Origin of the sequence: Methanosalsum natronophilum (genome assembly GCF_024808815.1) — an archaeon.
Taxonomy (GTDB): Archaea; Halobacteriota; Methanosarcinia; order Methanosarcinales; family Methanosarcinaceae; genus Methanosalsum; species Methanosalsum natronophilum.
This window is the reverse complement of record NZ_JANUCS010000002.1, coordinates 115,343-173,013: the sequence shown is the minus strand read 5'-3', so window position 1 is coordinate 173,013 and position 57,671 is coordinate 115,343. Positions and strand designations below refer to the sequence as shown.

The window sequence follows — 57,671 nt, the reverse complement described above, 5'->3', positions numbered from 1 at the left end:
GTTGTTTAGGGAACAATGATAGTTCTTCTTCACAACAAAATGGTGATGAGAAATTGTTACATATTGCACAGACTTTTGGACCATCACATTCTCTTGACCCGGGTTATGATTGGGTTGGATGGTATGTCAGACAAGCTGGTATCTATGAGACCCTGTTTAGTTATGATGAAGATATGGAATTAGTCCCAGAATTGGCTACTGGGTACCAGGTCATTGATGAGGTTACCTGGGAAGTTACTTTAAGGGATGATGTAAAGTTCCATGACGGTACTCCGATGGATTCGGAAGCTGTGGTATATTCGATTGAAAGGGTAATGGACCCTGAGAATAAACGTAGTAGCCAGTATAGGTTCATTGAAGAAATTTATGCAGTGGATGAAAATACTGTACGTATAGTTACAGATGAAGCGTTTGCTCCAACTATTGCTACATTGACGGACCCTATAGTATCTATAGTGAACCCTAAAGTTGACGATCTTGCAGGTGAACCTTCAGGTACGGGTCCATTCATGTTTTCGTCTTTCAATCCTGATACTAGACTTGAGGTGACCAAGAACCACGAATATTGGGGTGAATTGGCTAAGGTTGATAGGGTCGTGATAGAGTATGTGAGTGATCCAATGACCCGAGCTCTAAAAGTAGAGGGTAGGGATGTGGATATTGCTGATAGTGTACCAGCATCAGAAGTATCTCGGCTAAATTCATTAGGTCATATAGATACTGTGAACAAGGAGACTATGAGAACCGCGTTCATGTACGTGAACACTAATAAAGAACCTTTAGATGATGTGCGTGTAAGACAAGCTATAAGTTATGCGATTGATCGTGAACAGGTAGTTAATGCTGCACTTGAAGGTTTTGGTGGTACGCCTGCGATAGGAATGTTTCCATCTAATTTCATGTGGTCTTTTAATGAAGGACTTGAACCGTATCATCATGATAAGGAGAAAGCTTTACAGCTGTTAAAGGAAGCTGGTATTGAGGATAGGACAGGTGACGGAACCCTGGAATATGAAGGTGAACCGTTTACACTTGATATCAAGACCTATTCTGCCCGACCTGAACTTCGACCATCAGCTGAAGTAATGGCGATCCAGCTTAGTTCAATTGGTATTGAGAGTAGAGCTATAACTCTTGAAAGTGGTGCACTTAGTGCGGATATGAACAATGGTGATTATGACCTTGCATTATATGCATGGGGTATAGCTCCAACCGGTGATCCCGATTATTTCTTAACACAACATTTTGAGTCAGGGAATACTTATGCTGAATGGACTGGGTACTCTAATCCTGATGTGGATGAATGGTTAAGTATTGCACGTACTAATCCTGATGAGGATGTAAGGATGGAGTATTATAATAAAGTACAACAACAGGTGCATGAGGACTGTCCTGAACTGTTCGTGTTCTATTACAAGAAAACAGTGGGATTATCTTCAGGTGTTGATGGATTCATATTGTATCCAAACGAAATAACGTTCTTGACTAACAGGATCGCGGTATAATAGGATTAATAGTGGAGGTATTGTTCTGATGGATGTTAAGAGGCAGATACAGGAATATTGGGATTGGAGGAGTTCGAGTTATATTAATGGTGTGACCGGACTCGTGGATGAGGAACGAGATATCTGGAAACGGTATCTCTCTTCTTGTTTAGGGACACAAAGGTTAAAAGTTTTGGATGTGGGGACAGGTCGAGGTTTTCTTGCATTATTACTTGCGGAGTTGGGTCATGAAGTTACTGCGGTAGATATTTCACAGTCAATGTTGGACGAAGCAGAGAAAGAGGCTGGAAGTAGAGGATTGGATGTGAAGTTCATGGAATGTGATGCTGAAAATCTGCCGTTTCATGATGAGACGTTCGATATTGTGGTGAACAAGTATTTGTTATGGACATTACCAGAACCTGATAAGGCGTTAAGTGAATGGAACAGGGTATTAAGTTCAGAAAATGGGAAGGTTATTGCGATTGATGGTAATTGATTCGATCCTGCACCTTCTAAAAAGCTTAAACGGTGGTTAACCCGGGTTGTCAGGAGTTTTGGTGTAACTGATCGAAAGAATAGTAATAAGAGTACTGATAAGTTCTCACAACATTATTCTCAGTTTAGTCATGATTTACCTTTATACCTCGACGTGAAACCAGATAGTGTAAAATTGCTTTTTGAACGTACAGGTTTTTCACAGATCGATGTAACTGACATTCCTGAAATACAAAAATACAATTTAAGCAAATTACATCCTCTTTTAAGATTATTGAACACGGATTCTGTGTTTGTGGTAATAGCTAACAGAAAAGCATGAAATGAGCATGAGATAAGGATATTTAAAATGTTGAATTACGTACTGCGAAGATTGGTTTTCTTAATTCCCACACTTCTTTTAGTATCAGTGTTAAGCTTTTCTATAATACATTTTGCACCAGGTGATCCTGCAGAGATTCTAATGACGGGTCCTGACGGTATTGCGGATCCGGTTGCAGTGGAAGAGTTTAGGGAAAGGATGGGTTTTGATAGACCGTTCTATGTACAGTACGGTATTTGGCTTACACAGGTACTTTCGGGTGACCTTGGTTATTCTTACATGACAGGCCAGCCTGTTGGTGAAGCTATTGTTCAAAAATTTGGAGCAACGTTCAGGTTAGCTTTATTGAGCATGTTCTTCGCGTTACTTATCGCAATACCTGGCGGTATACTTGCTGCACTTGCTAGAGATACATGGAAAGATGATATTAGTAGGTTCATTTCACTTATAGGTGTCTCAGTACCCAATTTTTGGCAGAGTTATATAATGATACTGGTATTTGCACTAATGCTTGACATGTTCCCTGTTGGGGGGTATGGTGAGAGTGGTGAACTTATGTACATGATATTACCTGCATTGACATTGGGTACGGCATCTGCCGCGGTTCTTATGAGGTTGATACGGTCGAGTTTACTTGATGTGCTTGACCAGGATTATATCAGAGCAGCACGAGCACGTGGTATTCCTGAACATATTATTATAGCTAAACATGGGTTAAAGAACGCTTTTATACCCGTGATCACGATGCTGGGATTGAGTTTTGGGTATCTCCTTAACGGCTCGGTTGTTGTGGAAACAGTTTTTGCATGGCCTGGGATTGGGAATTTGATGGTTAGCTCGATATATGATCGGGATTATCCTATGATACAAGGTACACTTTTGTTCGTGGCAACTATTTTTGTGGTGATTAATTTGCTAGTAGATGTATCGTATGCATACCTTGATCCCAGGTGGAGGTACGATGAAGATCACGATTAATCGGAGTATGAGTATAGGCTTGCTATTAGCTGGTGTAATGGTATTAGTAGCACTGTTTGCACCCTGGCTTGCACCCAATGATCCTTATCAAGCAAATCTTGATGAAAGGTTGGTATCACCCACACTAACAGCAACTTCAGAGTATCCACTTGGAACCGATCATTTAGGTAGGTGTATATTAAGCCGTGCACTGTTTGCTACCAGGATAAGTTTGATAATAGGTATTTCAGTAATATCCTTATCTTTGTTTACAGGAACTGTTATTGGTGCAGTTTCTGGTTATGTCGGTGGTGTGGTGGACGAAGTAATAATGAGAGTAGTTGATGCGTTCCTATCATTCCCAGGTATGTTTGTTGCACTTGCAGTTGCAGGAATATTTGGTGGATCTATTATAGGATTGGTAGTAGCACTGGCATTGGTTGAATGGACAGTGTTTGCACGGATTAGTCGAGGGTCTGTCATATCTGTGAAGAACATGGATTTCGTGCTTGCATCCAGGTCTATGGGTGCAGGGAATTTGCATATATTAAGATATCACATATTACCAAACATAACCTCACCTCTGTTAGTGATTGCTACGCTGGGTATGGGTTATGTGATTCTTGCAGCAGCCAGTCTTAGTTTTCTTGGACTTGGTATTTCATCATACCCTGAACTTGGCATGATGGTGAATGATGGGAGATACTTTTTACAATCAGCACCGCATGTAATGTTTGTGCCGGGGATGTTCATTGTGAGTATTGTTCTTGGTTTTAATTTTATAGGGGATGGTCTAAGGGACATATTCGATCCCAAGGACACAAAACAAAGATGGAGAGTGTTCTAAATGTTGAAGTTGCGTGATGTCAGGATAAGTTTTCCTAGTGAGGAAGGTGTTCTAGTACCTGTAGATACAGTTGATCTTGATGTTAACAGGAACGAAACATTTACGATCATTGGTGAATCTGGGTGTGGTAAATCTCTTATTGCCAATTCCATACTGGGATTGTTACCCAAAGATGCTCAAGTATCGGGTCGGATATATCTTGAGGATGATGATCTTCTAACATTAACAGAAAAAGCATTGAAACGGATCAGAGGTCGACGTGTAGGTATGGTGTTCCAGAATCCATCGAGTTCATTGAACCCTGTATTCACTATGAGGTCACAGTTAGCTGAGATCATGAAATATTCCGGGAAATCAGCTACAATTAATAAAATGACTGAGATCACTAAAAGTGTTGGTATAGATGATCCTATACGAAGACTTGCACAATATCCTCATCAGTTAAGTGGTGGTTTTAAACAGAGGTTTGCTGTAGCTTTTGGTACTGCAAGTGATCCTGATATGCTGATCGCAGACGAGCCTACAACAGGTCTTGATATTACGATAAAGATACAATTGATTGAAATGCTGGCACAGTTGCACAGAGAACGTTCAATACTCCTGATAACCCATGACCTTGATGTAGCTTACACCTTATCTGACAGGATAGCTGTTATGTATGCGGGTGAGATCGTGGAGATTGCATCAGCTTCAGCATTTTTCTCAAGACAATTTCATCCATATGCCAGGAGTTTGATGGATTCACACCCATCGCGTGACATGAAACCAATTCCAGGGACTGCACCTCATATCTCTCAAAAGGTGGAAGGGTGCAGGTTTAATGATAGGTGTGAATATGGACATGCATGTTGTTGTAACAAACATCCTGAACTGGTGCAAGTGGATGTGGACAGGTTTGTGAGGTGTCATGCTTATGCTTGAGGTAAAAGGTGTTAGTAAATCATATTCTTCAGGTAATTTGTTCAGGAAGAAAAAAAGACTTGCATTAAAAGATATTTCGTTCAATTTAAATGACCATGAAACGTTATGTATTGTTGGTGAGAGTGGTTGTGGGAAAACAACATTAGCTAAATGTCTTGTTGGTCTTGAAAAAGTGAATGCTGGAATGATAAAAGCTGGTGAACATATACTCAATAGTGATAAGGGTACTGTCATATCAGAGATAATGTCCAGGATCCAGATAATTTTCCAGAACCCTGATATGTCACTTAACCCCAAGAAAACAATTTATCAAGTATTAGCAGAGCCTCTAATACTGCAGAAAGTCCCAAAGTCCCAGTTCAATAAAATAATTGTAGATTCGATTGAATCTGTTGGGTTGGGTGAGAGGTACTTGAAATATTATCCTCATCAGTTAAGTGGAGGCCAGAATCAAAGGATTGCGGTTGCTCGTGCTATACTCATGTCACCCGATATTCTAATTGCCGATGAGGTAACCTCTGCACTTGACGTTTCAGTCCAGGCACATATAGTTCATCTATTAATGAAATTGAAACAGGATAGGGGAATGACACTAATCTTCATATCACATGACCTCACACTCGTTAGAAGAATTGCAGATAGGGTTATAGTAATGAAAGATGGACGTATAGTTGAGATTGGTCACACATCAGATATTTTTCAGAATCCTTCACATGAGTATACTAAGTTGTTAATAGAGAATATGAACAAAATGTCTTTAACTACTGAGAATAAACAAGAGATAGAAAATGTCGTGGATCTAGAATCTCCTGTAATGACACGAATTCCGGTATTAGGTAAATAAGGTTGTTAAAAATTTTCATGGATACTAAACTAAAACTTGTATGTGAACGAATAGATGATATGTTGGGATATCCTGAAAATATTATCTATGGTTTTGCGGACCTAAGCGATGATAAGTATCTCCATCCATCGTATCCTTATTTGGGTAAGTGTGTAGTTATAGGGGTATCACTAAGCAAAAGTTCGGTCAGTGATTTGCTAAATGGTATATCCCAAGAATATATTGATGAATGTTATAGAGCAAATGCTGAACTCGATGTATTAGCAGCACAGGTACAGGACATTTTGGAAGATGGGGGTTATCGAGCAAAAGCATTGCTATCAAGTACTTCGGATTATGATCCTATCACTTACAGGACAGATTTCTCACATAAAAGAGCAGCTACTAAAGCGGGTCTTGGATGGATCGGTATGTCTGGACTGTTAGTTACTAAGAAAATAGGATCAGCATTAAGGTTGAACACTGTTTTGACAGATGCGCCATTATCTACTGATAATGAACCTGTGCGAGTGTCAGAATGTGGTGATTGTGTTGCGTGTATGAAACATTGTCCGAGTAACTCGATAAAAGGTGTTCTTTGGGACAGATCACTTGACCGAGATGATTTGATCGATGTTAAGAGTTGTTATAATGAGTGTGTAGATGCAGCTTCAAAAGTAGATTTTGAGTATCCATTATGTGGTAAATGTATCACTTCATGTCCCTTTACACTTAAGTATATTCAGAGATAATTATATAATGTTGAATGTAATTTTATTTTGTAATATATTAAATTTATAGAACTGATAGTTATGGTAGTAAGCATTGATGAGTATCATTGTATAGGTTGTGGTGGATGCGTTTTAATATGTCCAAATAAAGCAATTGCATTAAATGGTGACAATTTAGCAATAGTTGATCCAAGGCTATGCAATAATTGTGGTGATTGTATCTCAATATGCCCAACTGAAGCTATTTTGATTGAACTTACCTGAAAACAACACTATTTGAATTATTAGTTTAAGAAATAAATAGTGGAATTAGAAAAGAAAGATAAAGATCACCATTTTGGGAACTTGACAGTAAAATGTGCACCATTGTTATACTGATATTCTAGAGTACCATTTATTTGCTGTGCTAACATCTTTACTACTTTAAGGCCCAATGAATTTGTTTCATCAATATCCAAATCTTCTGGTAAACCTATCCCATTATCTTTCACATCAAGTATGTATTCTTTATCCTCTACCTTAAATCTAATTGATAGTTCTCCATGGTCTTGATCGGGAAAAGCGTACTTGAATGTGTTTGTGATAAGTTCATTTAAAATGAGACCTAATGGAACAATAAGGTCAAGCTTGATATTCTCGTTATCTGAATTGATATTTATCTCAATATCATTATTATCTGAGGAAAAGGCTTTTTTGATGTTATCTGTAAGGTTTTTAATATAATCTCCAATTTCAACAGTAGCAATATCTGAAGATTTATATAATCTTTCATGAGCAATTGACATTGAAGCCACTCTATTTTGACAATCTTTGAGTGCTAACTTGATAGTTTCGTCCTGGAAGGTTCTTGATTGCAAGTTTAATAGACTCGTTATTACCTGGAGATTGTTTTTTACACGATGATGCACTTCTTTTATGTGCATTTCTTCTGCTTCTTTCCTTGAAGTTATGTCTCTAAATATGAAAGCAAGTTCTAGATGTTGATCCCATTCATCGGTTATGATTGAGGCAGATATTAGAGCTAATAACTTGTTCCCGGTACGAGTAAGTAAATAGCGTTCTAGGTTTTGTATATTCTTATGTTCACTGTTCTTATCGTATAGTGAATATATGAAAGATGAATTATTGTCAGCTAATATATTTTCAATCTGTTGCCCAACGAGCTGGTTCTCATCATATTCTAATAATTTACATGCACTGGGATTGGCCATTGTGATCTGACCATTATTTTTGATCAATAACAAACCATCAGATATGTTATTTACAACCTCAAAAATAGTGTGTTTTGGTGAAATTGATAGAAACTTATATTTCTTGATTGAATAATGGAGAGCATAAGCTGGTATTAATGCAAGAACTACTGCTACCGGTGGAATAATGGCTTTACCAAGTGTTGGTAAGATATTATCTGTAATACCACCAAAAATGAAAACTATTGTGAAAGTTAATATTATAATGCAACCTAATTTACTTTCCCTAAAAAACTCAGTAACCTGTTTCCAATGATAAACTAATCCAATTGAGATTGCTACATAAACTGTGTAATATAGGTGAAATAACCAATCAATTACACCCATGTTTATTGAATAAAGATATGTCCATCCAAAATCGGTTTGAGCAAAATTTTCAACACTCATTCCACCTGCAAAAATATAATAATATAAATAAAAAATAGCTGGACTGTATATTACTAAATAACTCCACCACTTATCCAAAAACGATTCTTTGCTAGTTAATATTAAAGTAAAATGTAATATGACACTGTATATTGTACACCATCCTACAGCTGCAACCTTTCTCCAGAATAAAGCATCTTCGGGAGTGTTAGCCGGGATCATAAATACAAACCCTAATGCCCAAATTGCCATGAGAAAGGACATGACAGAGAATACTTGGTTCAATTTATTTGTTGGATCAAGTTTATAGGTATAAATGCTAAAATAAACATAGAATGCAAAAGTAAAGAATAACAGTAATGAGATAAGATCCATCTATTAAAGTCACCTATTTACTACTTTAGTTGTTGAAAAAACTAGTTAAACATTAAAACAACAGCACTTTATTTTTTGATTATTTAAAAGTTGAGTATGTGGCAATTATATAATTAGCCCAAAATCTAATAGTTCTTTTATCACCATAGGGACTACGGGAAGAGCCAGTGGGACTTGTGAACAATAGTTCAGAGAATGAAGCAAGAAGGACCATGCTTAAGCGGGGTGTAGTTCACGAAAACTACGGCCTTAAACAGGAAAATGTGAGACACGTAACTCTTAAGAATTGTCCAAGGTGCAACAACATTCTCAGGCCCACTGACAAGTTCTGTTCACAATGTTCCCTCGTTCTGAATCAGCAGTCACTCGATGAAATAGGGAAATATGAGGCCAGAATAAGCAAGAAAAGTGTTGTCTGCGATTAAGGAATAAGTGTATTCACAGCCACTTGTATCCGTGACCACGCGGAATTATTTCGAGTACGTATACAACATCATCCTCAATAGCAAAAATGACCCGATACTCTTCAATACGAAGACGATAAAGGTCTTGTCTGCCTTTTGTACCTTTCATTTTTTTAACAGCGTGACTCAAAGGGTCATTTTGAAGTTTTCTTAACCCTTCTTTGAGTCTGTCTTTTGTTTCGTTGTCCCGTGTCCTAAGAAACTTAACAGCATGTGGATGTATACTTACTCTATATTTCATTTAGATCTCTCATCAGATCTCATCGAGAGAGACAAACTGATTCTTTTCTTCCAAGCGTCGATACATTCTGTCCATGAATTCATCCTTATCAACTGAATCCATCAATCTTGTTAGAATGTCGGTGTATGTCTCGCCTTTTTGACCGTACCCTTTCAGTCTGTCTCTCACCACCTTTGTGGTTGGAATTGTTGTAGTGTGTGCCATGTAAGATTCACTCCATATCAGCTATTAGCTATTAAGTGTATTTATAATTTATTATCTATTATTCATAATAACTTATAACTATTTATAACTCGTTTGAAATCTGCCGATACAACCATACTGCGCCACTTGAGGTGATAGCTTGACCACCAAGAAGGAGATCTTTAAGGCCATCCGAAAGAACTGCATAGATTGTTGCTGTGGCAGCCGGAACGAAGTTGGAAACTGGCACATTGAAAACTGTCCATTAAATCCTTTTAGCCTAAGTTTGCCAGTTCAGTTAATTTTGTTGATTTTACTATGATTTTAGCCATTTTGGTTCTAAAATCACAGTATTTATTGCATCAAAGTTGATCCATCTCGCAAGGTCCAAGGCTTTACATCATTTAGTTGATTATGATAGTCTCAGTTTTTATCATAAAAAAAGGATCCTGCAGGAACAATTCTTGTTATAAATAATAATCTAAAAATACTTATTTGAATTTTCTTTGAAAAAAGCATCCAACATTAGGAGTATTAAAAAATCTAAAATGCTCTGATGGGGATTTGAACCCCAGTCGTAGGAGTGAGAGTCCTACATGATTGGCCATGCTACACTATCAGAGCACAAGGATAGTTCCGATTATCTAGCACCTTGAAGTAATTAGAATAATATTAATCTTTCGTTTCATATCGCTACCCAATGTCTTGGAAACGCAATGGAACTAATATGAACCCATAGTAGGTATCAATGAACAGAAAAACCGTCCTCAAAATAGATTTTAGATGTAAGTTATTTTTTTTGCAAGGAGGTACTCAATAACTTTATTCTGAAATTGTTTATGTTGTTTTACTTACCTATTTTAGTTGTGGTTTTTATTGATGTGTCATGTATTATTTTTATTTACTTTGTTCCATTGCTTCACAAGATCTAGCATAAAGGCGAACTCACTATATCGTAATGATATATAGACTATACTGTGGGTAATATGAAGTACCTAACTAGATATATTGTCACTCCATAATTGCATAAAGGTACAGTACAATACATGGGGCACGTGATATTACGGGAGATACATGACCATATATTTTTAGCAATTACAGTGAGTTTGATTAAGGTATTTGGACGAAAAAAGTTGTTCTTTGCTTAGTTAATAGCATGGCACAATAGTACCGCTGGAATCGCGTTTATATTTACCTAGTTCAGAGTTCTGTAATCGAGTTCCTCTAAAAACGGGTCCGTCTTTGCATACTCTTAAACCCTCTTCATCAATACAGCATGCACCACATACACCTATAGCGCACTTGAAGTAACGATGGAGACTGAACTCAGTTTTATGCAAACATTGTTTTGATTGGAGTATATCAAAGATACATGACATCATTATCTCGGGACCACATATGTATATCATATCATATTGGTCTAAATCGAGTTCTGAGAGGACGTCAGTTACAAAACCACATCGTGCACATGATCCGTCATCTGTGGTTATGTGAAGCATTCCCGAATTATTGAACCTTGACTCGAATAACAGTTCTGATTCTGTCCGTGCACCAAGTATAGTAGTAACTTTGATATTAGTACCTTGATTACCAGACATTTTTTCTGCAAGGGGTGCAAGTGGTGCTGCACCCACACCACCCGCGATGATGAGAACTTCACTCTTCTTCTTATTATTTTCAGGTAATGTGAAACCTGTACCATAGGGACCTCTGAGTCCTATACTGTCATCAATGTTCAGATCAAATAGTGCGGAAGTGGCTTCTCCCACTTTTTGCACTGTTATTGCGTTATTGTAGGATAATGCCATAGGTATTTCATCAATACCTCTGACCCATACCATAGCGAACTGGCCAATATTTTCTGATTTTAGTTCAGTGTCGAAGAAGAATGTACGGATAGTGGGTGTTTCATTCACTATATCTATGATACGTGCATTGATGGGTCGCATTTGATGTCATCTCGGTTCGTTCTTAAAATAACAAATTGATTTCAAGTCAAAGTTTGGTGTGTGCTATTCCTATAATATCTTCGATCTTAGTATAGGTATCATTTTCAGTTATGAATTGGTCTATTCCTTTAGAGACTGTACTAAAAATATTAATGTCGTCATATACTGCAGAACCTATCTGAACTCCCGAAGCTCCAGCCATCATCATCTCAACAGCATCTTCCCAGCAAGATACTCCTCCTGCACCTATTATAGGGATATCAAGAGCGGCATAGAGGTCGTAGATACATTTGATCGCAATTGGTTTTACAGGCGGGCCTGAGAGACCACCGAACCTGTTGCCCAGTATAGGGTACCCTGAACTGATATCTATCGCCATTCCTTTGACAGTATTGATGGCTACAATGGCATCAGCACCATTTTCCTGCGCTGAACGACCAATGGGTACGATATCTGTTACATTTGGCGTGAGTTTTACCCATACGGGTACATCGACCACATCCTTTACTGCAGCTGTTATGGTCCCAACAGCTCCCGGGTCGCATCCTATCATTGACCCGTAACCTTCTGCATGTGGGCAGCTTACATTCAGTTCGAATGCATCTATTACACCCTTCTCAGTGTTTTTTAGGAGTTGTGTTGCTATTTCTACGAATTCGGATGCTGTACCTCCGAATATACTGACTATTACAGGAGTGTCAGTGTTCTGTTCAACTTTCTCGATCTCTGCTTTGAAGTTATGGTATGAAGGGTTCGGGAGACCCATTGCATTAATGTATCCACCGGATTCCAGCTGGATCATTGTAGGGTTCTTATGTCCTTCCTTTTGGGATATTCCTATAGACTTGGTGACAAGTGCACCTGCACCACATTTCGAGATACGTATGAGAGATGCACCGGTGGTACCCATGATACCAGCTGCTAGTATAGTGGGATTTTTCAGTTTAAGACCTGTTATATTTATCATATGATATATCCTGAAACTTAGTTCATGAACCCTTTTCACATATCCTTCTGGGCTGCGAGTTGTTCCGCAGCGGCCCGTACCAGTCTTTTAGCCCCGAGGTCCACGAGTTTATGACCTAGTTCTAATGCATGTTCCTTATACTCGTCTCTGGGAATATTATCTTCAACTTCGATCGTTTCAGTACCGTCAAGAGATAGTACTTCGGCACGGACATAGATACTATCACCACTACCACTGATCTTTGCAAATGAACCTACAGGAACCACACAACCACCCTCAACCTCTTTTGTAATGATACGTTCGATCTCGGTCTCTATTCTGGAGGGTGCATGATCTAACATTGAGGTTAAAGTATCAGCTTCACTACCTTTCAATGTAACAACCGCAATAGTTCCTTGATTAGCTGAGGGACAGAAGTTCTTTGTGTCAAGACGCTGGTACTCCATATCTTGATCCCATTTCATGCGTTGGAGTCCCGCTTCTGCTAACATGATACCATCATACTGACCTGACCTTAGTTTTTTGAGTCTCGTATCGATATTACCACGCAGGTCCTTTATAATAAGGTCTGGTCTATATTTTAATAACTGGGCACGGCGACGCATTGAAGTAGTACCTATAATGGAACCCTTGGGTAGATCGTTTAATTTGGAGCCGTCAGGTGTTATTAGGATATCGTGAGGTGAGTCTCGTACCAGGACTGCTGAGGTAGAGAGGGTATCTGGTCGTTGTGTTGGTAGATCTTTCATTGAATGAACTGCAATATCGATCTCACCTGCGATCATTCTGTCATCGAGTTCACGTACGAAAGCACCAACACCGCCCAGTTCATGTAATGGTCTATCAGTAAATGAATCACCTGTGGTCTTAATGATCTGTTGGTCTGCGAATACGCCACGTTCTTCTAGCATCTGTGCAACAATCTCTGCTTGTGCACGTGCAAGTGAACTACCCCGGGTTCCAATTATCATGGATGATCAACTCCTGGTTCATTTATTTGAGGTTAGATTCATATGCTTGGATGGTTGTTTCAATCTCTTCTCGTGTATGGCAAGTTGATAGGAAATTGGTTTCGAACTGGGCTGGTGGTAAGAATATACCGTCGTTCAGCATCCGTTTAAAGAACTCGACATAACCTTGCTTATCACATTTTTGAATATCTTGATAGTTGGAAGGTCGCTCTGAGAAGAATATTTTGAACATTGAAGCAATTCCAGAAACGCTATAGTTCAGGTTAAGATCCTGTACAATTTCAGCTAATCTGACACGAACTTCATCTCCGAGTGTGTTAAGGTTTTCATGTACATTCTCAGATTCCAGTTTATCTATGACTGCAAGACCTGCTGTGACCACTGCAGGACTTCCACTGAATGTACCCGCTTGATAAATACCGCCAGATGGTGATACTTTTTCCATGATCTCTCTTTTACCACCAAAAACTCCTATTGGTAATCCGCCACCTACGATCTTTCCTAATGTCGTCATGTCAGGTGTAACACCGTAGAATTCCTGGGCACCACCCATAGCTAACCTGAATCCGGTAATGACCTCATCGAAAATGAGAAGAATATCGTTTTCTTCTGTTACTTTCCTGACCTCTTCAAGATATCCTTCATCTGGTAATATTGGACCGATATTACCCATAACAGGTTCCATGATAAGTGCAGCTACTTCGTCCTTATTGGATTCAATTCGAGATACCAGGGATTCAATGTCATTGTAGGGAACTTGAAGTGTATGTCGAGTGAAACTTTCGGGGACACCTAACGAATCAGGTTTACCATGAGTTGTTGCACCAGAGCCTGCTTGTACGAGTACAGCGTCATGAGCTCCATGGAATCCACCTTCGATCTTAATGAACTTATCTTTGCCAGTAAACCCACGTGCTGCTCGTAATGCGCTCATTGTAGCTTCAGTACCCGTAGACACGAACCTGAGCATATCGATGGATGGGTAGAGGTCAGATATACGGGTAGCTAGCTTGTACTCGTTCTCGATTGGAGTACCGTATAACCAACCTTTGTCGAGCTGATCAATGATAGCTCTTTTAATATCAGGGTCACCGTGCCCGAAGATGTTAGGGCCATAACCCATACAATAATCAATATACTCATTCCCATCAACGTCCCTTATAATTGAACCTGAGGCAGATTCGGTATAGAACGGATATGGTTTAATTGCTCGTACGGGACTGCTTACTCCACCCGGGAGTAGACTTTTCGCTTTATTGAACATCTCTTCAGATCTTTCCAAACTCATGAAAAAAACACCTTAATTGATTCTTAAATTCAAATAATATAATAAATATCTTGATCTATGCTATACTAACACAAGTCGTTGCATATAAAAATTGTTAGATTTTCTTATAAAACTTGTACTCTCATCTTATTCAAGTTAATTCATTTTAATAGTTCAGCCATATCCTTTGCGAAATATGTCAGGATCATGTCAGCACCTGATCTTTTTATTGAGAGTAATGATTCGTACATGACAGCCTTTTCGTCAAGCCATCCCTTTTCAGCTGCAGCTTTTATCATAGAGAATTCGCCACTGACATTATATGCTGCAGTAGGGATCTCAAACGCGCTCTTGATCCTGTAAAGTATGTCAAGATAGGGTAATGCAGGTTTTACCATAATAATATCCGCACCTTCCTGGATATCGAGTTCAACTTCTCTTAATGCTTCATTTGAATTCGCAGGATCCATTTGATAACTTGACCTGTCACCAAACGTATATCCCGAATCAGCTGCGTCCCTGAACGGACCGTAGAATGAGGATGCGTACTTTGCGGCATAGGACATAATGACAGTGTTCGAATGATTGTTCGTATCAAGGTCTGACCGGATCTTCCCGATCATACCGTCCATCATACCAGAAGGTGCAACTATATCAGCACCGGCATTTGCGTGACTTATAGCTACTTCTCCCAAGATCTCTAATGTGGGATCGTTAAGAATTTCTTTTGTACTCCTATCAATAATACCACAATGACCGTGACTCGTATATTCACATAAACAAACATCAGTTATAACGACCATGTCATCCCCCAATTCATCTTTAATTGACCTGACAGCGTTTTGGACCACATCGTCATCACCATATGCACAGGTTCCAGTTTCATCTTTTTCATGAGGTATTCCAAAAAGGATAACTGCAGGAATATCCAGGTCAGCTACACTTTTAGCTTCATTTGCAGCTTCTGATAATGGAACACGGTTCACACCAGGCATTGATGGTACTGGCTTATAACTATCTATGGTCTCGTCAACGAACATTGGGTATATCAGGTCGTTAGGGGCAAGTAGCGTTTCACGGACCATTTTTCTTATACTGGGACTCCTGAGTCTTCTCATTCTATCATGTGGGAACATAAGTATCAACTATCCTTTTCTTTTTGGTCATTATTGCATGTAGTATTACAGACATTGAATATTTTACAGATCGAATCAAGAAGTTCATCATCATCGTTCTCTGCAGCTTCTCTTAACACTTTAGTGGGTTCTGCCAGGATCTTGTTCACCATGGAATGTGTTAGGTCTTCTAATACACTGATCTCTCGATCACCTATTGTATGGTAAGCGCAGAGACGGTTAATTGCACGTTCTTTTTCACGTTCACGAACATTATACATCTCAGAATAAAGTTTAGCTATAATGACATCGGCTTTTTGCCGTTTATATTGTGTTTCAAGGTTTTCAAGTTCTTCAGCGATAATGATCTCAGCTTTTTTAGCTTCTTCCATTCTGATACGAATATTCTCTGCATTGATCGTTCTGAGACTATCTATATTATGGAGATTCACATTAGGAATATCACCCACACACTCCTCAATATCCCTTGGATTGGCTATATCTATAAGCAGTATTGGGTCGATCCTGTCCTTAATAGCATCCTCTACTATCTTTTTTGTAATAACGTGATGTGGAGCTGCAGTTGCACTGATGACAACATCAGCTGACTTGACACATTTGGTAATATGCTCGTAGGGTACGGCCATACCACCGAGTTCGTACGCTAATACTTGAGCACGTTTGAATGTACGGTTTGCAATGTATATGACATCAATATCACGATTCTTGAGTGCACGTGCAACAAGTCCACCCATTTCACCTGCACCGATAACAAGAATACGTTTACCTGTAAGGTTACCCAGTATCTTTTCAGCAAGGTCGACTGCTGCTGACCCAATAGAGACCGAACCCTTGTTCACTCTGGTCTCGTTACGTACACGTTTACCTACCTGTGTGGCTTTTTTGAATGCAGTATCAAGTATTTTACCAGTAGTACCGTTAGATCTCGCAGCTGCGTACATATCTTTCATTTGACCAAGTATCTGATCTTCACCCACGATCATGGATTCAAGGCCACATGCGAGACGGAGTAGATGATTCAGTGTTTCTTTATGGTCATAGAACTCTACAATTTCAGGAGAGATCCCTTTATCATCAGCAAAAGTGTAAAGTGGGTCAAGACCCGATTGTGAAACTATATAGATCTCAGTGCGGTTACATGTTTTTAGGACCACACATTCTTCAATACAATCATTAGAATATAACTTGTCAAGTATATCTTCAGGCTCGTCTTTAAGTGCAGCTTCCATTTCCTCAACACATGCTTTTTCGTGTGTTATGACCATACTTGAGATATTCGTCAAATTACTCCTCCACATAAGGGGATGGTATAATATTTAATTTGGATCTTTATTGGTAAATGTTCGAACTTCATTCTGAGCTATATCCAACGCTTTATTGTACCCATTTTCATAGGATATTGATAAGTTATCCCATACGTCCTTTGATTCGAGTATAGTCCAGAGTATATCTTTTCTTTTCTCTTGCTCAGTGACGTTTTGTTTTAAATATGTACGGATTTCATGTTGGACTCGTATCATATCAGCATATTCAGGAGTTATGAGTCTTTCGATTTGGTAACGCGTGAATTTTGATAATGCGGGACTTGACCCAGAACTCGAGATACTGATACATAGTTCACCACGTTGTACTATTGAAGGTACAACAATATCACTTCCCGGTCCGTTAACCTCATTGACAAATATTCCCGATGATTTAGCCAGTTCTGCTATTCTTTGGTTTAATTGTACATCACTTGTTGCAGTAATAACTATGAACGCAGTTGATATTAATTCATTGAGTTCAGTGTCAGTTACAGAGTGCAGGTCCATAATGACTAAATTGATCTGACCTGATTCACCCATTCTTTTGATAGTGTTAGTGAACTCGGAACTGATCACAGTGGTTTTAGCGTATTGAGAGAATAGTTTGGATTTACGTTCACCCACATTACCACCACCAAAAATAACAATCTCTTTATTGTCCATTTGTATCATTAGGGGAAGGAAATTGGGTGTTGATGGATTTGATGTCGACATAATTCACATATCCTTAAAATGATGTCATTGACTTAATTGAAATTAAATTAAATGAAATTAAATTAAATTCGAGTTCCAGTCTTTTTAAATTCCTTTTCACTAAAAAGGAGTTTATAATCAGTAATTCCGGTAGCTTCTGAGATACGTTCAGCTACTTTTATACAATCTTCTTTAGTATATGAATGTACCATGGTGAACAGGTTATAGGGCCAGTCAGGGTATCGCGGTCGCTCGTAACAGTGTGTCACTTCAACAAATTCTGCCATAACTTGTCCCACGTTTTCCACATCTTCTTCTGGTACGTTCCATGTACACATGGCATTAGCAGTGATCCCGATCTTGCGATGGCCTATAGATGCACCGAACCTGCGTATGATCCCATGTTCCTGCATTTGTTTGATTGTGTCCACAACTTCCTGTTCCGACATGCCCATATTATCAGCTATTTCTTTGAATGGGTGTTTAGTGAACGGGATACCATCTTGTGTGGCTTTGAGTAACTGTGTATATATTTCTTTCATAGTACCGTATCTCATTTAATATCGAACTGGACACCTATCTTGAACAGTCGTACCGTAGGCAGTTCTATAAGGGGGCAATCTGTACTGGTTTTGATCTCTTCAAGGATAGTATCCAATCTCTTCTTGTTCTCTGCGGAAACTGTGAACCATATATTGTAATTGTCACGCCGTAAATAGTTATGTGATACTTCAGGGTACTGGTTAATGAACTCTGCAACTTCATCAATTCTCTCATCAGGTGCCTTAACGGCAGCCAATGTACTTACACCACCTAACTTCTTTGTATTTATCACTGGCCCGATCCTGCGGATGGCACCTGCTCTGTGTAATCTGTCCAAGCGTTCAATAACTTCATTTTCACTGACATTGAGTTCTTCTGCAAGTTTGGCGTAAGGTCTTGTGTCTAATGGGAAATCAAACTGGATAGTGTTAAGTATTCTTTTATCAATGTCATCTAAGTGTATCATTTTATCGCCTTTTCTGTGGTATATAGACACAATATGGTTCTTCTTCAAGGTAATCCCCAGTTGCAGCATAAGCACGGGCTCTACATCCACTACATATGAACCTATACTCGCAAACACCACATTTGCCTTTCAGATTATTAGGGTCACGCAGGTCATTGAATATGGTTGCATTTTCCCATATGTCCTTAAAACTTGTTTCCTTGATATTACCAGCGGGTTCTGGGAGATAGCCGCAGGTATAGACTCCACCAACACTTGAAACAAAACAAAAAGATGTACCTCCAAGACATCCTCGTGTCATTGCACTGTATCCGTGAGGATGGGATTTGGAATGAGGGTGCTCAGAACCAGACATTGCGGGTGGTGGAGTCGTACCTTCTTCTTTACTTCTCTGTTTCATTATTCTGAAATAATGGGGTGCACATGTTGCCTTTAATTGGATCTTAGCCGTCTTTTGTTTGTCATAGAACCAGTTGAGGACATTTTCATAATCTTCTGGCGGGATTTCCTCATTCTCTATCTCTTTACCTCTTCCAGTAGGAACGAGCATGAAAATATGGAGTGCTACTGCACCTATATGTTGAGCAAATTCGTAGATCGATGGGATCTCGGAAAGGTTACGTTTTGTTATAGTAGTATTTATTTGGAACTCGAGTCCTGCATCTTTTATTATATTGATACCTTCTAGTGCCTGGTCAAAGGAACCCTCAGAACCCCTGAACTTGTCATGTGATTCTGCAGTGGAACCGTCAATACTTACACTTATCCTCTGAATACCTGATTCAATGAGTCTGTTCACCATATTTTCATCTAGAAGTGTACCGTTGGTGGCCAGGACTACTCGTAATCCTTTATTGGTTCCGTACTCAGCGATCTCATAAACATCTTCTCTGACAAGCGGTTCCCCTCCACTGAGTATTAGTATTGGATTACTCATTCCAGCGATCTCGTCAATGAATCTCTTAGATTCAATTGTAGTGAGTTCACCAGGAACTTCTTCGTCAGTGGATGCACCTCTACAGTGAACACAAGAGAGGTTACAACGTGCTGTAAATTCCCAAGCAATAAGTTTTGGTGGTGTGACCATGAAAATCATCTTTACCTGAAATATTATTTATACTTGTTCAATATTGAATATGATAAGCTTGTGAGTAGGATGTAGAGTATACTATAATTACATTTTTGTGTCGGATACAATAATTATATTAATACTGACAAATAATTGACAATAAGGTTCTTGAAACGTAAATGTGTTACTTGGGTGGTAAGTGAATAATGGACGCCTTATATCTCGCATATGGTATTACCGGATTATTTATATTATTATATATTTTATATCTTATAAAAACAAGAAAAGAGCTTAAGAGTGAATTGGATAGACTTGAAGAGCTTAGCAGAAGGGAAGGTGGACACTAAAATGAGCAGAAAAAACGTATTAGTTTCAGTTGCTGTAATAATAGTTGTTGCAGTAGTTGGACTCTGGGGTGTTGAATTTTCTGCGGGATACCAGACGGTATCGGAAACAATGTCTGGAAACTATGAGAGTGGTCAGAATGTTAATGTTATGGGTATCATAAAAGAAGATACACTCTCTATATCTACTGACAGGATCGAGTTTGTTCTCCATGATGATGAGAATGTTAATGACAATATATACGTTGAATATGTAGGTAATGCTCCAACAAATATCGTTGAGGGACAGACCATAAGTCTTAGTGGTACACTAGTAGATCAAGGGAAGATAGAAGCTGATAAGATAGTTATTGGATGTCCTTCAAGGTACCAAACATGAAATTGGAATTACATAACATTTATTTAGATTGAACTGATGAAGGTGCTTAATGAACATTGAGCAATGGGATGAGTACATTGCGGTCAAACAGGCCATGGACGACCTGGTTAAAGATCTGGAAATATCCCGACCAATGAAAGAGATGGTACAGCATGCGTGTATTAATGGTGGTAAATTAATTCGGCCAATAATACTCTTACTCACAACGGACCTCTGTGGTGGAGATTATAAGAAAAGCATTAATGCAGCTGTTGCTATTGAAATGATCCATTCAGCTTCACTTATTCATGACGATGTTTTAGATGAAGGTACATTACGTCGTGGTGCTCCTTCTATGTATAGGCAGTTTGGTTGTTCTTCTGCAATACTATGTGGCGATTTTCTTATTTCAAAAGCGATCGAACTAATATCACCTTATGATAGTAGGGCAGTAAGGGACTTTGGACGTGCAGGTATGCATATGTCTCAAGGTGAGGTCATGGATATCATAAGTTTCAAACAAGGTTTTGGAATAAATGAGTATATTGAATGTGTGACCAATAAGACAGCATCATTGTTTTCATCCAGTGCTTCGATCGGTGCATATAATGCTGGAGCTGATGAGGAAATGGCCATGAGATGTAGGCGGTTTGGAACTAATGTGGGTATTGCATATCAGATGGTAGATGATATTTTAGAGTATATGGATGTACTTGATGATAAGAACTCCAAAAAAGTATCAGTATCCTTACCACACATATTCGATGATCAGGATATGGATCGAGATGATATTATATCGAGTTCGGTAAATGAAGTTAAGAAATATGTCGATGCTGCCAGGTCTGAGCTTGGTTCATTCGACTGTACAGAAACTGTTCGCAAGTTGTATAGTATAACTGATTATATCACAATAGATATGTTACCATCACATGTCTTAGATTAGGTAGGTCAAGGTTCCAATATAAGTACGAATGAACGATTTAATTAACATTTTATGTTGTGTTAATAGGATAGACAAATGTTCTAATTCTAATAATGTCTATTGATAAGATTTTTTAGGTGAATTTATGCGTGTTTATGATAGTACGTTACTTAAGGTGAATGCAAATACAGAAAACGAAAGGGTTGTACTTGAAGCTGAAGGTACTCTGGGTGCTTTAGCCAGACCCGTGATCAGACGTATTAATAAGATGTTCGAGGACGAGAAACCGGTATTATCTGAAGATGATAAGATAATATTTTCCACATGGGTACCCCCGATACCAAGTGATGCCTTTAATCGCGTGATAGCTGCACAAATGGCACCTTTGCGGAACAGGAAAGTACCTGATCAATTATCCATTGGTATCACTATGAACTGTCCTAATAAATGTATTCACTGTGGTGCAGCAGACATTGTAGCTGACCCTGAACTTTCTTTAAATGAGATCAATGATACTGTAAATGAAGCTATTGAGATGGGCTCGTATTTGATATCATTTGATGGTGGTGAGACCATGCTTCGTAGAGATCTGGTGGATATGGTAGCAAACGTGAATTCAAGTAAAGCTATAGCTACATGTTTCACTTCAGGGTATGGTTTAACTGAACAAAGGGCAAAAGAACTCAAGGAAGCTGGACTCTATGCAATGCGAGTGAGCATGGACAGTCCTTTCGAGGAAGAACATGATAGGGTACGTGGTCGTAAGGGTTCGTATAAGGAAGCTATTGAAGGTATAAAGAACTCAAAGAATGCAGGGATATTCACTGATATGTTCATAGTAGTATCACCTGAGAATATCGATAATTTACCTGATTTCTATGAATTGGCATCTGAGCTTGGTATGGATGAGATGTCCCTTTATGAGATAGTTGCAGTTGGACGCTGGCTGGAACACGAGGATGAGGTCATATCGGAGCAAGATGTTGATAGATTAGCATCATTCCAGAAAAAAATGAATGCTAGAAAAGAAGGGCCAAGGGTAACTGCTTTCCCCTACTTTATGGGACCTGACCAGTTTGGGTGTTTTGCTGGTCGCAGATGGATACATGTGACCTCTGCAGGTGATGTATTACCGTGTGCTTATACACCATTATCCTTTGGTAATATCAGAGAAGAAGGATTAAAGGCAGCTTGGAAGAAAATGACATCACATTCTGCATACAAGTGTTCTGCTGAATCTTGTATGATGAGGGATACGTCTTTTAGGCAAGAATATATTCATACAATTCCCAGCAGTTCTACATTGCCTTATAGGATGGACCGTTAATTTTGTTTTTCAAAGCAGGGAATTCTTTTCCCATTTTCATAATTTTTGTGAAATATTTTTTGAATTCTAGTTGACATTAGAGTTATATATGACTTATTTTATTAGAAAAGCTACACCTGTCAACTATGTCAACTAAAACCGAATAACTTATATGTAAGTTAGCAATAGGAAAGAACATTCTTTTGACTTACAAATATCATTACAATCTCAATGAGGATTCATATGGCCAAAGCTGAAATCTTATCACAAATTAAGGAAACAGAAACAAGTGCAAAAGAAATGGTTGAAGAAGCCATTGAGGCTAAGAATAAAAAAGTGTCCAAGGCTCGAGCAGAGGCTAGAGAGATCATAAAGCAGGCTGAAGCTGAAGCTGAAGAGTCAGCAGATAACTCAATGCGATCTGCTCAAAAAGAGATCCAATCAGAGCGTGAAAAGATCATCGATAAAGGCAATGAGGAAGCTGAAGCACTTAGAAGCAAAGCACGAACTAATATGGATGAAGCTATTGATTATCTCTTGAAAGAATTTGAGAGGTCGGTACATGCTTAGTCCTAAACCAATGACACATGCTTTGATTGTTGGGCACAGGAACATAATGAAAGATACTGTCGATAAACTACATGAACTAAGTTTATTGCATATAGATGACTATAATGAAGAGGAAACCGGATTCAATATAGGCAAACCTTTCGAGAAGGCAAGTGAAGTATCCAGGAAACTTGTTAAGTTAAGATCATTGACAAGTTTACTTGAACTTGAGAAAAAGTATACTACTCCTACATTGGACGAAATACCTGAAGAATTCGACCAGAAACTGGAAGAACTCGATGACCTTGTTTCCCAGAAGACTGAAGCGCGTAAGGACGTGGAAGCACAGGTACGTGAACTTGAAACTCTTAAGAACGACCTTTTACCTTTGGCCGGTATTCCTGTTGACCTCGAACTATATCGAGGATATGATAATTTAAAGGTCTTTGTAGGCAGTATAGGTGTCAATATAAAGCCTGAGATCGAAGATATCACATCATCCTTTGAACTTTTCACTGATTCACATTCATCCACAATAGCACTCTTTGTTCCAATAGGACATGAAGAGGCAGTTTCTAACATACTTTCTAACCGATCATTCAAAGAACTTAAGGTTCCTGATGTCCACGGTCTACCTTCAGAGAACATTACGAAGATCGACCAGGATATTGAGAAACTTGAGCTCAAGATCGAAAGTATTGAAGAAGAGATCATTGATCTGAAAGAACAATATTCTGAATTCATTCTTGCAGGTGAAAAGAAATTATCTGTTGAGAACGAGAAACTTGAAGCGCCGCTTAGAATAGCAACATCAGATCACACATTTGTTATTGATGGATGGGTACCGACTCAGGATTTTGAAATTCTCGAAAAGTCATTGAATGAAGCTACTGATAATAGGATCAATATATCTAAACTCGAGGAGAAGGATTTTGGGTCAGCTGAACCTAGGGATCCACCTACTGAGTATAATAACAAGAAGTTCGCACAACCATTCCAGGAACTTGTGGACCTTTTCTCTCGTCCAAAATATCACGAGCTCGATCCTACGATAGTATTGTTCTTTACATTCCCATTATTCTATGGTCTGATCCTAGGAGATATGGGTTATTCTCTATTACTGTTAGGTATTGCTTATGCAGTATACAAACTGGTTAGTATACCCACAGTGAGATCATTAATGATTGTACTGATAGTGTGTCAGATATTCTCGCTGATGTTTGGACTGATATATATGGAGATATTCGGATTCCCATTAGCTGGATATTATACTGCTGATGGAGCGTTCCAGGCAGGACTGATACCAGGATTCATGACGATCGATCTGTTCGTATCACCTATAAGTAATGAGATGATACAGTATCCATTACATAGACAATACGTGATCGATACGATACTTGTATTATCAGTGGTCATAGGTTTATTACACATCAATCTTGGATACCTACTAGGATTCCTCAAGGTACACAGGAACCACGGATTTGTTGAAGCTGTCTTTGAAAAAGGTAGCTGGTTCGTGTTGCAAATATCCTTTTTGCTATTAGCACTTGGATACCTCGGATATATTCCGATCTGGGCAGGACTCGCAGTACTAGTGTTAAGTATTGGGATGCTGTTTAGAGGTGAAGGTGTTCAGGGACCTATCGAGATCCCATCATTTATAAGTAACACAGTGTCATACACGCGTGTTGCTGCTGTAGGACTATCCCACATTTACATTGCATCAACCATAAATATGATCAGTCTAGAAATGGTGATGCCTGAGTCATTTGGACTGATGACAATATTTGCAATACTCGTATTAATATTAGGACACGCATTAAACACGGTCCTGAGTATTATAGCCCCCGGTTTACATGCAATTAGGTTGCAGTACGTAGAGTTTTTCACTAAATTCTACGAAGGCGGTGGCAGAATCTATAACCCATTTGGAAATTTAAAATAAAAAAAATCATAGAAAAAAATTGGAGGAATAAGAAACATGACAGAACCAAGCATATGGACTAACCCTGAAGGATGGAAAGCAATCGGTGCAGCATTAGCAGTTGGAATTACAGCAATTGCAACAGCTCTGGTACAGAGAGAGATCGGAAGTGCAGCTATAGGTGCTATTATAGAGAACGAAGCTTTGTTTGGTAAAGCTCTTATCCTGACTGTTATCCCAGAAGCTATCGTTATCTTTGGCCTGGTAGTTGCATTGATCATTGCGTGAGCTGGAAAGTGTTTTAAAGGGTATCTTACCCTTTAATTATTTTAGGATGTGATAGGATGGGTCTTGAACCAGTACTTAATGATATAAAGGAAGCTTCTAAGGACGAAGTCTCTAAAATTCAACAAGAGGCAGATGAAGAAGCTACCAGGATACTAGATGAAGCAAGACAAAAGGCGAAGAAGATCAAGGGAGATAGATTGCTAAAAGCTGAAGAAGATATCGATAATATGCGTCGGCAGGAATTATCCAGTGCCAAACTTGACGTAAAACGTATTATTCTAAATGTCAAGAAAGAAATGCCTGACGAAGTTTTCGATAAAGCCTTAGAATCGTTATCCCACTTGAGTCCTGAGAAGAACGAGGAATACTTGAAAACCATACTCGATAAACAGGCTGAAAATGGTACTAAAGTCTATTCTAACAAGGAATCTGAACCAATTGTCAAGAAACTTACATCTCTCGAATATGCCGGTAATATTGACTGTGTTGGTGGCGTTATTATAGAGGACGAGGATGGAAAAGTCCGTCTAGATTATACTTATGAATCTATACTCAAAGAAGTAAATGAGCGCTCTCTTAAAGAAATATCTGATATCTTGTTTGGGTGAGTTTAAATGTCGTTAATGGATACAATAGAACGCGGTTGGAATGGATTGAAACGCGGTTGGAATGGATTGATTGGTACACGCCATATTAAAGGTAGTAGGAAAGGTACTGCCAATTACTCTTATCTCAATGCACGTGTAAAAGGAATGAAAGGCCATCTATTTCCAAAAGAAACGTATCCCAGACTTATGAATATGGAAATTGATCAAATTGCCAGGTACATTCAGGAATCTTCATATAAAGAAGATATAGATCAACTGGCTCAGTCGTACGAGAGTGCTGATTTGGTAGAACATGCGTTGAATCGAAATCTAGCAGTATCTTTTACAAAATTGATTAATATCTCAGAAGATGAACCAAAATATTTGATTACAGAGTATCTGAGAAAATTTGATGTCTGGAACATAAAAACTATTCTTCGTGGAAAACATGTTGGTGCATCATCTGCTGAGATCAAAGAAAACTTAGTTTCTGCAGGTGAGTATACTTATACCTTCTTGTCAGGTTTAGCTGGAAAAGAGTCAACTGATGAGGTGATAGAAGCGTTTTCTGAAAGTTATTATTATCAGATACTAAAACAGTTTGACGGTACTAATCTTTCTGACATTGAGAATATGCTTGATAAAATGTATTATGAGCATTTGTATCAGTCAATTTATGAGACTAGGACCAAAGAGTTCAAGTTATTTTTAAGGTTCGTTCAGACCGAGATCGATGTGAGAAACTTGCTTACTTTGTTTAGGACCAAGAAAGAAAATCTTGCAGAAGACGAGATCATGGAAATGATGATCGATAACGGAAACGTATTTGAAATGGACGATTTAAAGAAACTGGTATCGTTATCTTATGAAGAGTTCATAGATGAGTTGAAACGGTATTCTCTATGGGATAAGATATCGGACTGTTGTAGTATTGAGATGAGTTCACTGATAGCTATGGAAACGAGTTTAAAGAAATATTCATTGACTTATGCAAGACAATTCTCACATGCAAATCCTCTATCCATTGCGACTATCATGGATTACATTATCACAAAGAACAATGAAGTTAACAATTTACGTATAATAGTTCGAGGTAAGTCTGCGGGACTCTCGGATGAAATTATTAGGAACCAGTTGGTGATTTGATGGAATTGGCTGTTGTTGGAAATGGTGAATTTGTAACTGGATTTAGACTGGCTGGTATCAGAAAGGTACATGAAGCCAATGATAATGAGCTTGAGAGTACTGTACGAAGTATTCTTGAAGATCCAAAAGTTGGTATTCTTATAATGCATGAAAATGACCTTAAAAAACTACCGGAAATATTGAAATTGAAATTAAATGAATCAGTTGAACCCACGGTAGTAACTCTTGGAGGTACTGGGGAAAGCTCGAATCTACGAGATAAAATAAAACAATCGGTAGGTGTAGATCTGTGGAAGTAAAAGGTAAAATTTATCGAATTGCAGGGCCTGTTGTCACTGTTGTCGGCATTAAACCAAAGATGTATGATGTGGTTAAGGTCGGACATGAAGGACTGATGGGTGAAGTGATCAGGATCGAAAATGAAAAAGCTACTGTTCAGGTATATGAAGAGACTGCAGGTATCAGACCTGGTGAACCTGTTGTGAATACAGGTATGCCGCTCTCTGTTGAACTTGGACCCGGATTATTGGAAAGTATTTATGATGGTATTCAGAGACCACTTAAAGTACTTGAAGAAAAAATGGGTAATTTCATACAAAGAGGTGTGACTGCAAACGGGCTTGATCGCGAGAAGAAATGGGATTTCAAACCCACTGTATCCAAAGGAGATTCGGTAAAGGGTGGAGATGTTATTGGTATAGTTCAAGAGACACCTAACATTGAACATAAGGTCATGGTGAAACCAGGTGTATCAGGCTCAGTATCTGATATCAAGAGTGGTGAGTTCACAGTTGATACTCCTGTATGTATATTATCTGACGGTACTGAACTTACAATGATGCAGGAATGGCCTGTTAGGGTACCACGACCTGTAGTAAAGAAATTGATGCCAAACAGACCATTGGTTACAGGTCAACGTATCCTTGATGGAATGTTTCCTGTAGCAAAAGGTGGTACTGCAGCAATCCCTGGACCGTTCGGGTCTGGAAAGACTGTTACTCAGCAACAACTTGCAAAGTGGAGTGATACTGATATAGTTGTTTATATCGGATGTGGTGAACGTGGTAATGAGATGGCTGATGTTCTCAGTGAGTTCCCAGAACTCGAGGATCCAAAGACTGGCAGACCTTTGATGGAAAGAACTGTACTTATCGCGAATACTTCGAACATGCCAGTAGCTGCTCGTGAAGCTTCAGTTTATACCGGGATCACTATTGCAGAATATTATCGTGACATGGGTTATGATGTATCACTGATGGCAGATTCTACTTCGAGATGGGCTGAAGCTATGAGAGAGATCTCGTCACGACTTGAAGAAATGCCCGGTGAAGAAGGTTATCCTGCATACTTGTCAGGTAGATTGTCCGAATTCTATGAGAGGGCAGGGTATGTTCAATCACATTCTGGTACTGAAGGTTCAATTACAGTAATTGGGGCAGTATCCCCACCGGGTGGTGACTTCTCAGAACCTGTTACTCAGAACACGCTTCGTATAGTGAAGGTTTTCTGGGCACTTGATGCAAAGCTTGCACAAAAGAGACATTTCCCATCGATTAACTGGTTGACCAGTTACAGTTTATATTCTGAGAACTTGTCAGATTGGTTTAGTGAAAATGTTGCTTCTGACTGGGTTAAGCTCAGGAACTATGCTATGGATATGCTACAAGAAGAATCTGAATTACAGGAAATTGTACAACTTGTAGGATCTGACGCATTGCCAGAAGACCAACAATTAAAACTTGAAGTTGCACGACTTATAAGAGAATATTTCCTTCAACAGAACGCATTCCATCCTGTGGACACATACTGTCCTTTCGAGAAACAGTACAAGCTCCTAAAATCGATCTCAAAGTATGGTGATATGGCCTCAGAAGCACTTGAATCTGGTGTACTCATCAAGGATATCATTTCAGTAAAAGCAAAGGACGAGCTTGCTAAGGTCAAGTTCGAAGAGGAATTTGAGACTGAACTGAACAGGGTCTTGGAGATGATGGATGAAGAGTTTGCACAACTGGGAGGCAAATGAACATGACCAAAGAATACAAAACAATCGTTGAGATTTCTGGACCACTTATATTCCTTGAAAAAACTGAACCTGTAGGATACGATGAACTTGTTCAGATCAATTTGCCTGATGGAACCACAAAGAGAGGTCAGGTACTTGACACATCTGAAGATATAGTTGCAGTACAGGTGTTTGAAGGTACTGGTGGTTTAAATGATGAATCAGGTGTTATATTTACTGGAGAGACTATTAAGTTATCCGTATCAAAGGACATGCTTGGTAGGATTTTATCAGGATCTGGTGAACCACTTGATGGTGGACCTCGAGTAGTACCTGATAAGAGATTGGATATTAGGGGTGCTTCAATGAACCCTTACTCCAGGAAACAACCTGAAGAGTTCATTCAAACAGGTATCTCTACTATTGATGGTACCAATACACTTGTGCGTGGTCAGAAACTTCCGATCTTCTCGGGAGCAGGTTTACCTCATAACGAGATCGCGTTACAGATTGCAAGACAGGCTAAGGTCAGAGGTTCTGAAGAGGATTTCGCGGTAGTCTTTGCTGCAATGGGTATCACTAACGAAGAAGCACAGTATTTCATGCAGGATTTCGAGAAGACAGGTGCTCTTGAACGAGCTGTGGTTTTCCTGAACCTAGCAGATGATCCTGCTGTTGAACGATTGATCACACCTCGTATGGCATTGACGGCTGCTGAATATCTGGCATATGAACATGACATGCACGTACTTGTTATCTTGACAGATATCACTAATTATTGTGAATCTTTGAGACAGATCGGTGCAGCTCGTGAAGAAGTACCAGGTCGTCGTGGGTACCCTGGTTACATGTACACTGACCTTGCTTCGATCTATGAAAGGGCCGGTGTTATCAAGGGTCAGAAAGGATCAGTTACTCAGTTCTCTATCCTAACAATGCCTGGTGATGATATAACACACCCAATACCTGATTTATCTGGATATATTACTGAAGGCCAGATAGTAGTTTCAAGAGAATTGCACAGAAAAGGTATTTATCCACCTATCAATGTCCTACCGTCACTATCACGTCTAATGAACTCTGGTATTGGTGATGGTAAGACAAGAGATGATCATAAAGCAGTATCTGACCAATTATATGCTACTTATGCAGAAGGTAGGGACTTGAGAGGTCTGGTCGCTATCGTTGGGAAAGAAGCATTGTCTGAAAGGGATCAACATATCCTTGAATTTGCGGATGTCTTTGAAGATAAGTTCGTGAGACAAGGTCGTGATGAAGATAGGGATATTGAAGATGATACTCTAAGGATAGCGTGGGAGATTCTCTCACAAATGCCTGAATCTCAATTGACCAGGATCGATAATAAATATATACAAAAATATCATCCAGAACACAAGGATAAGAACGAATGATCTTTGAGCAATATAGGTGATAATCATGGGCGCAACTGAAGTAAAACCAACTCGTTCGGAACTCATTGAGATCAAGAAAAAAATAAAACTCTCTGAGAGTGGACATAAGCTACTTAAGATGAAGAGGGATGGTTTGATCTTAGAGTTCTTTGAGATCTTAAATCAGGCAAAAGATGTTAGATCCGAGTTGGATGCAGCCTATGAAGAGGCTAATACTAAGATAGGAATTGCAAAGGCAGTTGAAGGTACCATTTCAGTGAAATCAACTGCATTTGCTTTAAGCGATGAACCTGATATTGAACTCGAAAGTAATAATATAATGGGTGTAGTAGTACCTAAAATAAAGTCTACAAGTGTATCAAAACCAATGAATAAACGTGGGTACGGTATACTTGGAACCAGTTCCTATATTGATGAAGCTGCAGAAGCTTATGAGATATTAGTTGAAAAAATCATTCTCGCTGCCGAGATCGAGACAACTATCAAGAAACTACTTGACGATATTGAGAAGACTAAAAGGCGAGTTAATGCTTTAGAGTTCAAAGTGATCCCTGAACTGACAGAATCAATGACCTTTATCAAACTCAGGCTGGAAGAAATGGAACGAGAGAATACGTTCAGGCTTAAGAAGATAAAGGATAAAGCGGAATAATTATCTTATTATTACGCTAAAAAAAAATGAAACAGGTATCCAGTACTTATGAAAGATAAAAAGTTTTTGAAAAGGCGAACATTTCTGGACGATCTCATATTCAAGTACAGTAAACCTGAAAAGACTGTTCATATCCTGAAATGGGCATGGGTAGTATCTCTAGTGGTCATGCTCATAGGGTTCATTATAATATTGTATAATATTAGAAATTACATTCCTTGATTCTATAAAAGGGATGTACATTATTTTTTTTATAGTCACTACTGTTCTTTAACTTGAGTTCAGGTAGAAACACATATATCTATTGATAATATCAATAATATCAATATTATATTTATTTGAATTGTTTTTGAAGGTATGAGTTGTTATGACCGAGTTTACAAAAATACATGGTAATGGTAATGATTTTATAATAATTGATGAAACCAGTGAAAAAATAGTTCCTGATAATGAGAAAGCGAATTTTGCAGTAGAGTACTGTGACCGCAGGTTTGGTGTAGGTGGTGATGGTGTTATTTTTATATCGAGACCAGAGAATGCTGATCTTAAAATGAGGTTATTCCAGCCGGATGCATCTGAGGCCGAGATGTGTGGAAATGGGATACGATGTCTTGTGAAATATGCTTATGATAATCAGTATATCCCAATTGGTGAATCTACTGTGGAAACCATGGTAGGTACATTAAAAGTATCTACACGTGAAGGTGAAGGGAAATTCTGGGTAAATGTGAATATGGGTGCACCTTTTGAGAAACGAAAAGATCTACCTGCTGAAGGTGAACCTGAATCAGAGTTCATGGACGTTGAAATGCATGGATATGAAGTATCTGTAGTAAATACAGGTGTACCACATGCGATTGTGTTCGTTAAGGAACTTGATAAGATTGATATCCTGGATGTTGCACCACGTATTAGATACGATAATGTGTTTCCAAATGGTGTGAATGTAAATTTTGTTAGTATTGTTTCAGATTCAGTTATTAAAGTTCGCACATATGAGAGGGGTGTGGAAGATGAAACTTTAAGTTGTGGGACGGGTTCAGTAGCCGCTGCATACTTATCGTTTAAAAAAGGATATACTGATAATGAAGTAGAAGTACATACACAAGGCGGGATACTTAATATCCAGGTAGATACTGATACTACTTTCATGGAAGGACCCGCGGAAACTGTTTATAGTGGAGTAATCCTTAAATAAATAACTAACATAGATTCTATCAAATAGTATTTTCATTTTAGTAAGTATATTGGATAAAAGTTCATTTACTCAAATTGATTTTAAGAAGTTGGTTTTTAATGACGGATTTACCATGGGAACAAAACAAGAAAACTGGTAAAAATAAGGACGGGAGTTCTGAAACCGTTGAATTTCCATGGGAACAGGGTGATAATGAACCCAAAAAAGACATTTCTGCTGATATTTTTAATAGTGCTTTTGAAGAACAGCCGTTACAAGAAGTATCTTTGGAAGACATTCCTGATGATGAGGATGAAATAGAGGATTTAAATGATCTTCAGTTCAATGAGATCCAAGACATTTCCGATCCAAGTCAATTCGAAGAAGGTGAAGAACCCCCATTTCTTGATGTAGCAAAGGTTGCTGCTGAAAGTAAAGGTAAGAATGAAATAGAGCGGCCACCGTTTGAAATTGATTCTGGCGATGAGGATATCAATAACTTTGCACCACCATCATTTGAAGGTATACCCGATATTTCTAATCTATCATCTGATGAAGAGCAAGGAGCTGTACCTGAACAAGAAAAACATGACATTCCACCGTTTCTTGATGTAACTAAAAGTTCTCCACAAAAGGAAAAGTTACCTTTCACAAATGAAAATAATGAAACAGAGTCTGTTGATAATGAAGTTCCTACATTGGATTTTAATCTAGATAAGAATGTAGAAATACCTGATTTCCAGAAGGATAATGAACTATTTGACCAAACCGAATTAGAATCAATAGATCTCGAATCTTCTAATAGTTTTATTGAAGATGATATAAAAACAGAATTTGAAAAAATTGATACTCCTATAATTCCTCAAAAAGATTCATCTGAGAATAACACTGAGATTGAAATGGATGAAGCACAGTCATCTTCTTTTGAATTTCAAAAAAGTGATAATAAGAATAATATTGAGGACCCTGTTGAGACTATCAAAAGGATTAGGGAACAATTACTTGAAAATCGGAGAATGAGGGAAAGTAAGGATTACAGTGTTCAGTCATTAGATGATGAAGATTCATCAATTTCTGCAGAGATACCTTTTGATGAAGGTCAATTCGGTTCAGATGATAAAGAAACATTGAGACCAAAAACAACTTCTAAAACCATGGATGAAGTGAATGAACCAAGCTCAGTTCCAACTAATCATACACAGTTCGAGTCAATGGGAAGTGGCATGCAGGATAAACCTGAAACGGGAAATGTGAAAGAAACTAATAAAAAACAATATCAAGTACCAGTATCTTCTTCGGTACAGCACGAAACTGAACCTAGCCCATTCATTCCGCCTGTCCAGGGTCTTAGTACTAAGGGTACTAGTCCAGATGTTGGACTAAATGAAACTGACAATATGTCCAATACTAATTTTGAAACACCATTTCAAGAAAAAACACCCGATGATTTCGATCCATTTTCAGATGAGGATTTTTTTGGTGGTGGAATTGATGAAGATGATGGTATTCCACAGACTAAACAGAGTTCTGTTAGTATGGTCATGAACAAGGCCTCTTCTTTTTTTAAGAAAATGGTTCAAGGTCTTAGTAGAGGTGGAAGTTTAAAAGATAGAATGGACGATATCAGTTCTGATTTGAACAGGGATAAAGAAAGTCCCTTTTTAGAAGAAGATCCATTTCAAGATGAGATTGAAAAGAATAAAGATGATACTGATATTTTCAGTACACCTTTTGAAGAACACGATCCGAAAGATCATACAGATGAACCTGAAACTTTTCAACATAAAGGTTTAGATTTAGAGGAAATTGATGATAATGATACCTCATTTGAATTTAAACCTAATGAATCTGAACCTGTACCAGACATCCAAAATAACAAAACACCTATTGAAGTTGAAACTGATGAGTCTGACACAATAACAGGTATCCAAAAAAGCAAAGAGTCTGATATATCAGAATCAGTCACTATAGATGAAAGGACAGAAGACCATTCTAAATCCAAGATATCACATGAAGACGAAACAAACGTTGAACTAACTGGTAAAGATTCGGAATTAGATGAACTAAGACAAAATATCACTGATCTTAGAAGTTCAGTTAATGATATTAGTCAAATGGATAGTAAACTAGAATCATTTAAATCAGATATAGTTGAGATTGTTAACACTGAACTCAATTCAAGCACTAAACGAACGAATGAAATCAGTCAAGAGATTGAACGTATTAAGGAAAACGTACAACAATTTCGTGAAGAAAATGAATCTAATAAGAAGAACTTGTTGTTATTAGGAGATAGTATTCAAGAACTGAAAGAATCTCAAGAAAAATTAATGCAATCAGTTCAGGATACATATACTAATTTTGATACGGATATTCAAGAACTGAAAAGTAAGGTTACCAAGTTAGATCAGATCGATGAGATTGAAGAATGTGTGGCTGAAATCAACCAGAAAAACGAGGATATGGAAAAAGTTTTTGATGATCTGGGTGCAAATGTAACTACTATTTTAAATGAACTTTCTCAAGCATACGATTCGAACGAAGAACTGAGAACCAATATTAGTACTGATATTTCTCAGCTATATAAAGAGATGAATAAATTCACTCAACACGTAAACTCTGAACTGAGAAAGATTGGCGGGAGAGGCTATTCATTTTCAAATAATAATACTAATAATAATGTATATCTCTCCCATATTCAAAAAAACTCTACTAACATTAAGTTATGTTTAGAATGGGTCTTAATTTTAATGAAAATGGTTGGTAGGAATAATATCGGTTCGATCTTATCTTATTATGAAGAACTTGGGTGGATCAGTACGGATGTTAAATTAGAGCTATTAAAATACGCTGAAAGTATTAATTATTATGAGAATAAAGATCACTGGAAACTCAACCCTGAAGATCATTTAAGGTCTATATGGTTCATTGAAAGGTTGGCTGGTGTGAAGATTGATAAGAACAGGCTTTCTATAGTTGATAAGGATATTGAAAAGGTAAAGAAAGGTACCGAGATATATGGTATATGAGCGGATAAAATGTGTTCATAAAAGATTTTGGTGTAATGATAGGGGACAACTTACTATAGATTATCTGGTAGCCATTATTATTTTCATGGCAGCTGTCTTTTTCGTATTACAATATACTGCATCTTTATACTTACCTTTTCACTCAAGTTCAGATGATGTTAATATTATAATTGACCGTATCTCTGGAAATGTCATGGAGCAAAGAATAAGTGAATCTGACCTGGAATCAGGTTATGTTATCAGTCCGTCTAAAAAACAGTCTTTTTTCACAGATTTGAACAATGATTATGATTCAGTACGTGAAGAACTTGGATTGATTGGTTCACATAGGTCATATGATATTAATATATCTGTAATTGATAGTTCAAATAATGTTATTTCTACAAGCGGTGCACCCGTACCTTCCAGAGGTGATATTGGTCAGATCAGACGTATCGGTTTGTATGCTAACCCTACTTCAGAGAGTGGTCATGAACTTGTGAGTATATCATTTAGGATATGGTGATATTTTGAAATTGTTCTTTTGGTGTAATAATGATGAAAAAGGTCAAATGCATACATTTGAAGCAATAGTTGCAGCTATAATCATTATTGGTGGAATGTTGTTTGTAGTACAAGCAACTGCACTTACTCCCCTCACATCATCAACTGCGAGTGTTTATATTGAAACACAATTACAGACAATGGGCCAGGATACACTTTCAGCACTCGCGAATTCTAAAGGTAATAGAGATTCTGATCTGAAACAAGATATATTGAATTGGGATGGACACACATATATTTGGAGTGGTTACACTTATCGTTCGGCTTCCAATTCAAGCAATGAACTAGATATGGATAACAGTTCATTGGCCAGTGCAATGTTACAAGTAGCAGTTCCACGTGGTATAGCGCACAATATAGAGTTCATATCACTTGATCAAAATAATGAGATGGTTAAGAAGGTGTACATATACAGCGGGGACCCTTCAAACAATGCAGTAACTATATCCAAACCAGTCGTGATTAATGAATCTGATATTCTCGAAGATCATATTGAGGAATTTGCAAGAATTACTGGAATTGAAAATTATTCGGATTCGAATTATTATAATACAGTAAATGTTAGATTAACACTATGGAGGATGTGAGAACCTTTTGCAAATATTTGATGAAGATGGCCAATTGTTACTAGCAGCAGCATTTTCTATAGCAATACTCGTGTTGGTATCCACAGTGTTACTCAATAGTATAATATTTACTAGTAACATTGCAGCAGACTCGGGTTCTGATACAATGATATATAAGAACAATAATTTGATTCAAGCTACCACAAATGCGTATCAGAACGCTTATGAGCATGATATAGGATTGAATCAGACCTACTTATCAGATTTTGAATCTAACCTTAAACGAATGTACGCGCAGGAAGGGTATCTGATATCTACAAGACAACATGATATTTTCACACCATACTTTACAGAAACTGGTATGGCTGGCGGTGCTGGGGATTGGATTGTTGTCAAGAATGTAAAAACTGTTAAAAATATGGTATTTGAAATAGAAAGTCTTGAAAGTCTTGATGGAACTGATTTTGAGGTAAAAGCTTTAGACAGCAATAATAATATTAACTGGTCAATATCGTATAATGGTTCTTTTGAATTAGATAATGTTGATGAGAGTTTTGATAATGTTGACGAAATTGGTAATTCAACGATTAGGTTAAGTAACGGTAACGATTCATCTGTTCACAATATTGTTATTAGGAATGGTTCACAGGTTACTGGCTATTATTTGATTGAAGGTACACTTGATAACTCGGTTGAATATCACGAACAACGTGGTAAAATGATCAATGTTACTTTTAATATTAATTCAGCAAGACATAGCACCAGCACAACTATTCCTATTTCACTACCTTTCAATTATTCCAATAATGAGGCTTGAATGAAATGAAAAAACTGGTCAATGATGAAAATGCTGTTTCTGTTTCAGTAGGATATATTCTAACATTTGCTATCACAGCACTGGTTATTGTACTGATAATGGGTTCCTTTTTCATGCTTGTTGAGCAGACAGAGAATAGAGTGAGTTATGACGAGTATAAAGTATATGCCAACTTGATATCTAATCAGATATCTGAGATGGATAGGTTCATTTATTCTATTGAATCTCAAGGTGGTGCAGTGAATTCTATGGAGTATGAGGTAAAATTACCTCTAACTATTGCAGGAAATTATTATACAGTTGAACTCTGTAACAGTTCTGAAGAGATCATATTCACATCACAGACACCTACAAGCACTCAGTTCAGAACACCGTATTCCATCAATTCGAACACTGAAATAGCTTCTGGAATAATTTATGTATCTCATAAGAACCATTATTTGATCTATGATAATGAAACTAAAATGATAATGCTTGAATGACCCTACAAAATCTAATTATATTTTTTAGAAGTTGAAATTATGGTATTAAATAAAATGATGAAGTCAGAAACCGCAGTTTCTGAGATATTAGGGTATATCACAGTACTTGGTATTATGCTGATTGCAATATCAGTAATTGTGGTATCAGGATACCCTGCAATAGAAAATATCCAGGATACCGCGCATCAGGAAAATATAAGGCAGAGTTTTGTGGTAATGAGTTCAAGTTTTGATAAATTGTTTGAAGGTACAGCTCCTTCTAAATCGGTTGAGATGAAGTTATATGATAGCGAGGTTGCTATAAGAGGTTCGAGTTATATCAATATCACCTCCACCACATCCGATGGTCCTGAACATTATGAGCGTCAATTAAGGATGGTTGAAATTAATTATAGGGATAATTCTTTAGCTTACGAGAATACCGGTGTTTGGGAAAAGGATGGGTATGGTAATACACAAATGATATCCTCACCTAATTTTGTTTTAACAGATGATTCAATGATAATCCCTGTAATGTTATTTACAGGAACTCAAAGTATTTCTGGGCAGAGTGTTATAAGAATAGTTGCAGAGAGTGGTTCTCGCTCAGTCATAGTACATCAGGATGTGTCTTCTGTATCTATTACATTGGTATCTGAATATTATCGTGGTTGGGCAAGATACTTTGAAGATGAGATAGGTATGTCAGTGGCTGAGGATAGTGAAAATGAGTCAGTATATGCTTATATTGGCGACCTTGATGATATTGATGTGTATATTTTGTATATCCCAAACAGATTAGCTATTGAACAATAATCATTTAATATGATTAAATTAATAAATTTATAGGAAAGTTACAATAAAGGATGTTATTGTTGTGTTCCAAAAGTTTTTAAGGTCAGAGAAAGCCGTTTCTTCAGTAGTTGGAATGGTACTTATTATAGGGTTGACCATAACTTCGATTGGTATAATTCTGATATACTCAGTACCAGCAATAGATGGTATTGAGAATACAGTTAAGGTCAAGAACATGGAACAGTCTTTTTCTGCACTCGATGCTAGAATGAGTGAAGTTACATTAGGTGAAGCTCAATCACAGGTAGTAGATATACCATTAATGCGAGGTAGTTTGAATATCAATAATCCTGGAACTTCTGATATTGAAAGTAAACTTGCTATTGTAATCATTAGTACAGATGCTGATATTTATGAAAAATATATGGACTCGGGGCTTGTATGGGGTGCTTGGGATGAATATCATGAGAATGAGATTGATTTCATCATAAGTGAAATGGGTTCAATTGAATATACTCGTGGTGGCCATAAAGTAGCATATGAAGGTGGTGGTGTTTGGTCACAATATCCAAATGGGAGGTCTATAATGGTATCACCACCAGAATTCCATTATAATGGTGAGACTTTGACACTGCCTATCATGAACATAACAGGTTCAGGGTCAATAAGTGGGAATGGTGATGCTGGTTTATCATTGACTTCTGATAATGCACCAGATCAATTGTTTCCTAACAATGATAGTTCTAATCCACTTGATGCGGATAAAATCTTGATATACATAAAAAGCGAATATTATGATGCTTGGGCATCTTATGCAAATTCACAAACATATAGTAGTGCTGTAATGGATCATGAAAATAAGACTGCAGTGATTGAACTAGATGTAATACCACCTATGGGTAGAAATAGTTTATCAAATTTTTTCAAAGTTGGTGCTGTTGATGATACCGTTATTTCGCCTATACATTCATTTAAACTAGATTTTTATGGGGCAGGGCCAAGTCCGAGTAAAGGAAATCCCCAATCTGGATTGAGGACATTAAATGATAATATGACAGCATCTTCTGGGTCAAGATCTCTAGAATATCATTTCCATGGTAAAGGTAATGAAGTTACTTTAGAGGTAACCTATGAAGATAGTGATATAAGTGATAAATCTGAAGTATGGGAGATTAAAAAAGCTTTTCCTTTAGAAGACTCCGATATGGATGGGTATGAGCATTCTGAAATTGATCTTTTAAGCAAAGAGATTTATCTGAGCTTTAAAAGTGATGAATTTTATTCCAATCTTACGGCTACCAATAGCACCATAAAAGGTCCTGTTGATTACGAATCTCTATATAATATAACACAGCATTACATGAAGCTGATTACAGAAGAAGGATCTGTAGTTTTTGAGCTTAGTGGTAAAGAGTCAAGCCCTGTTTGTTTTTCTCATTCAATGATTGATATAAATTATGACACAAGACCGGGTAGTATGATATATCTCCACGTAACTGAGAATAAAGTTAATGTGGAATTAACTTAACTAATTTTTTAAAATCAGTATAATATCACCTAAATCCACTTTCATATTCAAAAGTTTGGCCTGGGCCCAAAAATAACTCAAAACTTATATATTAAAATCACTAATATTACATATCAAGTAACTGTGATTTGAGATTAAATTATTTTTTCATATTCTGTATTCTTTAATATTTGAGGATATTGATGTTGATTAGAATATGATTATCAGGGATCTCAAGATTATAGTCAAAGGTTGGGCTTTTTCATGGTAGATAAAAGGATATTTGTGTTAATAGGGGTTCTTATACTAATTATTGGTATTACTGCAATTTTTACTACTCAGGTAGTTGATGATGAAAGTGAACATGTTGAGATAGTTGCAACAATGTATGCTCTTGGTTTCTTGGCAGAAGAGATTGGTGGCGATAAAGTTAATGTTGATCTATTGATACCAGAGAATACTGAAGTACACTCGTGGTCACCATCTTCTTCAGATATATTGAAAGTAAGCAGGTCAGATATGTTTGTTTATAATGGTGCTGGTCTGGAACCTTGGGTTGAAGGTAATCTGATCCCATCTATCAGTACTGACGGGATAAAGTTAGTAGAAACAACTAAAGGTCTAAAATTAGTAGAATCTACTGAGATCGATCTCACACGCCTGTTCATTTTCGATAATGATGAGACTAATACACATGTTTATGACATTTATGGTACAGATGCCATTTCCGTAACATCGTTAGATTTTGGTAGCGAGTTGAGCCGTGATGCTAATGTCCCAAGTGCACAGAACATATATGGTTATATGTATCTCTTTGTGCCTGATAATAAGGGGATAACAGTACTTGATACTGGATTACATGGTGACCATTTTCATTCACCTCGCACGATCACAACAATAGATGCTGAACAACCAGGTGATTATGCAATATCACATGATAATAAGAAAGTAGCTTTTGCAGTGAATGGTGAACAGGAAGTTCTTGTAATTAATATAGATAATCCTAATATTGATCGTAAATATGATATTGGTGATATTAATGAGGGTGAAGGGACTCTGATAATTCAATTTGATAAGGATGGCTTATTATATGTTGCTAACAAGAACGCAGCAGAAAATGAGAATCTCAGGATTATAGATACCTCTACACATGATGTCGTAGCAGAAGGAAATGCGGGTGATTCTCCTTATAGCAGTATTTATTCTAAATATACAGGTTATGTTTATTTTACTACAAATGATGGTATTCTAAAAGTATCCAATACAGGAGAATCTGAATTAATAGAGTATACTCATGAAGGTTCATCGAGTTTAGTTGAGTCGTGGGTAACTCTTGATGGTGGAAAGCTTGTATCACTTATAGGTGATGATAACGATAGTAAACTACCATACTCTGGTATTGTAGTCTATGACCTTGTAGATGAAGAGTTGGTAAGGGAAGTCCCAATTGAACTTGATAGGACCACAGACTCAGATCATGATATCCCCGCACAAACTTTATTTTTGCAGGAACAGAATATTTTGGCAATATCTGATCCAGAGGTAGGAAATATTGAATTAATTGATATCGAAGATGGAAGTATGGCCTCGATACAAATTCAGGGCAACTTTCCTCAATCACTAAGACTTGTGGGTAATGAAGATATTGGTATTCTCTGGTCAGTAACTTCAGATGGTTTAGTGCATGCGATTGATTTGAATAATAAGGAAGTATTAGATCAGTTTGAGTTGGAGGAAAGCTTGGGTAATGACCTAGCTCTTGCACAAGTTCCTGTAGAAACTCCTGCAACTGAGGGTGATGAGTTATATGACCCTCATACATGGATCAGTCCCTACGTAGCACTTAAACAAGGTCAAAACATTTACGAATCACTTGTTGAAATTGATCCTGAGAATGAAGAGTATTATACACAAAGGTGGAATGAACTTAAGTCTAAGCTAGAGGACTTGGATCAGAGGTATATGGAAGAACTTGCTGAAACTGAAAAGGATGAGATTTTCGTGTCCCATGAAGCGTATGGATACCTTGCAGATAGGTACGGTTTCACTCAAGCTGGTGTCATAGGAATAGAAGCAGATGAACAACCAAGTTCTTCTGCAATTGCTGCTTTAGTTAATAGGATGATCGAATCGGAAACTTACGTGATCTACCTTGATCCTATTTATTCAGATGCGTACATGAATACCTTAAAAAGGAACGTGGAACAGATCACAGGTCAAGAAGTTAAAGTAGAAACATTATATTTAATGACTGGTGAGATTGATGGTCTGAACTATTTCGAGCAAATGGAACATAACCTTGAAGTCATTAAGATGGGCTTAGAAGCCAAATAAAAAGGAAAAGAAAAATAAAATATTATATATCTCAATACAACCTTTTTTACATGTGAAATCTGGGATGTATTGATGTAAAGATGGATTTTATGTTTAGTTTCAAAAAGTTTAGGGTAAATCAATCATTTGGATGAATAAGAGGTGAAAATGGTAGTTTTGTTTAATTAAATGAGTATATTTATAGATACTATATAGTTTCAGCATTTATGGTTCCATAAAACTACCAATAAAAATGAACATGACGAATCAGCAGAGTTTCGATGATAATGACGTTGTCCTGGAAGTAGATGGTCTGGACGTTTATAGGAGTAATAGTAAGGTAGTGGAAAATGCATCATTCTCGATCCACCGAGGTGATTATGTAGGAATAATCGGTCCAAACGGTGGTGGGAAAACCACATTACTCTTAAGTATCCTCGGTGAGATTCCAGTAGATAAAGGTCATATCAAGATGTTTGGTGAACCTAGTCATAAGTTCAGTCAATGGGATAAGGTAGCATACATTCCTCAAAATGCAATGGATTTCGATCATTTCTTTCCATTAAGTGTGAAAGAACTTGTTTCACTTGGCCGTGTACGAAGATCTAACCTGTTTCGCAGCCTTAATTCTAAGGACTGGGAAAAAATAGATGAAGCTATTGAGTTCATGGGACTCTCGGAACTATCTGAACGAAGGATTGGACAATTATCAGGTGGTCAGAAACAACGTGCATTCGTTGCAAAAGCTCTTGTAAGAGATCCTGAACTCCTTTTCCTGGATGAACCGATTTCAGGTATGGATTTTGAATCTCAAGAGAAATTCTATAAGATGTTGAGTAATCTTAACACTCAAAGAAATATAACCATAATGGTAGTTTCACATGACCTCACTGCAGTTTTTTGTCGAATGTCTAGAGTAATATGTGTTAACCATAATGTACACGATTCTCTGATCGAACCCGATACTGACCCGAACAATATCCTGAAAAAAGTTTACGGTGAACACTTCCATTTCGTGTTCCATGACCATAAATGTAAAGGTGAATTCAATGGTGTTTGAACCACTTTTAGGTGATCTACCACAATTGTTGAGAATGCCTTTTTTTCAAATGGCACTAATAGGAGGGTGTCTAGTATCTATAATATGTTCTATAATGGGCTTGTTCTTAGTATTAAGACAAGAGTCTATGATAGGTGATAGTGTTGCACATACTGCATTTGGAGGTATAGCACTAGGGTTACTTTTGGGGATCGACCCGATACTTACTGCAATGGTGATATCTGTATTGGCACTTCTAGCAATATCATATATGAGGAGTAAGGGTATTGCACAATCAGATTCCGCAATGGCGATAATGCTTGCAGGTGGATTTTCATTAGGTCTTATTATTATCAGTATTGCAGGCGGTTTTACAGTAGCTATAATGGATTATCTTTTTGGCTCGATATTGACAATAACATGGTCGGATATGTTGTTGATAGGAATACTTGCAGTTGTAGTAATATTGGTGGTGATATTGTTATATAAGGAACTAGTAGCCATAACATTTGATGAACGAGCTTCTAGAATGAACGGTATACCAGTTTCTGCAATCTCTATAGTGTTCAATATTCTTATGGGTATCACAATAGTACTTTCAATAAAAGTTGTGGGAATTATATTAGTTGTTGCACTTTTGGTCTTGCCGGCTCTTACTGCACTCCAATTCCAATTATCGTTCAGGAATACTATAATTTATAGTATTATGTTCGGGTTAATCAGTATGATCACGGGTATTATTGTTTCTGGTATGATGGATGTAGCAGCTGCAGGTGTAATTGTATTTACTGGAATACTCATTTTCCTGGCAGTCACGGGCTATAGAAGATATGTAGTACCTTCTTGAACTTATTTTATTAAAAGAAAAAGTAGTTCAGAGCTCATGTACAGCAACATGCTTCTGTATATGATATATATTTATACATTTCTATTGTTTTTGCTAAGTAAAGCTGTATAAAATATCACGCATTTTTATAACTTTCAAATAAAGCATAATATGATGAGCGGATTGGGGAGTGGGGGTTATTTTATAAAAAGAGTTAACCGCTCATCAAACTATACTATTCTATTTATAGGATATAAAGATGTCGATTAAAATTGATAATTTAGTGTATGAAAGTTAGATTACTACCTTAGTGTATATACACTTAGTCAATAACATGTTTTTTTGTTTATTAGTTCTTGCATTTTAAGCTTATTAAATAAAAGAAGTAATATGGAATCTTTTAAACATTCATTTCTATATTGAACTGCAATTGATATTAGTGTTCACCTTTCATACAAAAAACATTAAATTAACTTAAATTAATTAATTTAGAGAATGTAGTCTAACGATTAAAAGTATATTATTTACTCTGAATATTAATTGGTTAGGGTGGATTTAAAATAGCTAGGTACTCATATTTTAAAGTATAATAAAGGGAAGTGTTATCAATGGTTTGGATTAAAAAGGAAAGTGCTGCGAAACTAGCTGCTATACTACTATTTCTTGTAGCTTTGTTTATCACATTAACATGGCCAAATTCTGATCCAGTAGATGAGGTAAGTGTAGATGATCAAGTCAATGGAGTTATAGAGTTACCTGACCCGGATATTGATAGTGATTATTCAGTAGAACAAACCATTGAACAAAGGAGATCAGTGAGGAGTTTGGATGCTGAAAAAGGGCTGAGCTTAGACCAAGTTTCGCAATTATTATGGGCTGCACAGGGAATAACTGATGATGATATGATGTATCGTGCAGCTCCTTCTGCAGGGGCTACTTACCCGTTGAAATTATATGTTTTAGTTGGAAATAATGGCGTTGAAGAGATTAGTGCAGGAGTGTATCTTTATAATCCAGATTCACACCAGCTTGAACTTGTAAAGGAAGGAGATATAAGGTCTGATGTGTATCAAGTGGCGTTAAGACAATCTCCGATCAACAATGCACCAATTTCTATTATAATGGGTGCTGACTTTTCACGTACAACTGATAGATATGGTGATAGGGGTGAAAGGTATGTGTATATGGAAGCTGGGCATAGTGCTCAAAATATTTATCTTCAGGCTGAATCACTGGGTTTAGGCACGGTTGTGATTGGTGCATTTGATGATGGTAATGTACACAATATAGTGAATATGGATGAAGCACATGAACCGCTGTATATAATTCCAGTGGGATATCCTAGATGATGTGGAATTTCCAAATGTAGAGTATTTGCATATAATTATTTAACAGACGAAAAAGTGAAAAATTTTAGGTTTAAGTTGAAGAAAAAAATAAAATTCATATTGAAACCAATTTGAAATATTTTATAAAAAAATAGTGCATTAAAGACCTTTTGTAATTTATTGAGAATTTTAATTCATAAAATAATAGAGGTATTTTAAATACCTCCAACACTTTACAGATTATACTTCATTTTCTCCTGTACATCATTAAAAATGTACCAGTCAATCCGATTAGACCAATTAGAACTAATGGGTTTGTTGTTGGTACTTCAACACCAAATGGATTTCTAATTAGAATTGATTCAGTAACTACATTTTGGATTGTGCACTCTGGATGCAATGAAGCTTTAGTAGTTACTTCATGCAATCCAGTAGGATAGTTACCTATGTTTAGAGTGGCAATACCATTCTCATCTGTAGATGTGTTTCCAACAGAGTTTCCATTGACATAAAACTTAATGTGAGAACATTCAAGAGGTGTTCCTTCATTGTCAGTGAATTTTGCTTTAAGCACAAAATCAGTTCCTGTAATAGCCATCTGATCTCCTATATAGCTAATCTTGGTTGAATTTAGATCAATCCAAGGTTCATAGTTAACCATTGAAGAAACTGAATCTCCTGTACCAGGTCCTTCACCCGAAGGTCCAGAGGAGTCACCCCACCAGTTGTAGCGAGCGTCTACTTGGCCGTTTGATGCTAGTACACCCCAGCCATCGTTATTACTATTACCAATAATACAGTTATTGAGTGCAATTGTTCCATCAGCACTTCCGAATTGTCTTATTGCAGCCCATCTTGACCCGGTTAAAGCATTATCTTTAATGTAATTACATTTTATAAGAGTATTATTCGAATTTCCCCAAATAGTAAAACCATCTCTAAGTGCATTTGTAATACTGTTTCCTTTAGCTACTGTATTATCTGCACCATAAACAACAATTGATTCCCTAGCTTCTGAAATAGTATTGTCAAATATCTCATTATTATCCGTAAATCTAACTTCAATACCACCACGGGCATCAATTACTTTGTTCTCATAAATTTGGTTATATCCAGCATCATTACGAACAATTATTCCTCTCCAACCAATGTTGTGTCCAGCTCCATGAAGTTCTGCAGTTCCACCACCAATATTATTATTTCTAATTATATTGTTGCCACCACCATGGGCAATATAAATAGCTGTTTCAGTTGCTTCGATGTTCAGATTTTCTACTGTCATATTATCGCATCCAAACAAGAACACAGCACCTGCATTCTCTGGAACTGATTTATGCGATTCATCTTTCCAGTAAATCAGTGGCTTGTCATTTACATTATTGGATTCGTCGATATCATGTGATCGTAGTATTTCAATACCATCAATTATATCAGCAAAGGATAATCCTGCATTAATAAGCTGATTATTACGAACAGTAATATTTTCAGCATGGTAAAGGAATAATCCACGTGGTTGCCTTTCAGTGCCCCAGCTACCCTGGTCGCGCACAATATTATCTTTCACTAGGTGATCTTGTCCTCTAACATTTATAGACCACCTTTTAATATCTTTTACAATATTATTTTCAATGGTGTTATTCGAATTTCCGACTCTGACTCCGTTTTCTGCATTTTGTACTGTAAATCCTGAGAAAATCACTCCCTCAGAATTTATATTTACAAGTATTGTATCAATATTGCCCCTGTCTATAATAGTTTCTTCAGGACCATCTGTGGATATAACTGTTAATTGTTTGTTGATGACTACACTCTCTTCATAAATGCCCGGTAGTACAAAGATTGTATCTTCATTTTCTGATTCAGACACTGCCATATTTATTCCAACGGATACAAATGATCCGCTTGATATGTAAGCTCCTTTGTCAAAGCTGTTCATATTTACTATTTCATCGATCTCAAGATTGTCTTTGAGTGTATCATTTCCTATCAGCAGATGGTAATTGGTCAGGTTTAATCTGTCACTGTTAAACTCATTACCGACAATCTCAGTATCTGTACCTCTGCATCTTAAACTGTTTGCATATCTGTCAGTTTCACCACTGAATGTATTATATGATACATTGGCACCATTTGCATCAATAGTAGCCAGTGTATTACCCTGTGGATTTCCTTCCGGATTAATTCCACCGGCTATACCGGTGATAAGATTGTGTGTGAATGTTATGTTTGCTTTATCATCTCCTCCAATATATATCAGATGACGTGGTACATTAGAGAGGTCGAACTGTTCTCCTGTACCCTCACCCGCAGGATTATCTCCTAAAAAAGTTTGACCTGAAAATTCATTCCCTGTAATCACAAGACCGTCAATCACAGCACCCCATTCCGATAAAAGTCCAGTTTCACCATCAGCAACTATATCATTACCTCCGATGTAGGTATTGAAATGTGAGTCTTTTAAATAAATTGCTGCATTTTCTATTCCTGGGCTTCCATCATCAAAACCTATTATGGTAAAACCCTGACTCGAGGCTCCAATCTGTACATTTTCAGTTGTTCCTTCAAGTATAATTGTTCCTAGTGCACCATTCGATATTCCCTCGATAGTCGTTTCAGAAGCTCCTTCCGATGATAAAAGTATAATGTTCTTGTTGATCACAAGGTTTTCTTCATAAACACCAGGTCTTACCAGAACAGTATCTCCATTATCTGCTGCATCAATCGCACCTTGAATTGTGCAGAAAGGATCACTAGATGTTCCGACTCCAGGGCAAGTCGCACTCGCATCAACATAGATAGTTGAAGTTGCAGCTGCCAAACCTGAAAATGCAATCAAAATTGTTCCCACTGCAATACATAAGCATAATATTTTATTCATAATTAACCCCCATTAAATATTTTATATATACTGAGATATAATTTTTCAGATAAGCCTTAAAAAATATCTCCTATGTGAGTTACTTCTTCAATTGTTAAATAAATCGCGAATTAAGGTTCCTGAATTAAGTTTCAGAACAAAAGTAGAATTATATGTACAAATAAAGGGTTATAGAAATTAGTTAGTATCCTATAAAGATCAACAAGATTAACTTGCTTTTTCTAAAGTCTTAGAATCTGTATTTGAACTTTTAATAGCCTGCAGATATCAATATGTTGGTTCCAAAACCCTATTTGCTAAAAAAATGTTAAACTAAATTTAATATTTTTTCAAAATTAGAGATGAAGCTTATTAGCTATATTTTAATAGAGCATATTATAGAGTTTAAGTATGTTCATTATCCACGGTTCAACAAACACAATTGTCGTGGTATATAAAAAGAGGTGATTAGTGAAATTAATTAGTTAATTCTACTCTGAAACATGAGTTCTATTGAATTCATGCTATAAGCAAAAAACAGTACTTCGGCTTTGTACGGCATTCCAAAGCATGTGAAAATTCGAGTATGTATACTGTGTGCACAGGGAACAATTGGTGATTTTAAAAAAGAAAAAAAGGTAACAACACACAGGTGTGTGCTGTTAGGTTTAGACGAATCTAATATTTTGGTCAGATATTAACTGGTCAGTCTGCGTATCAATTAATAGTAGCCTAACTGTTGTGCCAGATTCTGTAACATTCCCATCAGTCTCTTCAGAATCTTCTACAGTACCTATTTCGATAGTGCCATCATCCTCAAACACTATTAATGTATCTCCAACAGAGATTGAATCTACATCATCGGTTGATGCGATATTATCATTTATAGTAGATCCATTATTCGAGTAAGAAAGCTGAATTCTTGTTTCATCACCTAGGCCAACTGTTTGTCCACCACGATGGCTCAAAGCAATTGCATTGCCACCCTCATCTGTTGTTGCTGCACTTGCGCTCAGACTTGCCTGTGGTGCCGATTCGACCTCACCACCGAGTCCAAACACGAACGCTGCGATTACTGCTGCAAGGATCACGGTGATGGCTACCATTAGGATAACGCCGATGACCGGTGAAACCGCTTCTTTTCTTTCGATTAGTTCTTTAAGCTTATGCACTTATTTCCCTCCAATATAATTATTATTTAGCTATTATTTTAGTATGTATATGTACTAAGTTTTGTTCTACAAGTGTCACTACATATAGTTATTAGACTTCATATATTGCACATGAACTTGAAAACAATTGATTATTGAATTAGAATGTATATTTTTGGGACCATGTACAGTTTTCATTAGTCTAATCACACGATTTTTTATGTTCTTATCTAAGCTAAGATATGTAGTTTACATTAGAATCTTAGATACTACAAATAAGAATATATATGTATAAATAAGTTTGTGGACATGATTTGGTTAAATAGATACTAAGTCATGTACATGCATGAACAATTTTTTTATTTATAAAGTGCATTTATGTTCTATAAACTAATATTGGTTTAAAGTAAAAGTTAAATAAGTGATATTAATCAATATACTAGTAAGTTAATTGGAGGTTACCTTTTTGGAAAATAACCTATACAAGAAAATATTGATTGCAACTGATGGTTCTGAGAATTCTCGTAACTCTGTAAAATTAGGCATACAAATAGCAAAATCTACAGGTGCAGAAGTTCATGCGGTCACAGTTGTTCCTTCGTTATCGTTACCAACACAGATGAAAACACATATTGAAGAGCTTGATAGTCCATACTGCACAATAAAACAAGTAGCAAACAAGGCAATAGGGCATGTAATCGATATTGGTAAAAAAGAAGATATTCATGTGAAAGGTGTAATTCTTGAAGGCCATCCACCTGACCAGTTAACATGCTATGCACATGCCAATGATTTCGATCTAATTGTGTTAGGATCGCTTGGTAGAACAGGGTTCGAACGGTTTCTAATTGGTAGTGTAGCAGAAAAAGTTGTTCGTCATTCAAAGATAAAAGTTCTTGTTGTACCCTCATCTAAAAAGAAGAAAGAGGATGATTAACCGGAACATAAATGTATTAATACCGGTATAATACTACAAATAAAAGGGTAATGGCCTTTGTTTTTAGAAAGTATCTTCCATGTTTGTTCTAATAAGGTATGGTAGTATAATATATTTAACAAAAAACAGTGATCTGATACTTTAATTAAATGATGATACGAGAGATTTTCATCAGTTAATACAATTCAATTAATTTGATTCTATTATAAATTAGTTATAATTATTCATGCGTGTTAATTATGTATGGTCGATTCAAATATGACAAGAATATCTTCTATGGAGATGTTGTAGGTAAAGATGTATATGGTAATTATGGTTACGAAGGTTGGAACTTTGCTATAGAAGACGTAGAGATATTACCACCCAGCACACCATCCAAGATAATATGTGTTGGACTTAACTATGAGGATCATGCAAAGGAGTTCGATATGCCTATCCCAAAAGAACCAGTACTTTTCATGAAACCCACATCTTCAATAATTGCTCATGGGGAGAAGATAGTATATCCGGCTGGTGTGGAACAGTTGGATTATGAGGGTGAACTTGCTGTAATTATTGGGAAGAAATGCAGGAACATTGAGGCTAAAAATGCGAGTGATGTAATTGCAGGCTATACCTGTTTTAATGACATAACTGCGCGTGACTTACAACGGCGTGATGGTCAGTGGACTCGAGCTAAGAGCTTTGATACATTTGCGCCAATTGGACCCTACATTGCACGGCCTGACGAGTTTGATCCAAAAAACTCTATGATATACACATATGTGAATGACGAAATATGTCAGAGTTCAAACACGTCGAATTTGATTGCCGATGTTCCAAGACTTGTAGAGTTCATATCTTCAATTATGACACTGGAAGTTGGAGATATTATAGCAACAGGTACTCCACCAGGTGTAGGTGAACTCCATGTTGGGGATAATGTAAAAGTGAAAATTGAAGGAATTGGTACACTTTCAAATGAGGTAATTTGAATGCTTTTTGACCAGGTCAATAAAGAATTGGATATTTGTATTCGTCATCTTAGGGTATTGAAGAAAGTAGTTGATGAGGAACCTATAGGTATACTTCGATTGGCAGAAGAGATCGGTATGCCTACACATAAGGTTAGATATTCATTAAGGGTACTTGAACAACAGAACCTGATCAAACCTTCTTCACAGGGTGCTATAGCTGGAGATAAAGTGGACGAGTTCTTCAAGAACTTTGACACTGATCTACAAGAGATAATGAACCGTACCAAAAGTATACAGGAACTTGGCAGTTCAAAATGAGATTATTTTAAAAGTGTCTTTTTAAAAAGTTGTATTGCAATAAGCTGACTCCAAATTCTAACAACATTCAATTTTGGTATTGGAAGATCAATACTAAATTTTCAGTTTGTTCCAATTCGATAAATATTTGTATTATTCATCTAGTGTAAAACCAGATTTCATATTATTAGGAAATATTAAGTTGGGTTTTTTAATTCATTTTCAAGTTTAATGGTGAAATTATGACAGTTAGTGATGAGGAAATTGAGATTATTGAAAAGTATGCACTCCAAAACGCTGTAAAGTATGGGAAACCTCCTCAGATGGGAGCTGTGATGGGTAAAGTTATGGGTGAATGTCCTCATCTTAGAAAAAATGCTAAACAAGTTTCATCTCAGATAAAATTGGTAATTGATGAAATAACTAATGGTGACCCTGAAGGATGGAGAAGTAGATTAGAAGAACTTGCACCTGAACTGATCGATGAACTTAGTGTTAAAAAGGAACCTACAAAAGGATTAAAGGACTTGGACGTATCCGAGACTGAAAAAGTTGTTATGCGGTTTGCACCAAATCCTAACGGTCCGCCAACTCTTGGTAGTACTCGGGGTATAGTTGTTAATTCGGAGTATGTGAAAAGGTATGGTGGAAAGTTTATTATCAGATTCGATGATACTGACCCTCAAACAAAACGGCCTATGCTTGAGGCTTATGACTGGTATATCCAGGACTGTGAATGGCTCGATGCTAAACCTGACCGTGTAGTACTGGCATCTGATAATATCGAGACGTATTATAAGTATGCTGAGCAGCTGATCGAGATGGATAAAGCTTATGTTTGTTTCTGTGAAGGCTCTGAATTCAAGCAATACAAAGATTCAAAAGAACCGTGTCCACACCGTGACATATCCCCTGAATCAAATCTTGATAATTGGGAAAAGATGATCGATGGGGAATATGATGAAAAAGAAGCTGTTTTAAGAATAAAAACCGATATTCAACATCCTGACCCTGCACTTAGGGATTTTGGTGCGTTTAGGATCGTTAAAACACCACATCCTCGCCCTGAGATTAGTGACAGGTATGTTGTCTGGCCATTACTCGATTTTGAAGGTGCTATTGAGGATCATGAACTTGGTATGACCCATATTATACGTGGAAAGGATTTAATGGATAGCGAGAAGCGCCAGAAGTATATCTATGATTACCTTGGTTGGGAGTATCCTAAAACAACACATTGGGGTCGTATAAAAATACATGAACTTGGAAGTTTTAGTACCAGTCAGATAAGAAAGGATATAGAGGATGGAGTATACGAGGACTGGGCGGACCCGAAATTACCTACTCTACGTGCTTTTAGACGTCGTGGAATCCAACCTGAAGCTATCCGCAAGTTCATGATAGATATGGGGGTAGGTGAGACTGATATAAGTGTTAGCCTTGATTCTTTATATGCAGAGAATCGGAAAGTGATAGACCCGATAGCTAACAGATACTTTTATGTCTGGGATCCTGTTGAAATGAGCATCGAAGATGGGCCAGATGATATTATAGTGAACCCTGCACTACACCCATTTGAGAAAAGGGGTACAAGAGATATTCAGGTAGGTTCTTCTATCTATATATGTTCAGATGATCTTAATCTAATAAAAATTGGTGATAAGGTAAGGCTCAAGGACCTTTATAATGTAGAGATCATGTCAATAGAACCTTTAGTAGGAAGATATATCGGTGATTCTGTAGATGATATAAAGAAACAAAAAATGCGTATAATTCATTGGTGTTCTTTAAATGGCGTTGATGTAACTGTACGTTCACCTGATAAAGAGTTTAAAGGAATATGTGAACCTGGTATCTTGAACGAGCTGGGTAAGGTTGTACAATTTGAACGTTTCGCATTTTGTAGAGTGGATACGATCGAACCTGAAATAATAGCCTACTATACACATAAATGATATATTTGCTGAATATATCTTATTATAAAAAAATAATCCTTGTTAAAGGTATGAAGGTTAGGTTTTGGTATGTCTAATAAAAATATAGCTAGTACTTTAGGCAGACCAATTGACCTAAACTATTTACCAAACGTCTTGATAACTCTCATGACAGTATTGGTGTTGGTTGGCGGTACTATATTTCAATTAGTTCAGGGTTATACTTTTGTTGAGAGTATTGTATTAAGTGGACAAGTAGGGGTAACAGTCTTTATTACATGGACAATTCTGCGTGAACTTGATCCTGACCACGATTCTAGTGCACTTATTTGTTCTCTCACCATACTTATTTTGATCATTGTTGATTTTATCACAACACCCTCTATTATTCCATTATTGTGGTTAATGCTCCTATTTCGTATAATGAACATTTCTACTGGCTTAAAACCTACATTCTTTGATTCTACTATACTGTTTATTTCAGGTTTGGCTTTAATGTGGTACTATAGTTGGATATACGGGCCAGTTTTATCAGCTGTATATCTTATTGTTAGTAAATTACCTGGATATCAGGTGACATATTTGTATTATGGTCTAGCTGGCTTGCTCATATCACTTATTTACATGTTAGTTGGGACACATGAAATTTCAGTTCAAGTAGATTCAATGTTATATATGTGGTTAATATCCCCTCTAATATTGATCTATTTAATATCAATAATTTTCATGGATGATGTTAGGAGTAAGAATGATATGGGGACTAATAAAATTAGTAGTAAAAGTATTCAGTTAACTCGCTTGATATTATTAAAGGTTGTTCTGATGTCTCTTATTTTCTATGGTGTGGATGGTCTAGTTGCAGTATCCCCTTTGATTGTAGGTATGGTGATATTATCATTATATTTCTTAGTTCTTAATGTCCGTACATTCTCTGCAAGAATACCGATATGATAAGTGATATATAACAATGTAAACATAATTTCTTTCAAGTCAATAGATGGGGGATTTAATATCGGTTATGACGAGGATGAGATGGACTACGATGAAAAAATGAAAAAAGTATGTCCTGTTTGTGGTAGTTCTGACCTGTACTATGAGGTCGGAGGATATATGGGCATGATATATCATTGTAAGAACTGTGATTATATTGGAGCACTTGTAGTTGAAGCTAACCAAGAGATGATCGATCAGATAAGGGAAGAATATGAATCAACTGATGATGATGATGTTAAAGAAGATGATGATAATACGTCTGAATGAAAGGGTAATATCTAATCGAAAGTAATATTCTGAATTTTAAAAAAAGGCTTATTTCTGATAAAAATAAATTAATATGAAATAAAAAATGGAGTTCAAGCAGCTACACGTGCTGCTAAAACTTCTGTTTTCCTGATCTCGACTCTTCTGATAGGATAGATTGTCTTCACATTTCGGTAAATATTTGCTGAAAGTTTACCACCAACTATTTCTTCAACGAACTGTTCAAATTCTACTTCTGATGCACGTTTTCTTACTACATCGTCCATAATGCCCCTAATGGCTTTAATTTGGCTTGAACGTGCTCTTTTCACAGTGAAACAGATAGGTTTTACTCTGATCTTCATACCGTCTTTTGTAGTAACGTTAAGGTTTGAATCAATTCTAGAAGTTTGACGTTTAACTATTGACCTTAAGTAATCTGTAGTTATCTCGTGACCTAAGAATTTAGTGTTAGCAACTTCTCCTACAACATCATCCACTCGAAGTTTTAATTTGATGTTATGTTTGGAGAAATCATTAGTGAGTTCACCAACTGTAGTTTCTATGATTCTTCCAACAAGTTTTTGTGGTTCGTCTGCAGGTGTTTGTCCAATAGTAATACGGCCCATGTAATCAGGTGTTTCCATGGTGTACCACTGTTTTGACTTCCATTTATCAATTTTTCTCTGTACTTTTCTTGCCAAGATATTCCTCCAATGATAATAATAAAAGGATATTATTTGTTAATGATTTGTATCTCTATTTCTCGCCTATAGTCTACATATCTATATATAAATAATTCGCTCATTTGTTAATGTGGCAGGGACTATATGCACTAATGTTATAAAAAGCTGAAGCCTTTAGGTAACTCTCCCATTCTTTTCCTGAACTCATCTGGCCAATTCTCGGGATCAAGTCCCTTTTGTGCAAGGAATGCAGATGCCCATCTCTCGAGTCCAACCCCAGAACAACCTGACCAAAGTTCTTCTCCTGACTGAGATTTTACATTAAACCCTGATGGATACTTATTACCATTCACACTAACGTTTTGAAACTCTAACCATTCACCATCTTCACCTCGGTAAGGTAAAGGTGCTTCGTAATCAATAGTACCTACATCTGTTTGCTGAGAAGTACCTGCAAGCCCTTCTTGTGCCATGAACCATGGTGTGACCCATGCCATTCTCCACTCGAGATCAAGTATATTGTTGAAAATATGTTTAAATCTTTCTTGGAGTTCTTTTGAATCAGATACTACTTGTTCAGGTGTTCCTGTCCATAATATCTCTATACGGTGGAATTCATCTACACGCTCCATTCCATGTATGCCCCCACTTTCATAACGGTGAGATGTACCTGATTTATCAAACACCTTTATAGGGAATTGATCGTTCGCGATGGTTTCTCCTTGAAGGAAAACCCAGAAGGGTGGACATTGTGCGTAACAGAGACCTCCTATAGGGTCACCAATCTTATCTTTGATCTTATCTACTGGTACTTCATGGGTGACCTTATAATAATCACTTACTTCTTCCCAATATTCAGGGTCCCTTGTTTTTGGTGGACATACATAATATATTTCGGGATAGACACCTTTAGCATGTCCAGACCGTTTCCATACTTCCCAAGGTACGAGTTTTGGGAATATCATTTCCTTGTATCCAAGTGGTTCCAATAGTTCTTCAATGACTATTTTTTCAAGTGTTCTGAAAAATTTAGTGGACTCTGGCCCATGGATCCATTGGCCTCGACTTGCACCTCTTTTGATCCAACCTTGTTTTACAAGTTCCTGGGTAGGATCTTTATTGAACTGATGTTCTTTTTTATCACTTTGCCATAATAGGTCCCAATGTTCTGCTTTACCACCGTAGGTGAGTGCATTGATCTTATCTTCGATCAGGTTTAGGATCCTATCAGGTATTCTGTTCTGGAGTTCGGATTCGGTTACATTCAGATCGAGGTAGAGTACATCATTTTCATGAACTATACTTGAAACGAAAGGAATCTTTAAGTGGCTCAGATCGGTAGTAGAAGGCACATTAATATTAAATGAATTTATTTCGATACCCCTAACACCTATACGAAACTGTTTTCCAAGTTCGGGAGTGATCTTTTTCTTTAATCTGAAAATAGCGTCATGTACACGTACATATCTTCCGGATGAAAGTTCTAAATTGATCTTATTATCATCTATACTCCAGCTATCTATCTTTGCACCCTGTCCTTCAGGGGCACCTTTTGATAGGATATCAGATGAACTTTTAAGTATCTGTGATATGACATCTTTCGCATTGGATGCATCTGCACTAGTTTTTAATGATGCGTTAAGTTTAAATTCCAAGTCCATATATTTTCCTCGAGTTACAGGTTTAATTCAATGTAGGTCTAGGTCTTGTAGAATATAGAAAATTGATACTCAGTATTTACTTTGATGATTGAGTACTATTGTTCTATTATTTTAATAATTTGTTATGCAACTTGATATAAGGGTAGAGTAGTTTAAACAGTAGAATATATAACTGCTTATCCTAATATTAATGGTACTAACTTAGATATGATAATTAACTTGGAGTAATTGC

The 57,671-nt window shown here is 37.1% G+C and carries 58 protein-coding genes and 1 tRNA gene (1 of these 59 cut by a window edge); 41 read left to right on the top strand and 18 right to left on the bottom strand.

The features are described from left to right. From J2T59_RS02300 to J2T59_RS02260, 9 genes are all read left to right on the top strand, one after another. Positions 1 to 1,505, top strand: partial view of an ABC transporter substrate-binding protein gene (locus J2T59_RS02300; RefSeq protein WP_259133544.1) — the 3' portion only. It extends 70 nt beyond the left edge of the window; only the last 1,505 of its 1,575 coding nucleotides appear in the window; its start codon lies off the left edge, out of view; its stop codon occupies positions 1,503 to 1,505. 28 nt (positions 1,506 to 1,533) lie between these two features. Beyond that, a complete protein-coding gene (locus tag J2T59_RS02295) occupies positions 1,534 to 1,983 on the top strand; it encodes a class I SAM-dependent methyltransferase (protein WP_259133542.1) in 450 nt (149 codons plus the stop codon). Between the two features lie 153 nt (positions 1,984 to 2,136). Continuing rightward, the gene (locus J2T59_RS02290) at positions 2,137 to 2,304 is read left to right on the top strand and encodes a hypothetical protein (protein ID WP_259133541.1); all 168 of its coding nucleotides are present in this window, start codon (positions 2,137 to 2,139) and stop codon (positions 2,302 to 2,304) included. A gap of 27 nt (positions 2,305 to 2,331) precedes the next feature. Continuing rightward, entirely contained in the window at positions 2,332 to 3,282 is a 951-nt protein-coding gene (nikB, locus tag J2T59_RS02285; protein WP_259133540.1) for a nickel ABC transporter permease, read from the top strand. Next, complete coding sequence (locus tag J2T59_RS02280) at positions 3,266 to 4,108, top strand: ABC transporter permease (protein WP_259133539.1); 843 nt, start codon at positions 3,266 to 3,268, stop codon at positions 4,106 to 4,108. The genes nikB and J2T59_RS02280 overlap by 17 nt, the downstream gene beginning before the upstream one ends. After that, the gene (locus J2T59_RS02275; RefSeq protein WP_259133538.1) at positions 4,109 to 5,029 is read left to right on the top strand and encodes an ABC transporter ATP-binding protein; all 921 of its coding nucleotides are present in this window, start codon (positions 4,109 to 4,111) and stop codon (positions 5,027 to 5,029) included. It abuts the gene before it with no gap. Beyond that, positions 5,016 to 5,873, top strand: coding sequence for an ABC transporter ATP-binding protein (locus J2T59_RS02270; RefSeq protein ID WP_259133537.1), 858 nt, complete (start codon positions 5,016 to 5,018; stop codon positions 5,871 to 5,873). Before J2T59_RS02275 ends, J2T59_RS02270 begins: the two co-directional genes overlap by 14 nt. Positions 5,874 to 5,890: 17 nt before the next feature. After that, complete coding sequence (locus J2T59_RS02265; protein ID WP_259133536.1) at positions 5,891 to 6,604, top strand: epoxyqueuosine reductase; 714 nt, start codon at positions 5,891 to 5,893, stop codon at positions 6,602 to 6,604. Between the two features lie 60 nt (positions 6,605 to 6,664). Continuing rightward, on the top strand, positions 6,665 to 6,847 hold the full coding sequence (locus J2T59_RS02260) for a 4Fe-4S binding protein (RefSeq protein ID WP_259133535.1): 183 nt from the start codon (positions 6,665 to 6,667) through the stop codon (positions 6,845 to 6,847). A 65-nt stretch (positions 6,848 to 6,912) separates the two neighbouring features. On the opposite strand, the gene J2T59_RS02255 is transcribed toward J2T59_RS02260, so the two are convergent. The 14 genes from J2T59_RS02255 to ahbD form a co-directional block, all read right to left on the bottom strand. Beyond that, on the bottom strand, positions 6,913 to 8,574 hold the full coding sequence (locus J2T59_RS02255; RefSeq protein WP_259133534.1) for a histidine kinase dimerization/phosphoacceptor domain -containing protein: 1,662 nt from the start codon (positions 8,572 to 8,574) through the stop codon (positions 6,913 to 6,915). A gap of 438 nt (positions 8,575 to 9,012) precedes the next feature. Then, positions 9,013 to 9,279 (bottom strand): type II toxin-antitoxin system RelE family toxin, encoded by a 267-nt coding sequence (locus J2T59_RS02250; RefSeq protein WP_259133532.1) that lies wholly within the window; start codon positions 9,277 to 9,279, stop codon positions 9,013 to 9,015. Between the two features lie 12 nt (positions 9,280 to 9,291). Continuing rightward, on the bottom strand, positions 9,292 to 9,483 hold the full coding sequence (locus tag J2T59_RS02245) for a DUF7557 family protein (RefSeq protein WP_445468600.1): 192 nt from the start codon (positions 9,481 to 9,483) through the stop codon (positions 9,292 to 9,294). 528 nt (positions 9,484 to 10,011) lie between these two features. Beyond that, a tRNA-Glu gene (locus J2T59_RS02240) sits at positions 10,012 to 10,086 on the bottom strand. A gap of 524 nt (positions 10,087 to 10,610) precedes the next feature. After that, positions 10,611 to 11,411 (bottom strand): dihydroorotate dehydrogenase electron transfer subunit, encoded by an 801-nt coding sequence (locus tag J2T59_RS02235; RefSeq protein ID WP_259133529.1) that lies wholly within the window; start codon positions 11,409 to 11,411, stop codon positions 10,611 to 10,613. A 46-nt stretch (positions 11,412 to 11,457) separates the two neighbouring features. Then, entirely contained in the window at positions 11,458 to 12,378 is a 921-nt protein-coding gene (locus J2T59_RS02230; protein WP_259133527.1) for a dihydroorotate dehydrogenase, read from the bottom strand. Positions 12,379 to 12,413: 35 nt separating this feature from the next. Beyond that, positions 12,414 to 13,349: a hydroxymethylbilane synthase gene (gene hemC / locus J2T59_RS02225; protein WP_259133524.1), complete on the bottom strand. Its 936-nt coding sequence runs from the start codon at positions 13,347 to 13,349 to the stop codon at positions 12,414 to 12,416. 22 nt (positions 13,350 to 13,371) lie between these two features. Further along, on the bottom strand, positions 13,372 to 14,637 hold the full coding sequence (hemL, locus tag J2T59_RS02220; RefSeq protein WP_259133522.1) for a glutamate-1-semialdehyde 2,1-aminomutase: 1,266 nt from the start codon (positions 14,635 to 14,637) through the stop codon (positions 13,372 to 13,374). A 140-nt stretch (positions 14,638 to 14,777) separates the two neighbouring features. Beyond that, complete coding sequence (hemB, locus tag J2T59_RS02215; protein WP_259133519.1) at positions 14,778 to 15,752, bottom strand: porphobilinogen synthase; 975 nt, start codon at positions 15,750 to 15,752, stop codon at positions 14,778 to 14,780. Between the two features lie 5 nt (positions 15,753 to 15,757). Next, positions 15,758 to 17,035, bottom strand: a complete 1,278-nt coding sequence (gene hemA, locus J2T59_RS02210; protein ID WP_259133517.1) for a glutamyl-tRNA reductase — start codon at positions 17,033 to 17,035, stop codon at positions 15,758 to 15,760. Between the two features lie 33 nt (positions 17,036 to 17,068). Next, positions 17,069 to 17,770: a precorrin-2 dehydrogenase/sirohydrochlorin ferrochelatase family protein gene (locus tag J2T59_RS02205; protein ID WP_259133516.1), complete on the bottom strand. Its 702-nt coding sequence runs from the start codon at positions 17,768 to 17,770 to the stop codon at positions 17,069 to 17,071. Positions 17,771 to 17,832: 62 nt separating this feature from the next. Continuing rightward, positions 17,833 to 18,291 carry a siroheme decarboxylase subunit beta gene (gene ahbB, locus J2T59_RS02200; RefSeq protein WP_259133515.1) on the bottom strand — a complete coding sequence of 153 codons (459 nt, stop codon included), beginning with the start codon at positions 18,289 to 18,291 and terminating at the stop codon, positions 17,833 to 17,835. 11 nt (positions 18,292 to 18,302) lie between these two features. Further along, positions 18,303 to 18,758, bottom strand: coding sequence for a siroheme decarboxylase subunit alpha (gene ahbA, locus J2T59_RS02195; RefSeq protein WP_259133514.1), 456 nt, complete (start codon positions 18,756 to 18,758; stop codon positions 18,303 to 18,305). A 1-nt stretch (position 18,759) separates the two neighbouring features. After that, entirely contained in the window at positions 18,760 to 19,854 is a 1,095-nt protein-coding gene (gene ahbD, locus J2T59_RS02190) for a heme b synthase (protein ID WP_259133513.1), read from the bottom strand. 179 nt (positions 19,855 to 20,033) lie between these two features. On the opposite strand from ahbD, the gene J2T59_RS02185 reads away from it, so the two are divergent. The 26 genes from J2T59_RS02185 (at position 20,034) to J2T59_RS02060 (ending at position 45,742) form a co-directional block, all read left to right on the top strand. Then, positions 20,034 to 20,174, top strand: a complete 141-nt coding sequence (locus J2T59_RS02185) for a CcmD family protein (RefSeq protein ID WP_259133512.1) — start codon at positions 20,034 to 20,036, stop codon at positions 20,172 to 20,174. 1 nt (position 20,175) lies between these two features. Further along, the gene (locus J2T59_RS02180; RefSeq protein ID WP_259133511.1) at positions 20,176 to 20,550 is read left to right on the top strand and encodes a cytochrome c maturation protein CcmE domain-containing protein; all 375 of its coding nucleotides are present in this window, start codon (positions 20,176 to 20,178) and stop codon (positions 20,548 to 20,550) included. A gap of 49 nt (positions 20,551 to 20,599) precedes the next feature. Next, entirely contained in the window at positions 20,600 to 21,472 is an 873-nt protein-coding gene (locus J2T59_RS02175; protein ID WP_259133509.1) for a polyprenyl synthetase family protein, read from the top strand. A gap of 124 nt (positions 21,473 to 21,596) precedes the next feature. Next, positions 21,597 to 22,778, top strand: coding sequence for a radical SAM/SPASM domain-containing protein (locus tag J2T59_RS02170; RefSeq protein WP_259133507.1), 1,182 nt, complete (start codon positions 21,597 to 21,599; stop codon positions 22,776 to 22,778). Between the two features lie 222 nt (positions 22,779 to 23,000). Next, complete coding sequence (gene ahaH / locus J2T59_RS02165) at positions 23,001 to 23,327, top strand: ATP synthase archaeal subunit H (protein ID WP_259133505.1); 327 nt, start codon at positions 23,001 to 23,003, stop codon at positions 23,325 to 23,327. Next, positions 23,320 to 25,251 (top strand): V-type ATP synthase subunit I, encoded by a 1,932-nt coding sequence (locus J2T59_RS02160; protein ID WP_259133503.1) that lies wholly within the window; start codon positions 23,320 to 23,322, stop codon positions 25,249 to 25,251. Before ahaH ends, J2T59_RS02160 begins: the two co-directional genes overlap by 8 nt. Positions 25,252 to 25,287: 36 nt before the next feature. Continuing rightward, on the top strand, positions 25,288 to 25,518 hold the full coding sequence (locus J2T59_RS02155) for a V/A-type ATP synthase subunit (protein ID WP_259133501.1): 231 nt from the start codon (positions 25,288 to 25,290) through the stop codon (positions 25,516 to 25,518). Positions 25,519 to 25,574: 56 nt separating this feature from the next. Further along, entirely contained in the window at positions 25,575 to 26,126 is a 552-nt protein-coding gene (locus J2T59_RS02150; protein WP_259133499.1) for a V-type ATP synthase subunit E, read from the top strand. Positions 26,127 to 26,132: 6 nt separating this feature from the next. Further along, the gene (locus J2T59_RS02145; protein WP_259133497.1) at positions 26,133 to 27,251 is read left to right on the top strand and encodes a V-type ATP synthase subunit C; all 1,119 of its coding nucleotides are present in this window, start codon (positions 26,133 to 26,135) and stop codon (positions 27,249 to 27,251) included. Then, on the top strand, positions 27,251 to 27,550 hold the full coding sequence (locus J2T59_RS02140) for a V-type ATP synthase subunit F (protein ID WP_259133496.1): 300 nt from the start codon (positions 27,251 to 27,253) through the stop codon (positions 27,548 to 27,550). The genes J2T59_RS02145 and J2T59_RS02140 overlap by 1 nt, the downstream gene beginning before the upstream one ends. Continuing rightward, positions 27,541 to 29,277, top strand: a complete 1,737-nt coding sequence (locus J2T59_RS02135; protein ID WP_259133495.1) for an ATP synthase subunit A — start codon at positions 27,541 to 27,543, stop codon at positions 29,275 to 29,277. The genes J2T59_RS02140 and J2T59_RS02135 overlap by 10 nt, the downstream gene beginning before the upstream one ends. Before the next feature lie 2 nt (positions 29,278 to 29,279). Beyond that, entirely contained in the window at positions 29,280 to 30,668 is a 1,389-nt protein-coding gene (locus tag J2T59_RS02130) for an ATP synthase subunit B (RefSeq protein WP_259133494.1), read from the top strand. A gap of 25 nt (positions 30,669 to 30,693) precedes the next feature. Continuing rightward, positions 30,694 to 31,320 (top strand): V-type ATP synthase subunit D, encoded by a 627-nt coding sequence (locus J2T59_RS02125; RefSeq protein WP_259133493.1) that lies wholly within the window; start codon positions 30,694 to 30,696, stop codon positions 31,318 to 31,320. 48 nt (positions 31,321 to 31,368) lie between these two features. After that, positions 31,369 to 31,542: a hypothetical protein gene (locus J2T59_RS02120; RefSeq protein WP_259133492.1), complete on the top strand. Its 174-nt coding sequence runs from the start codon at positions 31,369 to 31,371 to the stop codon at positions 31,540 to 31,542. Between the two features lie 145 nt (positions 31,543 to 31,687). Continuing rightward, complete coding sequence (gene dapF / locus J2T59_RS02115; protein ID WP_259133491.1) at positions 31,688 to 32,518, top strand: diaminopimelate epimerase; 831 nt, start codon at positions 31,688 to 31,690, stop codon at positions 32,516 to 32,518. Positions 32,519 to 32,616: 98 nt separating this feature from the next. Beyond that, entirely contained in the window at positions 32,617 to 35,526 is a 2,910-nt protein-coding gene (locus J2T59_RS02110; RefSeq protein ID WP_259133490.1) for a FlaD/FlaE family flagellar protein, read from the top strand. Then, positions 35,516 to 36,031 carry a DUF7287 family protein gene (locus J2T59_RS02105; protein ID WP_259133488.1) on the top strand — a complete coding sequence of 172 codons (516 nt, stop codon included), beginning with the start codon at positions 35,516 to 35,518 and terminating at the stop codon, positions 36,029 to 36,031. Before J2T59_RS02110 ends, J2T59_RS02105 begins: the two co-directional genes overlap by 11 nt. A 4-nt stretch (positions 36,032 to 36,035) precedes the next feature. Next, positions 36,036 to 36,656 carry a DUF7288 family protein gene (locus J2T59_RS02100; protein WP_259133486.1) on the top strand — a complete coding sequence of 207 codons (621 nt, stop codon included), beginning with the start codon at positions 36,036 to 36,038 and terminating at the stop codon, positions 36,654 to 36,656. Between the two features lie 7 nt (positions 36,657 to 36,663). Further along, positions 36,664 to 37,452: a hypothetical protein gene (locus J2T59_RS02095; protein ID WP_259133484.1), complete on the top strand. Its 789-nt coding sequence runs from the start codon at positions 36,664 to 36,666 to the stop codon at positions 37,450 to 37,452. A gap of 5 nt (positions 37,453 to 37,457) precedes the next feature. Beyond that, positions 37,458 to 37,934, top strand: coding sequence for a DUF7266 family protein (locus J2T59_RS02090; RefSeq protein ID WP_259133483.1), 477 nt, complete (start codon positions 37,458 to 37,460; stop codon positions 37,932 to 37,934). Between the two features lie 39 nt (positions 37,935 to 37,973). Then, positions 37,974 to 38,729, top strand: a complete 756-nt coding sequence (locus J2T59_RS02085) for a DUF7289 family protein (RefSeq protein WP_259133481.1) — start codon at positions 37,974 to 37,976, stop codon at positions 38,727 to 38,729. A gap of 61 nt (positions 38,730 to 38,790) precedes the next feature. Then, the gene (locus J2T59_RS02080; protein WP_259133479.1) at positions 38,791 to 40,236 is read left to right on the top strand and encodes a DUF7289 family protein; all 1,446 of its coding nucleotides are present in this window, start codon (positions 38,791 to 38,793) and stop codon (positions 40,234 to 40,236) included. 243 nt (positions 40,237 to 40,479) lie between these two features. Further along, positions 40,480 to 42,549 carry a metal ABC transporter solute-binding protein, Zn/Mn family gene (locus tag J2T59_RS02075; protein ID WP_259133477.1) on the top strand — a complete coding sequence of 690 codons (2,070 nt, stop codon included), beginning with the start codon at positions 40,480 to 40,482 and terminating at the stop codon, positions 42,547 to 42,549. A gap of 232 nt (positions 42,550 to 42,781) precedes the next feature. Next, a complete protein-coding gene (locus J2T59_RS02070; protein WP_259133475.1) occupies positions 42,782 to 43,588 on the top strand; it encodes a metal ABC transporter ATP-binding protein in 807 nt (268 codons plus the stop codon). Further along, a complete protein-coding gene (locus J2T59_RS02065; RefSeq protein WP_259133473.1) occupies positions 43,578 to 44,414 on the top strand; it encodes a metal ABC transporter permease in 837 nt (278 codons plus the stop codon). Before J2T59_RS02070 ends, J2T59_RS02065 begins: the two co-directional genes overlap by 11 nt. A 587-nt stretch (positions 44,415 to 45,001) precedes the next feature. Beyond that, positions 45,002 to 45,742 (top strand): SagB/ThcOx family dehydrogenase, encoded by a 741-nt coding sequence (locus J2T59_RS02060; RefSeq protein ID WP_259133471.1) that lies wholly within the window; start codon positions 45,002 to 45,004, stop codon positions 45,740 to 45,742. Between the two features lie 226 nt (positions 45,743 to 45,968). On the opposite strand, the gene J2T59_RS02055 is transcribed toward J2T59_RS02060, so the two are convergent. After that, a complete protein-coding gene (locus J2T59_RS02055) occupies positions 45,969 to 48,599 on the bottom strand; it encodes a right-handed parallel beta-helix repeat-containing protein (protein WP_259133470.1) in 2,631 nt (876 codons plus the stop codon). Positions 48,600 to 49,246: 647 nt separating this feature from the next. Further along, a complete protein-coding gene (locus tag J2T59_RS02050) occupies positions 49,247 to 49,750 on the bottom strand; it encodes a type IV pilin domain-containing protein (RefSeq protein WP_259133469.1) in 504 nt (167 codons plus the stop codon). Positions 49,751 to 50,195: 445 nt separating this feature from the next. On the opposite strand from J2T59_RS02050, the gene J2T59_RS02045 reads away from it, so the two are divergent. The 6 genes from J2T59_RS02045 to J2T59_RS02020 all read left to right on the top strand — a co-directional run bounded on the left by J2T59_RS02045 (position 50,196) and on the right by J2T59_RS02020 (position 55,113). Beyond that, entirely contained in the window at positions 50,196 to 50,666 is a 471-nt protein-coding gene (locus J2T59_RS02045; protein WP_259133468.1) for a universal stress protein, read from the top strand. A 239-nt stretch (positions 50,667 to 50,905) separates the two neighbouring features. Continuing rightward, entirely contained in the window at positions 50,906 to 51,640 is a 735-nt protein-coding gene (locus tag J2T59_RS02040; protein ID WP_259133467.1) for a fumarylacetoacetate hydrolase family protein, read from the top strand. After that, positions 51,641 to 51,940, top strand: a complete 300-nt coding sequence (locus tag J2T59_RS02035) for a hypothetical protein (protein ID WP_259133466.1) — start codon at positions 51,641 to 51,643, stop codon at positions 51,938 to 51,940. Between the two features lie 221 nt (positions 51,941 to 52,161). Continuing rightward, on the top strand, positions 52,162 to 53,874 hold the full coding sequence (locus J2T59_RS02030; protein WP_259133465.1) for a glutamate--tRNA ligase: 1,713 nt from the start codon (positions 52,162 to 52,164) through the stop codon (positions 53,872 to 53,874). 69 nt (positions 53,875 to 53,943) lie between these two features. Further along, positions 53,944 to 54,804: a hypothetical protein gene (locus J2T59_RS02025; protein ID WP_259133464.1), complete on the top strand. Its 861-nt coding sequence runs from the start codon at positions 53,944 to 53,946 to the stop codon at positions 54,802 to 54,804. 3 nt (positions 54,805 to 54,807) lie between these two features. Then, positions 54,808 to 55,113, top strand: a complete 306-nt coding sequence (locus J2T59_RS02020) for a hypothetical protein (RefSeq protein WP_259133463.1) — start codon at positions 54,808 to 54,810, stop codon at positions 55,111 to 55,113. A 92-nt stretch (positions 55,114 to 55,205) separates the two neighbouring features. On the opposite strand, the gene J2T59_RS02015 is transcribed toward J2T59_RS02020, so the two are convergent. Together J2T59_RS02015 and J2T59_RS02010 are read right to left on the bottom strand one after the other, a co-directional pair. Continuing rightward, positions 55,206 to 55,796 carry a 30S ribosomal protein S3ae gene (locus tag J2T59_RS02015; protein WP_374761067.1) on the bottom strand — a complete coding sequence of 197 codons (591 nt, stop codon included), beginning with the start codon at positions 55,794 to 55,796 and terminating at the stop codon, positions 55,206 to 55,208. 137 nt (positions 55,797 to 55,933) lie between these two features. After that, positions 55,934 to 57,439: a serine--tRNA ligase gene (locus tag J2T59_RS02010; RefSeq protein WP_259133461.1), complete on the bottom strand. Its 1,506-nt coding sequence runs from the start codon at positions 57,437 to 57,439 to the stop codon at positions 55,934 to 55,936. Between the last annotated feature and the right edge of the window lie 232 nt (positions 57,440 to 57,671).

Excerpts from the sequence above, each read along its gene's own strand:
- J2T59_RS02125 (WP_259133493.1), top strand. The coding sequence starts at position 30,694 with ATGGGCGCAACTGAAGTAAAACCAACTCGTTCGGAACTCATTGAGATC.
- J2T59_RS02270 (WP_259133537.1), top strand. The coding sequence starts at position 5,016 with ATGCTTATGCTTGAGGTAAAAGGTGTTAGTAAATCATATTCTTCAGGT.
- J2T59_RS02185 (WP_259133512.1), top strand. The coding sequence starts at position 20,034 with ATGGACGCCTTATATCTCGCATATGGTATTACCGGATTATTTATATTA.
- ahbD (WP_259133513.1), bottom strand. The coding sequence starts at position 19,854 with ATGATTTTCATGGTCACACCACCAAAACTTATTGCTTGGGAATTTACA.
- J2T59_RS02025 (WP_259133464.1), top strand. The coding sequence starts at position 53,944 with ATGTCTAATAAAAATATAGCTAGTACTTTAGGCAGACCAATTGACCTA.
- J2T59_RS02140 (WP_259133496.1), top strand. The coding sequence starts at position 27,251 with ATGGAATTGGCTGTTGTTGGAAATGGTGAATTTGTAACTGGATTTAGA.
- J2T59_RS02130 (WP_259133494.1), top strand. The coding sequence starts at position 29,280 with ATGACCAAAGAATACAAAACAATCGTTGAGATTTCTGGACCACTTATA.
- J2T59_RS02260 (WP_259133535.1), top strand. The coding sequence starts at position 6,665 with ATGGTAGTAAGCATTGATGAGTATCATTGTATAGGTTGTGGTGGATGC.
- J2T59_RS02160 (WP_259133503.1), top strand. The coding sequence starts at position 23,320 with ATGCTTAGTCCTAAACCAATGACACATGCTTTGATTGTTGGGCACAGG.
- ahbA (WP_259133514.1), bottom strand. The coding sequence starts at position 18,758 with ATGATACACTTAGATGACATTGATAAAAGAATACTTAACACTATCCAG.
- J2T59_RS02230 (WP_259133527.1), bottom strand. The coding sequence starts at position 12,378 with ATGATAAATATAACAGGTCTTAAACTGAAAAATCCCACTATACTAGCA.
- J2T59_RS02295 (WP_259133542.1), top strand. The coding sequence starts at position 1,534 with ATGGATGTTAAGAGGCAGATACAGGAATATTGGGATTGGAGGAGTTCG.
- J2T59_RS02150 (WP_259133499.1), top strand. The coding sequence starts at position 25,575 with ATGGGTCTTGAACCAGTACTTAATGATATAAAGGAAGCTTCTAAGGAC.
- J2T59_RS02180 (WP_259133511.1), top strand. The coding sequence starts at position 20,176 with ATGAGCAGAAAAAACGTATTAGTTTCAGTTGCTGTAATAATAGTTGTT.
- J2T59_RS02280 (WP_259133539.1), top strand. The coding sequence starts at position 3,266 with ATGAAGATCACGATTAATCGGAGTATGAGTATAGGCTTGCTATTAGCT.
- J2T59_RS02155 (WP_259133501.1), top strand. The coding sequence starts at position 25,288 with ATGACAGAACCAAGCATATGGACTAACCCTGAAGGATGGAAAGCAATC.
- J2T59_RS02275 (WP_259133538.1), top strand. The coding sequence starts at position 4,109 with ATGTTGAAGTTGCGTGATGTCAGGATAAGTTTTCCTAGTGAGGAAGGT.
- J2T59_RS02145 (WP_259133497.1), top strand. The coding sequence starts at position 26,133 with ATGTCGTTAATGGATACAATAGAACGCGGTTGGAATGGATTGAAACGC.
- J2T59_RS02245 (WP_445468600.1), bottom strand. The coding sequence starts at position 9,483 with ATGGCACACACTACAACAATTCCAACCACAAAGGTGGTGAGAGACAGA.
- J2T59_RS02205 (WP_259133516.1), bottom strand. The coding sequence starts at position 17,770 with ATGTCGACATCAAATCCATCAACACCCAATTTCCTTCCCCTAATGATA.
- J2T59_RS02055 (WP_259133470.1), bottom strand. The coding sequence starts at position 48,599 with ATGAATAAAATATTATGCTTATGTATTGCAGTGGGAACAATTTTGATT.
- J2T59_RS02175 (WP_259133509.1), top strand. The coding sequence starts at position 20,600 with ATGAACATTGAGCAATGGGATGAGTACATTGCGGTCAAACAGGCCATG.
- J2T59_RS02120 (WP_259133492.1), top strand. The coding sequence starts at position 31,369 with ATGAAAGATAAAAAGTTTTTGAAAAGGCGAACATTTCTGGACGATCTC.
- ahaH (WP_259133505.1), top strand. The coding sequence starts at position 23,001 with ATGGCCAAAGCTGAAATCTTATCACAAATTAAGGAAACAGAAACAAGT.
- J2T59_RS02110 (WP_259133490.1), top strand. The coding sequence starts at position 32,617 with ATGACGGATTTACCATGGGAACAAAACAAGAAAACTGGTAAAAATAAG.
- J2T59_RS02030 (WP_259133465.1), top strand. The coding sequence starts at position 52,162 with ATGACAGTTAGTGATGAGGAAATTGAGATTATTGAAAAGTATGCACTC.
- J2T59_RS02075 (WP_259133477.1), top strand. The coding sequence starts at position 40,480 with ATGGTAGATAAAAGGATATTTGTGTTAATAGGGGTTCTTATACTAATT.
- J2T59_RS02060 (WP_259133471.1), top strand. The coding sequence starts at position 45,002 with ATGGTTTGGATTAAAAAGGAAAGTGCTGCGAAACTAGCTGCTATACTA.
- ahbB (WP_259133515.1), bottom strand. The coding sequence starts at position 18,291 with ATGAAAGAAATATATACACAGTTACTCAAAGCCACACAAGATGGTATC.
- J2T59_RS02170 (WP_259133507.1), top strand. The coding sequence starts at position 21,597 with ATGCGTGTTTATGATAGTACGTTACTTAAGGTGAATGCAAATACAGAA.
- J2T59_RS02235 (WP_259133529.1), bottom strand. The coding sequence starts at position 11,411 with ATGCGACCCATCAATGCACGTATCATAGATATAGTGAATGAAACACCC.
- nikB (WP_259133540.1), top strand. The coding sequence starts at position 2,332 with ATGTTGAATTACGTACTGCGAAGATTGGTTTTCTTAATTCCCACACTT.
- hemL (WP_259133522.1), bottom strand. The coding sequence starts at position 14,637 with ATGAGTTTGGAAAGATCTGAAGAGATGTTCAATAAAGCGAAAAGTCTA.
- J2T59_RS02085 (WP_259133481.1), top strand. The coding sequence starts at position 37,974 with ATGGTATTAAATAAAATGATGAAGTCAGAAACCGCAGTTTCTGAGATA.
- hemC (WP_259133524.1), bottom strand. The coding sequence starts at position 13,349 with ATGATAATTGGAACCCGGGGTAGTTCACTTGCACGTGCACAAGCAGAG.
- J2T59_RS02065 (WP_259133473.1), top strand. The coding sequence starts at position 43,578 with ATGGTGTTTGAACCACTTTTAGGTGATCTACCACAATTGTTGAGAATG.
- dapF (WP_259133491.1), top strand. The coding sequence starts at position 31,688 with ATGACCGAGTTTACAAAAATACATGGTAATGGTAATGATTTTATAATA.
- J2T59_RS02250 (WP_259133532.1), bottom strand. The coding sequence starts at position 9,279 with ATGAAATATAGAGTAAGTATACATCCACATGCTGTTAAGTTTCTTAGG.
- J2T59_RS02035 (WP_259133466.1), top strand. The coding sequence starts at position 51,641 with ATGCTTTTTGACCAGGTCAATAAAGAATTGGATATTTGTATTCGTCAT.
- hemB (WP_259133519.1), bottom strand. The coding sequence starts at position 15,752 with ATGTTCCCACATGATAGAATGAGAAGACTCAGGAGTCCCAGTATAAGA.
- J2T59_RS02070 (WP_259133475.1), top strand. The coding sequence starts at position 42,782 with ATGAACATGACGAATCAGCAGAGTTTCGATGATAATGACGTTGTCCTG.
- J2T59_RS02265 (WP_259133536.1), top strand. The coding sequence starts at position 5,891 with ATGGATACTAAACTAAAACTTGTATGTGAACGAATAGATGATATGTTG.
- J2T59_RS02255 (WP_259133534.1), bottom strand. The coding sequence starts at position 8,574 with ATGGATCTTATCTCATTACTGTTATTCTTTACTTTTGCATTCTATGTT.
- J2T59_RS02040 (WP_259133467.1), top strand. The coding sequence starts at position 50,906 with ATGTATGGTCGATTCAAATATGACAAGAATATCTTCTATGGAGATGTT.
- J2T59_RS02090 (WP_259133483.1), top strand. The coding sequence starts at position 37,458 with ATGAAAAAACTGGTCAATGATGAAAATGCTGTTTCTGTTTCAGTAGGA.
- J2T59_RS02010 (WP_259133461.1), bottom strand. The coding sequence starts at position 57,439 with ATGGACTTGGAATTTAAACTTAACGCATCATTAAAAACTAGTGCAGAT.
- J2T59_RS02105 (WP_259133488.1), top strand. The coding sequence starts at position 35,516 with ATGGTATATGAGCGGATAAAATGTGTTCATAAAAGATTTTGGTGTAAT.